General features: G+C 67.1%; 49 protein-coding genes and 1 tRNA gene (1 of these 50 cut by a window edge). 31 read left to right on the forward strand and 19 right to left on the reverse strand.

Annotated elements, in window-relative coordinates; all coding sequences use genetic code 11:
- The 8 genes from VHO04_RS00640 to VHO04_RS00675 all read left to right on the forward strand — a co-directional run.
- Positions 1–1,694: hydantoinase B/oxoprolinase family protein (locus VHO04_RS00640; protein ID WP_414713065.1), on the forward strand; the 1,694-nt coding region annotated here is incomplete at its 5' end.
- Positions 1,695–1,829: 135 nt separating this feature from the next.
- Positions 1,830–2,501 carry a DUF969 domain-containing protein gene (locus tag VHO04_RS00645; protein WP_329626552.1) on the forward strand — a complete coding sequence of 224 codons (672 nt, stop codon included), beginning with the start codon at positions 1,830–1,832 and terminating at the stop codon, positions 2,499–2,501.
- A complete protein-coding gene (locus VHO04_RS00650) occupies positions 2,498–3,436 on the forward strand; it encodes a DUF979 domain-containing protein (RefSeq protein ID WP_329626553.1) in 939 nt (312 codons plus the stop codon). Before VHO04_RS00645 ends, VHO04_RS00650 begins: the two co-directional genes overlap by 4 nt.
- Before the next feature lie 96 nt (positions 3,437–3,532).
- Positions 3,533–4,537, forward strand: coding sequence for a DUF2891 domain-containing protein (locus VHO04_RS00655; protein WP_329626554.1), 1,005 nt, complete (start codon positions 3,533–3,535; stop codon positions 4,535–4,537).
- A 49-nt stretch (positions 4,538–4,586) separates the two neighbouring features.
- Positions 4,587–5,597 carry a LacI family DNA-binding transcriptional regulator gene (locus VHO04_RS00660; RefSeq protein WP_329626555.1) on the forward strand — a complete coding sequence of 337 codons (1,011 nt, stop codon included), beginning with the start codon at positions 4,587–4,589 and terminating at the stop codon, positions 5,595–5,597.
- A 109-nt stretch (positions 5,598–5,706) separates the two neighbouring features.
- Entirely contained in the window at positions 5,707–6,888 is a 1,182-nt protein-coding gene (locus VHO04_RS00665) for a GGDEF domain-containing protein (RefSeq protein ID WP_329626556.1), read from the forward strand.
- Positions 6,889–7,046: 158 nt separating this feature from the next.
- Positions 7,047–9,719, forward strand: coding sequence for an aconitate hydratase AcnA (gene acnA / locus VHO04_RS00670; RefSeq protein WP_329626557.1), 2,673 nt, complete (start codon positions 7,047–7,049; stop codon positions 9,717–9,719).
- A gap of 229 nt (positions 9,720–9,948) precedes the next feature.
- A complete protein-coding gene (locus VHO04_RS00675) occupies positions 9,949–10,218 on the forward strand; it encodes a CBU_0592 family membrane protein (protein WP_257544989.1) in 270 nt (89 codons plus the stop codon).
- Between the two features lie 2 nt (positions 10,219–10,220).
- Here VHO04_RS00675 and VHO04_RS00680 read toward each other — a convergent pair.
- Both VHO04_RS00680 and VHO04_RS00685 read right to left on the reverse strand, forming a co-directional pair.
- Positions 10,221–10,296: transfer RNA gene (locus tag VHO04_RS00680), tRNA-Val, on the reverse strand.
- A gap of 51 nt (positions 10,297–10,347) precedes the next feature.
- Positions 10,348–11,370, reverse strand: coding sequence for a MarR family winged helix-turn-helix transcriptional regulator (locus tag VHO04_RS00685; RefSeq protein WP_329626558.1), 1,023 nt, complete (start codon positions 11,368–11,370; stop codon positions 10,348–10,350).
- 233 nt (positions 11,371–11,603) lie between these two features.
- Here VHO04_RS00685 and VHO04_RS00690 point away from each other — a divergent pair, with 233 nt between their 5' ends.
- The 6 genes from VHO04_RS00690 to VHO04_RS00715 are packed head-to-tail and all read left to right on the forward strand — an operon-like array spanning position 11,604 to position 15,345.
- Positions 11,604–12,179: a thermonuclease family protein gene (locus VHO04_RS00690; protein ID WP_329626559.1), complete on the forward strand. Its 576-nt coding sequence runs from the start codon at positions 11,604–11,606 to the stop codon at positions 12,177–12,179.
- A gap of 47 nt (positions 12,180–12,226) precedes the next feature.
- Positions 12,227–12,604, forward strand: a complete 378-nt coding sequence (crcB, locus tag VHO04_RS00695) for a fluoride efflux transporter CrcB (RefSeq protein WP_329626560.1) — start codon at positions 12,227–12,229, stop codon at positions 12,602–12,604.
- On the forward strand, positions 12,601–13,800 hold the full coding sequence (locus tag VHO04_RS00700; protein WP_329626561.1) for an RluA family pseudouridine synthase: 1,200 nt from the start codon (positions 12,601–12,603) through the stop codon (positions 13,798–13,800). Before crcB ends, VHO04_RS00700 begins: the two co-directional genes overlap by 4 nt.
- Entirely contained in the window at positions 13,800–14,420 is a 621-nt protein-coding gene (locus VHO04_RS00705; protein ID WP_329626562.1) for an FMN-binding negative transcriptional regulator, read from the forward strand. Before VHO04_RS00700 ends, VHO04_RS00705 begins: the two co-directional genes overlap by 1 nt.
- The gene (locus VHO04_RS00710) at positions 14,417–14,653 is read left to right on the forward strand and encodes a hypothetical protein (RefSeq protein WP_297665626.1); all 237 of its coding nucleotides are present in this window, start codon (positions 14,417–14,419) and stop codon (positions 14,651–14,653) included. Before VHO04_RS00705 ends, VHO04_RS00710 begins: the two co-directional genes overlap by 4 nt.
- The gene (locus VHO04_RS00715) at positions 14,650–15,345 is read left to right on the forward strand and encodes an ATP12 family chaperone protein (protein WP_329626563.1); all 696 of its coding nucleotides are present in this window, start codon (positions 14,650–14,652) and stop codon (positions 15,343–15,345) included. The genes VHO04_RS00710 and VHO04_RS00715 overlap by 4 nt, the downstream gene beginning before the upstream one ends.
- On the opposite strand, the gene VHO04_RS00720 is transcribed toward VHO04_RS00715, so the two are convergent.
- From VHO04_RS00720 to VHO04_RS00730, 3 genes are read right to left on the reverse strand one after another with little or no spacing between them, the layout of a single operon-like run.
- Entirely contained in the window at positions 15,342–16,145 is an 804-nt protein-coding gene (locus VHO04_RS00720; protein WP_329626564.1) for a crotonase/enoyl-CoA hydratase family protein, read from the reverse strand. The genes VHO04_RS00715 and VHO04_RS00720 overlap by 4 nt on opposite strands.
- A complete protein-coding gene (locus VHO04_RS00725; RefSeq protein WP_329626565.1) occupies positions 16,142–16,759 on the reverse strand; it encodes a 2-hydroxychromene-2-carboxylate isomerase in 618 nt (205 codons plus the stop codon). Before VHO04_RS00725 ends, VHO04_RS00720 begins: the two co-directional genes overlap by 4 nt.
- Positions 16,756–18,288 (reverse strand): acyl-CoA synthetase, encoded by a 1,533-nt coding sequence (locus VHO04_RS00730; protein ID WP_329626566.1) that lies wholly within the window; start codon positions 18,286–18,288, stop codon positions 16,756–16,758. Before VHO04_RS00730 ends, VHO04_RS00725 begins: the two co-directional genes overlap by 4 nt.
- Positions 18,289–18,913: 625 nt before the next feature.
- On the opposite strand from VHO04_RS00730, the gene clpA reads away from it, so the two are divergent.
- The 3 genes from clpA (at position 18,914) to VHO04_RS00745 (ending at position 24,531) form a co-directional block, all read left to right on the forward strand.
- Complete coding sequence (gene clpA, locus VHO04_RS00735; RefSeq protein ID WP_329626567.1) at positions 18,914–21,250, forward strand: ATP-dependent Clp protease ATP-binding subunit ClpA; 2,337 nt, start codon at positions 18,914–18,916, stop codon at positions 21,248–21,250.
- Positions 21,251–21,418: 168 nt separating this feature from the next.
- A complete protein-coding gene (map, locus tag VHO04_RS00740) occupies positions 21,419–22,258 on the forward strand; it encodes a type I methionyl aminopeptidase (RefSeq protein WP_329626568.1) in 840 nt (279 codons plus the stop codon).
- Between the two features lie 86 nt (positions 22,259–22,344).
- The gene (locus VHO04_RS00745) at positions 22,345–24,531 is read left to right on the forward strand and encodes a PQQ-dependent dehydrogenase, methanol/ethanol family (protein ID WP_329626569.1); all 2,187 of its coding nucleotides are present in this window, start codon (positions 22,345–22,347) and stop codon (positions 24,529–24,531) included.
- 61 nt (positions 24,532–24,592) lie between these two features.
- On the opposite strand, the gene VHO04_RS00750 is transcribed toward VHO04_RS00745, so the two are convergent.
- Positions 24,593–24,841 (reverse strand): hypothetical protein, encoded by a 249-nt coding sequence (locus VHO04_RS00750; RefSeq protein WP_329626570.1) that lies wholly within the window; start codon positions 24,839–24,841, stop codon positions 24,593–24,595.
- A 156-nt stretch (positions 24,842–24,997) separates the two neighbouring features.
- Between VHO04_RS00750 and VHO04_RS00755 the strand changes: the two genes are divergently transcribed.
- The 5 genes from VHO04_RS00755 (at position 24,998) to argJ (ending at position 31,301) form a co-directional block, all read left to right on the forward strand.
- Positions 24,998–25,336 (forward strand): P-II family nitrogen regulator, encoded by a 339-nt coding sequence (locus VHO04_RS00755; RefSeq protein WP_237836378.1) that lies wholly within the window; start codon positions 24,998–25,000, stop codon positions 25,334–25,336.
- 73 nt (positions 25,337–25,409) lie between these two features.
- On the forward strand, positions 25,410–26,822 hold the full coding sequence (gene glnA / locus VHO04_RS00760; protein WP_329626571.1) for a type I glutamate--ammonia ligase: 1,413 nt from the start codon (positions 25,410–25,412) through the stop codon (positions 26,820–26,822).
- A 180-nt stretch (positions 26,823–27,002) separates the two neighbouring features.
- The gene (locus tag VHO04_RS00765) at positions 27,003–28,313 is read left to right on the forward strand and encodes a M20/M25/M40 family metallo-hydrolase (protein WP_329626572.1); all 1,311 of its coding nucleotides are present in this window, start codon (positions 27,003–27,005) and stop codon (positions 28,311–28,313) included.
- 161 nt (positions 28,314–28,474) lie between these two features.
- Positions 28,475–29,914 carry an aldehyde dehydrogenase family protein gene (locus VHO04_RS00770; protein ID WP_329626573.1) on the forward strand — a complete coding sequence of 480 codons (1,440 nt, stop codon included), beginning with the start codon at positions 28,475–28,477 and terminating at the stop codon, positions 29,912–29,914.
- Between the two features lie 160 nt (positions 29,915–30,074).
- The gene (gene argJ, locus VHO04_RS00775; protein ID WP_329626574.1) at positions 30,075–31,301 is read left to right on the forward strand and encodes a bifunctional glutamate N-acetyltransferase/amino-acid acetyltransferase ArgJ; all 1,227 of its coding nucleotides are present in this window, start codon (positions 30,075–30,077) and stop codon (positions 31,299–31,301) included.
- Between the two features lie 102 nt (positions 31,302–31,403).
- Here argJ and trxA read toward each other — a convergent pair whose 3' ends face one another.
- The 8 genes from trxA to ahcY all read right to left on the reverse strand — a co-directional run bounded on the left by trxA (position 31,404) and on the right by ahcY (position 44,556).
- The gene (gene trxA, locus VHO04_RS00780) at positions 31,404–31,724 is read right to left on the reverse strand and encodes a thioredoxin TrxA (RefSeq protein ID WP_297664020.1); all 321 of its coding nucleotides are present in this window, start codon (positions 31,722–31,724) and stop codon (positions 31,404–31,406) included.
- Positions 31,725–31,757: 33 nt separating this feature from the next.
- Positions 31,758–35,228, reverse strand: a complete 3,471-nt coding sequence (gene addA / locus VHO04_RS00785; RefSeq protein WP_329626575.1) for a double-strand break repair helicase AddA — start codon at positions 35,226–35,228, stop codon at positions 31,758–31,760.
- Positions 35,225–38,188 (reverse strand): double-strand break repair protein AddB, encoded by a 2,964-nt coding sequence (gene addB / locus VHO04_RS00790; RefSeq protein ID WP_329626576.1) that lies wholly within the window; start codon positions 38,186–38,188, stop codon positions 35,225–35,227. Before addB ends, addA begins: the two co-directional genes overlap by 4 nt.
- A gap of 100 nt (positions 38,189–38,288) precedes the next feature.
- Positions 38,289–39,014: a nucleotidyltransferase family protein gene (locus tag VHO04_RS00795; RefSeq protein ID WP_414713066.1), complete on the reverse strand. Its 726-nt coding sequence runs from the start codon at positions 39,012–39,014 to the stop codon at positions 38,289–38,291.
- Positions 39,005–39,982 carry an aminoglycoside phosphotransferase family protein gene (locus tag VHO04_RS00800; RefSeq protein ID WP_329626620.1) on the reverse strand — a complete coding sequence of 326 codons (978 nt, stop codon included), beginning with the start codon at positions 39,980–39,982 and terminating at the stop codon, positions 39,005–39,007. The genes VHO04_RS00795 and VHO04_RS00800 overlap by 10 nt, the downstream gene beginning before the upstream one ends.
- Positions 39,979–40,428, reverse strand: a complete 450-nt coding sequence (tsaE, locus tag VHO04_RS00805; RefSeq protein WP_329626578.1) for a tRNA (adenosine(37)-N6)-threonylcarbamoyltransferase complex ATPase subunit type 1 TsaE — start codon at positions 40,426–40,428, stop codon at positions 39,979–39,981. Before tsaE ends, VHO04_RS00800 begins: the two co-directional genes overlap by 4 nt.
- A gap of 70 nt (positions 40,429–40,498) precedes the next feature.
- Positions 40,499–42,862, reverse strand: a complete 2,364-nt coding sequence (locus tag VHO04_RS00810; RefSeq protein WP_329626579.1) for a PAS-domain containing protein — start codon at positions 42,860–42,862, stop codon at positions 40,499–40,501.
- 287 nt (positions 42,863–43,149) lie between these two features.
- The gene (gene ahcY / locus VHO04_RS00815; protein ID WP_329626580.1) at positions 43,150–44,556 is read right to left on the reverse strand and encodes an adenosylhomocysteinase; all 1,407 of its coding nucleotides are present in this window, start codon (positions 44,554–44,556) and stop codon (positions 43,150–43,152) included.
- Between the two features lie 383 nt (positions 44,557–44,939).
- On the opposite strand from ahcY, the gene VHO04_RS00820 reads away from it, so the two are divergent.
- Positions 44,940–45,335: a hypothetical protein gene (locus VHO04_RS00820; protein ID WP_329626581.1), complete on the forward strand. Its 396-nt coding sequence runs from the start codon at positions 44,940–44,942 to the stop codon at positions 45,333–45,335.
- Between the two features lie 308 nt (positions 45,336–45,643).
- Here the strand turns inward: VHO04_RS00820 and VHO04_RS00825 are convergent, their stop codons facing one another.
- A complete protein-coding gene (locus VHO04_RS00825) occupies positions 45,644–46,207 on the reverse strand; it encodes a YqgE/AlgH family protein (protein ID WP_329626582.1) in 564 nt (187 codons plus the stop codon).
- A gap of 389 nt (positions 46,208–46,596) precedes the next feature.
- On the opposite strand from VHO04_RS00825, the gene VHO04_RS00830 reads away from it, so the two are divergent.
- From VHO04_RS00830 to VHO04_RS00845, 4 genes are all read left to right on the forward strand, one after another.
- On the forward strand, positions 46,597–47,079 hold the full coding sequence (locus tag VHO04_RS00830; protein ID WP_329626583.1) for a peroxiredoxin: 483 nt from the start codon (positions 46,597–46,599) through the stop codon (positions 47,077–47,079).
- A gap of 169 nt (positions 47,080–47,248) precedes the next feature.
- On the forward strand, positions 47,249–48,736 hold the full coding sequence (locus tag VHO04_RS00835; RefSeq protein ID WP_329626584.1) for an AMP nucleosidase: 1,488 nt from the start codon (positions 47,249–47,251) through the stop codon (positions 48,734–48,736).
- A 98-nt stretch (positions 48,737–48,834) separates the two neighbouring features.
- A complete protein-coding gene (locus tag VHO04_RS00840; RefSeq protein ID WP_329626585.1) occupies positions 48,835–49,611 on the forward strand; it encodes an SDR family NAD(P)-dependent oxidoreductase in 777 nt (258 codons plus the stop codon).
- 185 nt (positions 49,612–49,796) lie between these two features.
- On the forward strand, positions 49,797–50,672 hold the full coding sequence (locus tag VHO04_RS00845; RefSeq protein WP_329626586.1) for an OmpA family protein: 876 nt from the start codon (positions 49,797–49,799) through the stop codon (positions 50,670–50,672).
- 184 nt (positions 50,673–50,856) lie between these two features.
- Here VHO04_RS00845 and VHO04_RS00850 read toward each other — a convergent pair whose 3' ends face one another.
- The gene (locus VHO04_RS00850) at positions 50,857–51,339 is read right to left on the reverse strand and encodes an SRPBCC family protein (RefSeq protein ID WP_329626587.1); all 483 of its coding nucleotides are present in this window, start codon (positions 51,337–51,339) and stop codon (positions 50,857–50,859) included.
- Between the two features lie 47 nt (positions 51,340–51,386).
- On the opposite strand from VHO04_RS00850, the gene VHO04_RS00855 reads away from it, so the two are divergent.
- Positions 51,387–51,713 carry an ArsR/SmtB family transcription factor gene (locus tag VHO04_RS00855; RefSeq protein WP_329626588.1) on the forward strand — a complete coding sequence of 109 codons (327 nt, stop codon included), beginning with the start codon at positions 51,387–51,389 and terminating at the stop codon, positions 51,711–51,713.
- Between the two features lie 243 nt (positions 51,714–51,956).
- Here VHO04_RS00855 and VHO04_RS00860 read toward each other — a convergent pair whose 3' ends face one another.
- The 3 genes from VHO04_RS00860 to VHO04_RS00870 all read right to left on the reverse strand — a co-directional run bounded on the left by VHO04_RS00860 (position 51,957) and on the right by VHO04_RS00870 (position 55,462).
- The gene (locus VHO04_RS00860; protein WP_329626589.1) at positions 51,957–53,795 is read right to left on the reverse strand and encodes a M2 family metallopeptidase; all 1,839 of its coding nucleotides are present in this window, start codon (positions 53,793–53,795) and stop codon (positions 51,957–51,959) included.
- 73 nt (positions 53,796–53,868) lie between these two features.
- Positions 53,869–54,621, reverse strand: a complete 753-nt coding sequence (locus tag VHO04_RS00865; RefSeq protein WP_329626590.1) for an alpha/beta fold hydrolase — start codon at positions 54,619–54,621, stop codon at positions 53,869–53,871.
- 193 nt (positions 54,622–54,814) lie between these two features.
- Positions 54,815–55,462 (reverse strand): 2-hydroxychromene-2-carboxylate isomerase, encoded by a 648-nt coding sequence (locus VHO04_RS00870; RefSeq protein WP_329626591.1) that lies wholly within the window; start codon positions 55,460–55,462, stop codon positions 54,815–54,817.
- Between the two features lie 132 nt (positions 55,463–55,594).
- On the opposite strand from VHO04_RS00870, the gene VHO04_RS00875 reads away from it, so the two are divergent.
- The 3 genes in view from VHO04_RS00875 to VHO04_RS00885 are tightly spaced (at most 9 nt apart) and all read left to right on the forward strand, a layout consistent with a single transcriptional unit that may run on beyond the window.
- Positions 55,595–56,035, forward strand: a complete 441-nt coding sequence (locus VHO04_RS00875; protein ID WP_329626592.1) for a MarR family transcriptional regulator — start codon at positions 55,595–55,597, stop codon at positions 56,033–56,035.
- Entirely contained in the window at positions 56,035–57,150 is a 1,116-nt protein-coding gene (locus VHO04_RS00880) for an HlyD family secretion protein (protein ID WP_329626593.1), read from the forward strand. Before VHO04_RS00875 ends, VHO04_RS00880 begins: the two co-directional genes overlap by 1 nt.
- A gap of 9 nt (positions 57,151–57,159) precedes the next feature.
- A protein-coding gene (locus VHO04_RS00885; RefSeq protein WP_329626594.1) for a DHA2 family efflux MFS transporter permease subunit crosses the window boundary here: on the forward strand, positions 57,160–57,340 show its 5' portion. 1,412 nt of this gene lie beyond the right edge of the window; the window shows 181 of its 1,593 coding nt (coding positions 1–181); it begins with the start codon at positions 57,160–57,162; the stop codon falls past the right edge of the window.

Genomic DNA, 57,340 nt, shown 5'->3' on the forward strand with positions numbered 1-57,340 from the left:
CCGGGCCTGGTCGCAGCGGGTGGGGTCCATCGGCCTTGCGCAAGGCCGATGGACCCCACCCGCTGCGACCAGGCCCGGCTTCGCCGAACCAGGTCTCGCTGCCCTCACCTGAAGGGGAGGGCTTGACTCAGCCCCCCGACCCCATCCGCCTCGAAATCTTCAACAGCCTGTTCATGGCGATCGCCGAGGAAATGGGCGGCGCGCTTCAGCACAGCGCTTCGTCGATCAACATCCGCGAGCGGCTCGATTTCTCCTGCGCAATCTTCGACGGCGAAGGCCGCCTCGTCGCCAACGCCCCGCACATGCCCGTCCACCTCGGCTCGATGGGCGAAAGCGTCCGCACCATCCTCCGCCAAAGAACCAAAGATGGCCGCGGCATCCGGCGCGGCGACGCCTATGCCCTCAACGCGCCCTATGACGGCGGCACCCACCTCCCCGACATTACCGTCATCATGCCGGTGTTCGTGGCCAAAGAAGATGAGGGGGGCGAAGAACCGAACTTCTTCGTCGCCGCGCGCGGCCACCACGCCGACCTTGGCGGCATCGCGCCCGGCTCGATGCCGCCGGGCAGCAGCAGCATCGATCAGGAAGGCATTCTCTTCGACAACCGCCTGATCGTCGATGACGGAAATTTCCTCGATGCCGAGGTCCACGCGCACCTGACCACCGGTCCCTTCCCGGCCCGCAACCCCGCGCTCAACATCGCCGACCTCAAGGCGCAGGTCGCCGCCTGCCAGCGCGGCGCCAGCGCGCTCGCCGACCTCAGCACCGCGCACGGCGCCGGCGCCGTCGCCGCCTATATGGCGCACGGCCAGAAGCAGGCCGAGACCGCGGTCCGCCAACTCATCGCCCGTTTGAGCGACGGCCAATTCCGCTACGCGATGGACAATGGCGCCGAGGTCGCGGTGGCCGTCCGGGTCGACCGCGAGGCGCGCCACGTCACCATCGACTTCACCGGCTCGTCGCCGACCCTCCCCGACAATTTCAACGCGCCGATGCCCGTCGTCCGCGCCGCCGTCCTCTATGTGCTGAGGACCATGCTCGACGACCCGATCCCGATGAACGAGGGCTGCCTCGCCCCCGTCACGCTGATCGTGCCGCAGGATTCGATGCTGTCCCCCAGCTATCCCGCCGCCGTCGTCGCGGGCAATGTCGAGACGAGCCAGGTCATCACCGACGCGCTGTTCGCGGCGTTCGGCGCGATGGCGCCGGCGCAGGGGACGATGAACAATTTCACCTTCGGCGACGAAACGCGCCAATATTATGAGACGATCGCGGGCGGTTCGGGCGCCGGGCCGGGCTTCGACGGCACCGCGGTGATCCAGACCCACATGACCAACAGCCGCATGACCGACCCCGAAATAATGGAGACGCGCTTCCCGGTGATCGTCGAGGAATTTTCGATCCGCAAGGATTCGGGCGGCCGCGGCCGCTGGCCCGGCGGCGACGGCGCAAGGCGCCGCATCCGCTTCCGCGAACCAATGGCGGCGAACATCCTCGCGAACCGCCGCAAGATACCCCCCGCCGGCCTCGCGGGCGGCGAGGACGCCGCGCCCGGCCGCAACTGGGTCGAACGCGCCGACGGCCGCACCGAAACACTCGCCGCAACGGGCAGCGCCAACCTCGAAGCCGGCGACGCCTTCGTGATCGAAACGCCGGGCGGCGGAGGCTATGGGGAAGCCGAGGGGGAATAGTTTGACCCAGCCGTCGTTCCACTTTTCGTCATCCCCGCAAAGGCGGGGATCCCGCTTGGCAACCGCCGAGCTATCAACCCGTATTGGAAAGCTGGATTCCCGCCTTCGCGGGAATGACGCGCTTGGGAACACCCCGTGCTCGTCCTGATCGGCATCGCCATCATTATCGCGGGCTTCCTGCTCCGCTTCAATCCGCTGCTCGTGATCATGGCCTCGGCGCTCGCGACGGGGCTCGCCGCGGGGCTCGACATCAGCGCGATCATCGCCGCCTTCGGCAAGGCGTTCAACGACACGCGCTACGTCTCGATCGTCTGGATCGTCCTCCCCGTCATCGGCCTGCTCGAAGCCTATGGGCTTCAGCAGCACGCGCGTAGCCTGATCGATCGCATGAAGGGCGCGACGCTCGGCCGCCTGCTCACCTCCTACCTCCTGCTGCGCCAACTGATGGCGGCGGTCGGCCTGACCTCGGTCGCCGGGCATCCGCAGACCGTGCGCCCGCTCGTCGCGCCGATGGCCGAAGCGGCAGCGGAAGCAAGGAACGACGCCCTCACCGACGACCAGCGCGAAGAGGTCAAGGCCTTCGCCGCCGCCACCGACAATGTCGGCCTCTTCTTCGGCGAGGACATCTTCCTCGCGATCGGTTCGATCCTGCTGATGAAGGGCCTGCTCGAAACCTATGGCTACAGCATCGAGCCGCTGCATCTCTCGCTCTGGGCGATCCCCACCGCGATCACGGCTTTCCTGATCCACGGTTTCCGCCTCCGCCGCCTCGAAAAGCGGATGCGGAAGCGGGAGGCGGGCGCATGATCACGCTCGACTTCGTCTATATTCTCGCGGGCTGGACCTTCGCGCTCTTCGCGCTGCTCGGCCTGTATGACCGCACCAACCCGAAACGCTTCGGCAACGCCGCCTTCTGGGGCCTGCTCGCGTTGTCGATGCTCGGCGGCGACTATCTGACCGATTTCCAGAACGGCCTGCTCGTCCTCGCGCTCGTCGCGATCGCGGGCACCGGCCAGATCGGCCGCGCCCCCGGCGGCGAGGTATCCGCCGAGGTACAGGCCGAACGCGCCGCGCGCCATGGCAATTTCCTGCTTCTGGTCGCGCTGATCATCCCCGCGGTCGCGCTCGCGGGCACCTTTCTTTTCAAATATGTGCCCGGCCTCGCCGACCCCAAACAGGCGACGCTGATCTCGCTTGCGATCGGCGTGCTGATCGCGCTTACGGTCGGCATGGCGCGCTTCAAGCCCCTGCTCCTGCTTCCCGCGCAGCAGGGCCGCCGCCTGCTCGACGCGGTCGGCTGGGCGGCGATCCTGCCGCAGATGCTCGCCAGCCTCGGCGCGGTCTTCGCGCTCGCCGGGGTCGGCGAGGTCGTCGGCGGATTGATCGGCGGCGCGATCCCGCAGGGCAGCCTGTTCGGCGCGGTGCTCGCCTTCGGGCTCGGCATGGCCTTCTTCACGATGGTGATGGGCAATGCCTTCGCCGCTTTCCCGGTGATGATGGCGGCGGTCGGCCTGCCCTTGCTGATCAAGCAGTATCACGGCGATCCCGCGGTCGTCGCGGCGATCGGGATGCTCGCGGGCTTTTGCGGCACGCTGATGACCCCGATGGCGGCGAACTTCAACCTCGTCCCCGCCGCGCTGCTCGAACTCAAAAGCCCCTATGGCGTGATCAAGGCGCAGATCGGCACCGCGGTGCCGCTGCTCGCCGCGAACATCGTGTTTATCTGGCTGCTCGCCTTCTGATCGTCATTGCGAGCGAAGCGAAGCAATCTCCAGCTATCAGCCTTGCACAAGATCGATAGCTGGAGATTGCTTCGCTTCGCTCGCAATGACGCGCTAATGGAACATATGCACCTCACCTCCGACCACGCCACCCGCTTCGCCACCGCGACCCTGTCTCACCTCGGCCGCGAATATCCCTACAAGATGGATCTCGTCCTGACCGGCCCCGAGGATGCGAAACCCCCGCGCGCACATCACCCGATCTTCCACGGCAGCTTCGACTGGCACAGCTGCGTTCACGGCTGGTGGCAGATCCTCCGCCTCGCGCGGCGTTTCCCCGACCTGCCCGTCGCCGCCGAGATCCGCGCCCGCGCCGACGCAATGCTCGTCCCCGAAAAGGTCGCGGGCGAACTCGCCTTCCTCTCGCGTCCCATGTCCGCCGGCTTCGAGCGCCCTTACGGCTGGGCTTGGCTGCTCGCGCTCCATGCCGAGGCCGAGCGCCACGACGCTCCATGGGGCGCCGCGCTCGAACCGCTGGCACTGGCCTTCGCGGCGCGTTTCCACGCCTTCCTGCCCAAACTCACCTACCCCTTGCGCGTCGGCACCCATTTCAACATCGCCTTCGCCCTCCTGCTCGCGCGCCATTGGGCCGGGAGCCGCGACCCCGATCTCGTCCGCCTGATCGACGCCCGCGCCCGCGACTGGTTCGCCAGCGACCGCGACTGTCCGGCGTGGGAGCCCGGCGGCGACGAATTCCTCTCCTCCGCGCTCACCGAAGCGCATCTGATGGCCTCCGTTCTCGGCGAGGATTTCCCGCGCTGGTTCGACACCTTCCTCCCTCATGCCGCGGAGGAGCAGCCCGGCACCCTCTTCACGCCCGCCACCGTTTCCGACCGCAGCGACGGCAAGATCGCGCATCTCGACGGCCTGAATCTCAGCCGCGCCTGGTGCTGGCGGCGGATCGCCACCGCGCTCGGCCCCGTGCACCCCGTCAGCGCCGTCGCCGAAGCTGCAGCGGAGCGCCACCTCGCCGCTGCACTCCCGCACGTCACTGGCGACTATATGGGCGAACATTGGCTCGCGAGCTTCGCGCTGCTGGCACTCGACGGCCTCGCCGATTGACAAGCCTTCCCCTCACGGCGAGAGACGGCGGAAAGGGGAGACGACTGCCATGAAGACGCTGCGCCCGACATCGTTCGACGTCGCCGAGCGCGCCGGCGTGTCGCAATCGACCGTGTCGCGCGCGCTCCGGAACAGCCCCGGCGTCAATGCCGAGACCCGCGCCCGCGTCGCCGCTGCGGCGCGCGAACTCGGCTATGTCGTCGACCGCCACGCCTCGTCGCTGCGCCTGAAAAGCAGCGAGACGCTCGCGCTCGTCACCGTCTGCCGACCCGGCGAGGATCGCAGCGCGATCAACCCCTTCTATTTCGCGCTGCTCGGCAGCATCGCCGCCGCGACCTCGGCGCGCGGGTTCAACCTCCTCGTCTCCTTTCAGGAGAGCGAAGCCAATTTCCGCGCCGACTTCGTGGCGTCGGGGCTCGCCGACGCGATGATCGTCATCGGCACGACCAGCAACCGCGCCGCATGGGATTATTTCGCCGAGGCTCAGGCCACCGGCCTCGACTTCGTCTGCTGGGGCAGTCCCGGCGATCCGTTCCACTGGATGCGCAGCGACAACGGCACCGGCGGCCGCCTCGCCGCCGAGCATCTCGTTGCGAGCGGGCGCAGACATGTTGCCTTCGTCGGCCCGCAACGCTCGCCGCAGCGTCAGTTCGACGAGCGCCGCGACGGTTTCGTCGAAGCGCTTGGCCGCCACGGCATCACGCCGATCCTCACCGAGCCGCCCACCGCCGCCGACCGCCACGCGCAGGGCGTCGCCGCCGCGCACACTCTGCTTGCCCAGCATCCGCAAGTCGATGCCATTTTTGCGGCGAGCGACATGCTCGCGCTCGGCGTGCTTCAGGGCCTCAAGGAAGCCGGCCGCCGCGTGCCACAGGATATCGCGCTTATCGGCTTCGACGGCATCCGCGCCGGCAACATGGCGGACCCCGCGCTCACCACGATCGAGCCCGATCTCGATGCCGCGGGCGAAGCGCTCGTCGCGATGGCGCTCGAGGACGAGGATTTCGCGCACAGCGGCACCCGCATCCCCGTCCGTCTCGCGGTTCGCGGCACCGCCTGACCGCGCCGCCTCACCGTTACACACTGTCGGCGGGCCATGACCCGCCGTAACCACTTGTTATCTATACCCTGCCTAGGATTGTTGGGGGGGCCCGAGGCAGGATACCGCTTTGACGGGACAGCTTTTCATTTCGCTTCTCAATCCGGGCATCGGCCTGGCGTTTGCGGCTGCCTTTTTCCTGATGTGGCTTCAGCGGCGCGAGCGCTACATCGCCTATGCCGCGGGCGCCTATCTCGCCACCGCCATCGCCTTCCTGTTCCAGGATGTCGTCCCGGCGATGCCGATGGAATTGCAGCGGCTTCCCGCCAATATCGGCTTTCTCGCCACCGGCGCGCTGTTCGCCGCCGCGATCATCGGGCGGTACGGCCTGCCCATACCGTGGCGCGCGATGGCGATCGTCGCGGCGCTGTCGACCGCGGTCTTCACCTGGTTCCTGCTCGCCCAGCCGAGCATTCCGGCGCGCATCTATGCGATCAGCGTCGGCGCGGGCGCGATCGCGCTAATGGTGGTGCGCGCCCTATGGCCCATCGAGCGGCCGCACCTGATCGACCGCGTCCTGTTCTGGATCGCGGCGCTCTCGGCGGCGAATCTGCTCATTCGCCCCGTCGTCATCCTGACCTTCAGCGGCGGCTTCGACGATTATGTCGGCTTTCAGCAGTCGCTTTACTGGACGACGGTGCAGTTCAGCCAGGCGATGGTATCGATCCTCGCGGCGATCAGCCTGATGGTCGCGGTTGCAATCGACATGCTCGCCGAACTTCGCGCGGAAGCCGATGGCGATCCGCTCTCAGGCCTGTTCAACCGTCGCGGGTTCGAAGCGAAAGCCGCGGCGATGCTACGCCGCTGCGCCGACGAGGCACGCCCCGTCAGCCTGCTGATCGCCGACCTCGACCGTTTCAAGAGCATCAACGACACCCACGGCCACGCGGTCGGCGACGCGATCATCGCGGCCTTCGGCGCGCTTGCCCGGACTGCCAGCCCGGCGGAAACGATCGCGGGCCGCATCGGCGGCGAGGAATTCGCTCTTCTTCTTCCCGGCTCGGGTGTCGAGAGCGCGCGGCAACTTGCCGAGGCGATCCGCACGGGGCTTCAAGCCGCCTGCGCCGACCGCATTCCCGCAACCCTCTGCCCGACCGCCAGCATCGGCCTCGTCGCCGGCGCCCCGGGTGACGGCCTGTCGCGCCTGCTGCGCGATGCCGACCAGGCGCTCTACGAAGCGAAGCGCGCGGGCCGCAATCGCGTCCGCGCCTTCGCCCCCGCACCGGTGCTCCCCGTCGCGACCAGCGCCTAGCGGGATCGACCGTCTCTCCCCACCCCCTTGCATTTCCATGGTCTGGGCGTAAGGCGGCGCCAACATAAACCCGCGCGTGCGACTCCCGTTGGCCCCGCTCTCCCGCTTCGCCATCGGACAGTCATTCCCCGCCGCGCCAACATGGGGACTGCAATCCTATGACGACCACGGGCCACGACACGCTGGGAACCCGTTCGACGCTGAGCGTCGGCGGCAAGACTTACGCTTATTATTCGCTCGACAAGGCCGCGGCGAAGCTCGGCGACGTGTCGCGCCTGCCCTTCTCGATGAAGGTACTGCTCGAAAACCTCCTCCGCTTCGAGGACGGTGGCTTCACCGTGTCGAAGGATGACGCGCAGGCGCTGGTCGACTGGCAGAAGGATCCGCATTCGAACCGCGAGATTCAGTATCGCCCGGCGCGCGTGCTGCTGCAGGATTTCACCGGCGTGCCGTGCGTCGTCGATCTGGCCGCGATGCGCGATGCGATCGCCACCCTCGGCGGCGACACCACCCGGATCAACCCGCTCGTCCCCGTCCACCTCGTCATCGACCACTCGGTGATGGTCGACGAATTCGGCACGCCGAAAGCGTTCGAACAGAATGTCGAGATCGAATATTATCGCAACGGCGAGCGCTACGACTTCCTGAAATGGGGATCGAAGAGCCTGTCGAACTTCAAGGCGGTGCCCCCGGGCACCGGCATCTGCCACCAGGTCAACCTCGAACATATCGCGCAGGCGGTGTGGTCGAGCGAGGATGCCGACGGCAACACCGTTGCTTATCCCGACACCTGCGTCGGCACCGACAGCCACACGACGATGATCAACGGCCTCGGCGTGCTCGGCTGGGGCGTCGGCGGGATCGAGGCCGAGGCCGCGATGCTCGGCCAGCCCGTGTCGATGCTGATCCCCGAAGTCGTCGGCTTCAAATTCACCGGCCGCCTCAAGGAAGGCGTCACCGCAACCGACCTTGTCCTCACCGCGACCGAGATGCTGCGCGCCAAGGGCGTCGTCGGCCGCTTCGTCGAATATTTCGGCCCCGGCCTCGCTTCGCTGAGCCTCGCCGACCGCGCGACGCTCGCCAATATGGCGCCCGAATATGGCGCGACCTGCGGCTTCTTCGGCATCGACGACAAGACGATCGATTATATGCGGCTGACCGGCCGCAGCGAGGAAAATATCGCGCTGGTCGAAGCTTATGCCAAGGCGCAGGGCCTGTGGATCCAGGAAGGCGCCGCCGACCCCGTGTTCACCGACACGCTCGAACTCGACCTCGGCACCGTCGTCCCCAGCCTCGCCGGGCCGAAGCGGCCGCAGGACCGCGTCTCGCTCCCCGATGTCGATGATGTGTTCAACGCCGACATGGCGAACACCTATAAGCGGGCGGGGACGCGCGTTCCGGTCGAGGGCAAGGATTTCGACATCGGCGACGGCGACGTCACCATCGCTGCGATCACGAGCTGCACCAACACCTCGAACCCCGGCGTCCTCGTCGCCGCGGGGCTCGTCGCGAAGAAAGCCGACGCCTATGGCCTCAAACCCAAGCCGTGGGTCAAGACCTCGCTCGCCCCGGGGTCGCAGGTCGTCACCGACTATCTGGAAAAGGCCGGGCTGCAGTCGCATCTCGACAATATCGGCTTCAACCTCGTCGGCTATGGCTGCACGACCTGCATCGGCAACTCGGGCCCGCTCGCCGAGCCGATTTCGAAGGCGATCAACGAGAATGGCCTCGTCGCCGCCGCCGTCATTTCGGGCAACCGCAATTTCGAGGGCCGCGTGTCGCCCGACGTGCGCGCCAACTTCCTCGCCTCGCCGCCGCTCGTCGTCGCCTATGCGCTGAAGGGCACGGTGATCGAGGATTTCACCACCACCCCGATCGGCCAGGCCGAGGATGGCACCGACGTATTCCTCAAGGACATCTGGCCCACGAATGAAGAGGTCGCGACCGTCGTCGCGGGCGCGGTGAGCCGCGACATGTTCGAGGCGCGCTACGCCCATGTCTACACCGGCGACCAACATTGGCAGAAGATCGAGGTCGAGGGCAGCGACACCTATCAGTGGCGCGCGGGCTCGACCTATGTCGCCAACCCGCCCTATTTCGAGGGGATGACGATGACCCCGGCGCCGGTCAGCGACATCGTCGGCGCCAAGCCGCTCGCGATCCTCGGCGACAGCATCACCACCGACCACATCAGCCCCGCCGGCAGCATCAAGGCCGACAGCCCGGCCGGCCAGTGGCTGATGGAGCATCAGGTCGCGAAGGCCGACTTCAACAGCTACGGCTCGCGCCGCGGCCACCACGAAGTGATGATGCGCGGCACCTTCGCCAATATCCGCATCAAGAACGAAATGGTCCCCGGCATCGAGGGCGGCATGTCGCGCTACGGGCAGGAGGTCATGCCGATCTACGACGCCGCGATGCGCCACAAGGCCGACGGCACGCCGCTGGTGGTCGTCGCGGGCAAGGAATATGGCACCGGCTCGTCGCGCGACTGGGCGGCGAAGGGCACCAACCTGCTCGGCGTCCGCGCGGTGATCGTCGAAAGCTTCGAACGCATCCACCGCTCGAACCTCGTCGGTATGGGCGTTCTGCCGTTGCAGTTCCTCGAAGGCCAGACTCGCGAGACGCTGGGCCTGACCGGCGACGACAGCTTCACGATCAAGGGGGTGGCCGACATCAAGCCCCGCCAGACCGTGACGGTCGAGGTCACGCGCGCCGACGGTTCGACCTTCAGCTTCGACACGCTCTGCCGCATCGATACGGCGAACGAGGTCGAATATTATATGAACGGCGGCATCCTGCACTACGTGCTGCGCAAGCTCGCCGCCTGACGCCGAAACGCAATCGATTGAAAGAGTCGTGTGTCCCCGCAAAGGCGGGGACCCATCTCCGGCCGGTTCGATATGGCACCGGCCGGAGATAGGCTCCCGCCTTCGCGGGAGCACGCGGCTTTGTTTCGCAAGCGAGGAGTGGACCTCCTCCTTATCTTGCCAAGGCCGGGACCCTGATCGATATTCCGGGCGCTCGATACGTTGAGCGCCGGGAGGGAAAGGGGCAGGCATGGATGCGCTGGAGATCGCGATCGAGGTCATCGGCTGGGCGGCTGCCGTGCTGATCCTCGCCGCCTATGCCCTGCTGTCGTTCGGCAAGCTCGAAGCGCGCGGCCGCGTCTATCAGGGGATGAACGTCCTCGGCGCCGCCGGCTTCATCGTCAATTCGGGCTATCACGGCGCGCTGCCCAACGCCGCGCTCAATGTCGTCTGGGTCGCCGTCGGCCTCGTCACCCTGTGGAACGTCCGGCGTGGGCGGGAGGCGAATATCGCCGGGTAAGATGGTGGGCGCTGACGGGCTCGAACCGCCGACCCTCTCGGTGTAAACGAGATGCTCTACCAACTGAGCTAAGCGCCCCAAAAGGGAAGCGCGCCCCTGCCATAAGCCGCTCGCGCTGGCAAGCGCCGCCTATTCCTCCAGCGCCTCGCAATAGCGCGCCATCGCATCGGCGGCGCCTTCCGACAGCGCGATGAAGATGCGGCGCCCGTCGAGCGGATCGGCCTCGCGCAGGAACAGCCCGGCGTCGGTCATCGTCTTGATCCAGCGAAGCGCGGTCGTCGCGGGAACCGCGGCGGCGATGCACAGGCTCGACACCGATACCGGCTGCCGCTCCAGCCGCGCCGCATAGAGGTCGAGCAGCATGTCCCACGCCGGATCGGCGAAGAGGTCGGCGGGAAAATATTGCTCGCGCATCCGCCGCTGACGCAGCATCCGCCGCACCGCTTTCGCGCGCTGGCGGTCGATCGTGCGCTCCTCGGGGACGAAGCTGCGCGGCATCGCGGCGAAATCGCGCGCCGGCGCGCGAACCTGTCCGGTATAGTCGCCGAACCCCTCGTTCGCGGGCGCATAGGATGCCGGCGTGCCGGGAAGGCCGACGCGCGGCTGCCCCGCAAGCTCGCCGAGCAGGCGCGAGATGCGCGCCACCTCCTCCTGCAACTGGTCGATACGTTCCATCGCCGGATCGCGCGTTACTTCGTGCATCGCCCGATACCATTCGCGCCGCGCGGCGGCCAACGCGACGAAGCGATCGGTCGCGTCCGCATCGACGAGCCATTCGACGCGAAGCGCGCCAGGCGCCACCGCCATCAGCCGGTCGAGTGCACCAAAAGGAGCCTCGCATACCAGACGACAGGATTTCGCGACAGCGACGCCGCAAAGGGCGGCGAAGGTTTCGGGCTCGATGGCTTCCTTCGATGCGAGCCAGAGAATGTCGGTGATCGGCCTCGCGCGCAGATGATCGGCCGCCTCGGCGGCCTCGACGCACGAGACGCGCACGCGGTCCATCGCCGCAAGTTCATCGGCGCGCATCCGCGATCCCACCAGCAGCAGCGACGAGACCGCGCCCGGTGTCGATTCCGTATCGGCCCCGGCGCCGAATGCCGATGGCGGAAAATCCCCCGATCCGGGTCGAATCTGAATCGCCTGTTCCATGCCACATCCCCCCATTTCCTCGCTCCGCCCCGGTGTCCTTATGTCGTCATTCCGGCCATATTCACCTTTTGTTCGTTCCCATTTGCCGCCAATTCGGACCTAGCGGAGTCCTGTCCATAGGTCGGCACGGAAGCAGCCGGTCGGGATTAGTCCAATTTGGACCCTGTTTGTTCTTTTCGTCAATCCCTTATTTACGCTTGCCAAGCGCGCCGCCACGGATCAGGCGCCGGCCCATGCCGCTGTCGATCGTCACCCGCATGCGCTGGCGCCGTCGCTTGCGTTCGCTCGCCGCACTACTTTTGCTCGCCGGTCTCGCGGTCGCCGTCTGGACCAGCCAGCCCCCCGCCGCTGTCGCGCCGCTGGTGCGCGTCATCGACGGCGACAGCCTGACCGTGCGGCAGGAGGATGACGGCACACTGACGATCCGCCTGACCGGGATCGACGCGGTCGAATATCGGCAGGATTGCGCGCGCGCCGACGGCAGCCGCTGGCCGTGCGGCCATAACGCGCGCAGCGCGCTCGAACGGCTCGCCGGGCGTGGCCCGCTCCATTGCGACTATGCGGCAAAGGACCGCTATGGCCGCACCCTGGCATCATGCCGGACGCAGCCGGGCCCCGACGGGATCGATCTTGGCGCCGAAATGGTGCGGCAGGGTTGGGCCGTCGCGACCGGCGACGCCTATGCATTCGAGGCCGCCGAGGCGGAGGCGAAGCGGCGCGGCATCTGGCAAGGCCGCTTCGACCTGCCCGCCGACTGGCGCGCGGCGCACGCGCGGTCCGCGAGTGCGATCACCCTGCCTGACGCCTAGATATGCATCCGCTTTTCGGCGGACGTTTTTGCGGCTAGGGCGAGCGCATGAACGGACTTTTCCCAGTCATGGTCGGCGGCGCGATCGGCGCCGGGGCGCGGCATCTGGTCGGCCAGGTCATGCTCGCGCGGCTCGGCCCCGGCTTTCCCTGGTGGACGCTGTCGATCAACATCGCCGGCAGCCTGCTGATGGGCCTGCTTATCGGCTGGCTCGCGCGCAGCGGCGGCAGCGACACGACGCGGCTATTCCTCGGCGTCGGCATCCTCGGCGGTTTCACGACCTTTTCGTCGTTCAGCCTCGAATTCTGGGTCCTGTTCGAGCGCGGGCAAACGATGCAGGCTCTGGCCTATGTCCTCGCCTCGGTGCTAATCGGCATCGCGGCGTGCGGCGCCGGGATTCTGACGATGCGGCAATTGTCCGCATGAGTATCGACAGCGCCATCATCGCCGAGGAAGACGACGGCATCCGCCTCGACCGCTGGTTCAAGCGCCACCGGCCGGGAACGCCGCACGCGCTGCTCGCGCGCTGGGCGCGGTCGGGCCAGTTGACGCTGGACGGCCGGAAGGCCGACGTGTCGGACCGCATCGAAACGGGGCAAAAGCTCGTCATGCCGACGCCGCCGGTCGAGACCGCCGCGCGTCCCGCGCGCAAGGGCCGACCATTGACCGACGCCGATGTCGAACTCGCCGAATCAATGGTGATCCACCGCGATACGAGCGCGCTGGTGCTGAACAAGCTGCCCGGCCTCGCCACGCAGGGCGGCACCAAGACCGAACAACATGTCGACGGTCTGCTCGACGCGCTGAAATATGACGGGCCGGTCCGGCCGAAACTGGTTCACCGGCTCGACAAGGATACGTCGGGCGCGCTGCTGATCGCGCGCACGCCGCGCGCCGCCGCCTGGTTCGCCAAGAGCTTTTCGAATCGCAGCGCGCGCAAGACCTATTGGGCGATCGTCGTCGGTGTCCCCGACATCGCGCAGGGCGAGATCGACCTGCCGCTCGCCAAGCAGCCGGGTTCGGGCGGCGAGAAGATGCACGTCGACGACAAGGGCCTGCCGTCGAAGACGCGCTACCGGATCGTCGAGCGCGCCGGGAACAGCGCCGCCTGGGTCGAGTTGCAGCCGCTGACCGGCCGCACCCATCAGCTTCGCGTCCATATGGCGGCGATCGGCCATCCGATCGTCGGCGACGGCAAATATGGCGGCAAGGGCGCCTTCCTGACCGGGGCGATCAGCCGCAAGCTGCACCTGCACAGCCGCCGCCTGCGCATCGACCATCCCGACGGCGGCGCGATCGATATCACGGCCCCGGTTCCCGAGCATTTCGCCGCGAGCCTCGACGCGCTGGGCTTCGACCCGCTGCTCGGCGAGGTCGGACTCGACGATGCCCCCAAGGGACCGCCGCCGAAAGCCGCGGCGAAGGCCGCCGCCAAGGCGCACAGCAAGCAAATCCGCAAGGCACGGCGCGGCGAACGGCGCGGTCGCACCGCCGCGAGCAAGCCGACCGATCATGTCGGCAAGCCCAAGCCAAAAGCGAAGACCGGAACCGGCAAGCCCGCCGCCAAGCGTCCGGCGAAGCGCCCACCCCCCAAGGGGCTGCGCCCGCCTAAGGCGCGTTGATGCATCCCAATCCCCAATATCGTCCGCGACAGGAAGACCTGCCCGCACTGTTCGTGCGCGAGATCGCCTTCGCCGGGATTTTCGCGGGCACGCCCGACGGCCCGCGCGTCGCGCACGCGCCGGTGGTGCTGAGCGAGGATGCGGCGACGCTGCAATTCCATCTGTCGCGCGGCAACGGGCTGACGAAGCATCTGGACGGGATGACCGCGCTGGCGGTGGTGCAGGGGCCCGACGCCTATGTCAGCGCGGGCTGGTATGCCGCCGCCGATCAGGTTCCGACGTGGAATTATATCGCGATCGAGATGGAAGGTCCGGTTCGCAAGCTCGACGATGCCGAACTGATCGCGCAGCTCGACACGCTTTCGGCTGAGCACGAGGCGCGGATCGGCATCGATCCGCCGTGGACGCGGGCCAAGATGAACCCCGCGCGCTTCAGCCAGATGACGGGCGCGATCACCGGCTTCGAGCTGCGGATCACCGCGTGGCGCTCGACGCTCAAGCTGTCGCAGGACAAGGCGCCGGGCGAACGCGAAAGCGTCGCCGCGGGGATCGAGGCGAGCGGGCACGGCGCGCTCGCGCATCTGATGCGCCAGCTTGGCGAGGAAGGGAAAAGCGCATGAACCAGCCGGGCGACGCCCTTGCCAGAAAGCGCTTCTTCGCGCTGTCCGCGATGCGCCTGATGGGGGCGCTCTTCATCATCGCCGGCTTCCTGCTGATCCGCGGCGTCTGGGCGGTCGCGGGGCAGCCCGCCGACCGCTGGATCGGGGTCGCGGTCGTGCTGGCGGGCGTGTTCGACTTCGCGGTGATGCCGCGCATCCTCGCGCGCCGCTGGCGGTCGCCGAAAGAATTATGAAACGCTTCTGGAAACAGGCCGAAGTCATCGCCGAAGCGGGCAGCTGGGGCATTGCACTCGACGGGCGTCCGGTGCGTACGCCCGAGCGGGCACCGCTGGCGGTTCCGACCAGGGCGCTGGCCGAAGCGATCGCCGCCGAATGGGACGCGCAGGGCGAGGATATCGACCCCGCGTCGATGCCGCTGACCGGCCTCGCCAACGCCGCGATCGACCTCGCCAGCCCCGATCCCGCCGCCTTCGCCGAGCCGATCGCCGCCTATGCGGAAAGCGACCTCTTCTGCTACCGCGACGACCGCGACGCGGCGTTGCAGGCCGAGCAAGCGGCGGCGTGGAACCCGCTGCTCGCCTGGGCCGAAGCGCGTCACGGCGTCGAGTTCGCGCTCGCGCAGGGCGTACTGCCGGTCGACCAGCCGCCCGCGACCATCGCGGCGCTCCGCGCGGCGCTCCTGGCGCACGATCCCTTTCGCCTTACGGCGCTGACGCCGCTGGTGACGATCGGCGGATCGCTCGTCGCCGGACTCGCGCTCGCCGAGGATGCCTTCACCGCCGAGGCGCTATGGGACGCCGTCAGCCTCGACGAACTCTATCAGGAACGCCGCTGGGGCGCCGACAGCGAAGCGCAGAAAGCGCGCGCGCGGCGCGAGGCCGACTGGCACCATGCGGCGCGGTTTCTGAGCCTGCTGGGCGATTAGTCCGCGAAGTTCGGCTTTCTTTTCTCCATATGCGCCATCACCGCCTCCATCTGGTTGGGGGTGCGGATGACCTTGACCTGTTCGTCGCTTTCGGCCTGCAGGATTTCGGCGTCGTTCGCGTCGGCGAGCATGTTGCACAGCCGTTTCGCGCCACGGATCGCGTGCGGATTCTTGTTCGCGATCACCCGCGCAAGCTCCAGCGCCTTCGCGAGCGGATCGTCGGAGACGTGCGTCGCGAAGCCGAGCAGTTTCGCTTCCGAACCCGAAAATTCGCGGTTGGTATAGATCATCTCGCGCAGCACATCGTCGGCGACCTGCGTCCGCCACAGCGCCATGCCCGCGACGTCGGGGACGAGGCCCCAGCGCATCTCCATGATCGCGAGGCGCGTGTCGGGGTGGACGAAGCGGATGTCGGCGGCGGCCATGATCTGGCTTCCCGCGCCGAAGGCGACGCCGTGCACCGCCGCGATCACCGGCACCGGCAATTCGCGCCAGCCCCAGGCGGCATATTGGGCATTGTTCGACAGGCCCCTCGTGCGGTCGGCGAGCGTTCCGCCCGCGCTGCTCGCGCCCGGATCGCGCTCGGCGCTGAGGCTGGAGAGGTCGAGCCCCGCGCAAAAGGCACGGCCTTCGCCCGACAGGACGACGACGCGCAGGCCCGGTTTGACCTTGAGTTCGTCGATCGCCTCCGCAAGCGCAGACCACATTGCGGTGTCGAGCGCATTCATCTTGTCGGCGCGGATCAGCCGGACGTCGGCGATGCCGTCCTCCAGCATGGTGATCGAAATGCGGTCCTTCATTCTGCTGTCCTTTTGAGCGCGGCCTCGACGAGCGGGAACTGGTCGTTGCCGAAATACATGTCGGTGTCCTCGACGAAGATCGTCGGCGAGCCATAGCCGCCGCGCGCGATCACCTCTTCGGTATTGGCGCGCAGCCGCGCCTTCACCGCGTCGCTGGTCGATGCGGCGCGGATCGCGGCGCCGTCGAGCCCCACGCCCTTCGCGACCGCTTCGAGCACGTCCGGATCGTCGAGATTTTCCTGCCGGTCGAAATAGCTGGCGAACGCCGCCCCGGCAAAGCGGACGAGCGCGTCCTGATCCTCCTCGAGCGCGCAGCAGAAGCGCATCGCGTGGATGCTCTTCGCCGGGTGCCACCTCGACGGAAAGTTCATCGGCACCCCGGCAAGCCGCGCCCAGTCCTTGAGCACCTTCCAGCTATGCTCCATCCGGCGGTTGTCGGCCTGCTCGCGCGCGGCATAGACGGCGGGATTGACCGCGTTGAACACCCCGCCGACGAGGATCGGGCGCCAGGTCGCGGCCGCCCCGGTGCGTTCGAGCACGCCGGGCAGATTGTGGAAGGCCAGACAAGTCCACGGACTCGACAGATCGAAGAAGAATTCGACGCGCGCGGTCATGCCCCCGCCTTCGTCTTCTCCCAATATTGGTCGCGCAGCAGCCTTTTGTAGAGCTTGCCGGTGTCGTGGCGCGGCAGCGCCTCCATGAAATCGATCCGCCGCGGGATCTTCACCCCCGACAATTTCTCGCGTGCATAGGCCATGAGTTCGTCGCGGAAGGCGTCGGTCGCATCGGCCATGTCGGCGGGCTGGACGACCGCGATCACCTCTTCGCCCATCTCCTCGTGCGGGCCGCCGACGATCGCGACGTCGGCCACCTTGGGGTGGGTGACGAGATGATTCTCGATCTCCTGCGGATAGATATTCACCCCGCCCGAGATGATCATGAAGCTCTTGCGGTCGGTGAGATAGAGGAAGCCGTCCGCGTCGAGCTTGCCGACGTCGCCGAGCGTCGACCAGCCCTTCGCATTGCGGCTGGAAGCCGTTTTCTCCGGGTCGTCGTGATATTCGAAGACGCTGTCGCTTTCAAAGAAGACCGCGCCTTCCTCGCCCACGGGCACTTCGGTTTCATTATCCTCGCCGACGATATGGACGACGCCGTTGATCGCGCGACCGACGGTGCCCTTGTGCGCGAGCCAGTCCTGACTGCTCGCGAAGGTCATCCCATTGCCTTCGGATCCCGCATAATATTCGAGCAGCACCGGGCCCCACCAGTCGATCATCGCCTGTTTGACCGGCACCGGGCACGGCGCTGCGGCGTGGATCGCGCTTTTCATCGAGGTCACGTCATATTGGGCGCGAATCGCGTCGGGCAATTTCAGCATCCGCACGAAATGCGTCGGCACGAACTGCGCCGAATTGCAGCGATAATGCTGGATCGCCGCAAGCGCGCCCTCGGGATCGAATTTCTTCATCAGGACGACGGTGCCGCCGAGCCGCTGGATCGTCATCGACCAGCGCAGCGGCGCGGCGTGATAGAGCGGCGCGGGCGACAGATAGACGCTGTCGGCATTGATCCCGAACGCCGCCGAGGCGAGCATGACGAGGCTGTTCGCCGCGTCGATCGCCTGTTCCTCAGGCAACGGAACCTTGACGCCCTTCGGCCGGCCCGTCGTCCCCGACGAATAGAGCATGTCGACCCCGGCGCGCTCGTCGGCGATGCGCTCCGCGGGCATCCTCGCCAGCTCGTCCTCGATCTTCGGCCAGCCCGCTATGTCGCCGCCCATCGCATAGCGCTCGATCTTCGTCGTGAGCTGCTGCGCCGCGGCCGCGAGACTCGCTGAGACGACGAGCATCTTCGCGCCCGAATTGTCGAGAATATAGTCGGTCTCGTCCTGCGTCAGCCGCGACGAGATGCAGACATAGCGCAACCCCGCACGCTGCGCGCCCCACGTCAGCCCGTAATAATGCGGCGTATTGTCGAGCATGAAGGCGACGACATCCTCATGCCCGAGCCCATGCGCACGAAACATCTGCGCGGCGCGATTCGAGGCGGCATCGAGTTCGGCATAGCTGATCGCCTCGCCGGTTTCGGCGACGATGACCGCGGGCTTGTCGGGATGGGTGGCGGCGTGAACTGAGGGGTGCATCGGGCGATCTCTCCAAGGGCTCGTTGGTATGTTATGTCCAAGACCCGTAGCAAACTGAAACTTTCGGTCAAGCGAGCGGGACCGGCGTCGGCATGTGCGGTCAAGAAGCGTCAAATCACACCGCAAGATCGGGGGAGTTACCGCTCCCCTATTTCGACCGGTTGCGGCCGATTGCGGGCGCCCGGCCTCTCCTAACTTTGTCATCCCCGCGAAAGCGGGGACCCAGAGCGTGCGTCGGCTAACCCCACACTGGGTTCCCGCTTTCGCGGGAATGACGAAAATGGGGAATGTCTGCTCCCCACCCCAAAGCCGACATCGGCTTCAAATAGGCCTTTCCTACATTATCCGGCTGTGTCAGCCTTCACCCGGCTCCTTCATTTGACTGAACGCGCCCAGCGCGCCGCGACGTCGACACCAGGGATGCAATAGGCTGAACTTTCCTGAACTTTGGAACAAAATGGCGCGGCCGAAGCCGAAAATCCAAACGCCCCGTTAACCATAGCGCAATCCTGTCATCGTAATTTCACATCCGCCTCCGCTTTTCCCTTGCGGCGGGGCGGCGGCATCGCCACTTTGTGTGTAGCGGGCGGGCCTCTCCCCGGCTTGTCCCCAAGGAGATAAGCCCATGCCGTCCTTTTCGGAGAGCCTCGAAAAGACCCTGCACAATGCGCTGAAGGCCGCGTCAGAGCGGCATCACGAATATGCGACGCTCGAGCATCTGCTCTATGCGCTGATCGACGACGAGCACGCCGCCGAAGTGATGCGCGCGTGCGGCGTCGCGCTGAGCGACCTGCAATCGGCGGTCGTTCACTATCTCGACACCGAACTCGACAGTTTGAAGGTCGAGGGGCACAGCGACCCCTCCCCCACCAGCGGCTTCCAGCGCGTCGTCCAGCGCGCGATCCTGCATGTCCAGTCGTCGGGCAAGGACGAGGTGACAGGCGCCAACGTCCTCGTCGCGCTGTTTTCGGAGCGCGAGAGCTACGCCGTCTATTTCCTCCAGCAGCAGGATCTGACGCGGCTCGACGCGGTCTCCTACCTCAGCCACGGCGTCGGCAAGGGCGGCAAGCCCTCGCCGCAGGCCGAGCCCGAGGAAAAGGAAGAGGCGAAGGAGAAGGAGAGCGGCAAGTCCAAGAAGGAAACCGCGCTCGACCAGTTCACCGTCAACCTCAACGAAAAGGCGAAGGGTGGCAAGGTCGACCCGCTGATCGGCCGCAGCGCCGAGGTCGACCGGACGATCCAGATCCTCTGCCGCCGCAGCAAGAACAACCCGCTCTATGTCGGCGATCCCGGCGTCGGCAAGACCGCGATCGCCGAGGGCCTCGCGCGCAAGATCGTCGAGGGCGACGTTCCCGAGGTGCTGCTGCCCGCGGTCATCTATTCGCTCGACATGGGCGCGCTGCTCGCGGGCACCCGCTATCGCGGCGATTTCGAGGAGCGGCTGAAACAGGTCGTGACCGAGCTCGAAGGGCTGCCGCACGCGATCCTGTTCATCGACGAGATCCACACGGTGATCGGCGCCGGCGCCACCAGCGGCGGCGCGATGGACGCATCGAACCTGCTCAAGCCCGCGCTGTCGGGCGGCGTCATCCGTTGCATCGGCTCAACGACCTACAAGGAGTTCCGCAATCATTTCGAGAAGGACCGCGCGCTGCTTCGCCGGTTCCAGAAGATCGACGTGATCGAGCCGAGCATCGAGGATACGAAAAAGATCCTCGCGGGCCTGCGCGAAGCCTTCGAGAGCCACCACAATGTCAAATATACCGCCGACGCGATCAACGCGGCGGTCGAGCTGTCGTCGCGCTACATCAACGACCGCAAGCTGCCCGACAAGGCGATCGACGTGATCGACGAGGTCGGCGCGATGCAGATGCTGGTGCCGCCGTCGAAGCGCCGCAAGACGATCACCGCCAAGGAGATCGAGGCGGTGATCGCGACGATGGCGCGCATCCCGCCCAAATCGGTGTCGAGCGACGACAAGAAGGTGCTCGAAACGCTCGAAACCGACCTGAAGCGCGTCGTCTTCGGGCAGAACACCGCGATCGAGGTGTTGTCGTCGGCAATCAAGCTCAGCCGCGCGGGCCTGCGCGATCCCGAGAAGCCGATCGGCAACTATCTGTTCAGCGGTCCGACCGGCGTCGGCAAGACCGAGGTCGCCAAGCAGCTCGCGTCGATCATGGGCATTCCGCTCCAGCGCTTCGACATGAGCGAATATATGGAGCGTCATTCGGTGAGCCGCCTGATCGGCGCGCCGCCGGGCTATGTCGGATACGATCAGGGCGGGCTGCTGACCGATGCGATCGATCAGAATCCGCATTGCGTGCTGCTGCTCGACGAGATCGAAAAGGCGCATCCCGACCTGTTCAACATCCTGCTGCAGGTGATGGACAACGGCCGGCTGACCGACCACCACGGCAAGACGGTCGATTTCCGCAACGTCATTTTGATCATGACGACCAACGCGGGCGCGAGCGACATGACGCGCGAGTCGATCGGCTTCGGCACCGTGACCCGCGAGGATGTGCAGGAAGAGGCGGTGAAGCGCATGTTCACCCCCGAATTCCGCAACCGCCTCGATGCGATCGTCCCCTTCGGCTATCTGCCGCCCGAAGTCGTGGCGCGCGTCGTCGACAAGTTCATCCTGCAGCTCGAACTGCAGCTTGCCGACCGCAACGTCCACATCCAGCTCGACGACGCGGCGCGCGAATGGCTGACCGGCAAGGGCTATGACAAGCTCTATGGCGCGCGTCCGATGGGCCGCCTGATCCAGGAGAAGATCAAGCAGCCGCTCGCCGAGGAACTCCTCTTCGGCAAGCTCGTCCACGGCGGCGAGGTCAAGGTGAAGATGAAGACCGGCGAGGACGCCCATGTCGGCAACCCGCTGACCTTCGAGATCGTCCCCGCACCGCCCAAGGCAGGCAAGAGCAAGGCGAAGGGCAAGGCCGAGAAGGCGGCGGAGTGAGGAATCCACCCCTCCCGTTAACGGGAGGGGTAGCGAGATTTGGGAGCTTGCTCCCTAGTCGCAGCGGGGAGGGTTTGGCGACGCTACAGCCCCTCCCCAAACCCCTCCCGCAAGCGGGAGGGACTTACTCCCCTCGCTTTTTCGTCTCTCCGCGCCTATATGCAACCCATGTACAACTACATCTCCGTAACCGCCGACGAAGCGGCCACTCCTGCCCGCGTCCGCGACGGCACGATCAAGCTGCACGATGCGGCCGGCTTTGCCGGAATGCGGCGGGCTGGACAGCTTGCGGCCGAAATTCTCGACGCACTCGTCCCCTTCGTCCAGCCCGGCGTGACCACGGCACAGATCGACGATCTCGTCCGCGAAATGACGCTCAAGGGCGGCGGCATTCCCGCGACGCTCGGCTATCGCGGCTATACGCATAGCTGCTGCACCAGCATCAACCATGTCGTGTGCCATGGCATCCCCGACGACAAGCCGCTGCGCGAAGGCGACATTATCAACGTCGATGTCACCCCGATGGTCGACGGCTGGCACGGCGATTCGAGCCGCATGTATCTGCTCGGCGACGTCGGCGTGAAGGCGCGGCGGCTGGTCGACGTGACCTATGAATGCCTGATGCTCGGCATCGAGCAGGCGAAGCCCGGCAACACGATGGGCGACGTCGCGCACGCGATCCAGAGCCATGCCGAACGCCACCGCTATTCGGTCGTCCGCGATTTCTGCGGCCACGGCGTCGGGCAAATGTTCCACGACGCGCCCGAGGTCGTCCACGCCGGGCGCCCCGGCACCGGCCCGGAACTTCGCCCCGGCATGTTCTTCACCATCGAGCCGATGATCAACACCGGCAAATATGCGGTCAAGATGCTCGCCGACGGCTGGACCGCGGTAACCCGCGACCGTTCGCTTTCGGCGCAGTTCGAGCATAGCATCGGGATCACCGAGGACGGCTGCGAAATCTTCACCGCGAGTCCGAAGGGTCTGAACGCGCCGCCCTGGCAGTAACACCAGCCTCCATTTTCCTGCTTGCACCCGCGCCCCTTCGGGCGCAGACTTGACGTTAACGTCAAGCATAGGCGTGGGAGAGGGATATGGCGAAGACGGTCTTTTCGGCGGCGCTTCTGGGTTGCGCGGCTTTGGCACTGGCGGCGTGCAACGCATCGAAGAACGACAGCATTTCGGGCGGAGGCACGCTCGACGATGCCGAGAAGGCGAGCGAGGCGCTGCTCAAGACCGGCGACAACGGCGATAATTGGGCCGGCATCGGCTACAGCTACGACGAACAGCGCTTCAGCCCGCTGACCGACATCAACGACAAAAATGTGGGCGAGCTCGGCATCGCCTGGTTCGCCGACCTCGACGACGCGCGCGGGCAGGAAGCGACCCCCGTGGTCGTCGACGGCACCCTTTACGTCAGCCACGCCTGGTCAAAGGTCGACGCCTGGGATGCCGCGACCGGCAAGAAGCTCTGGAGCTTCGACCCCAAGGTTCCCGGCGACCGCGCGGTTTCGGCCTGCTGCGACGTCGTCAATCGCGGCGTTGCGGTGTGGGGCGACAAATTGTTCGTCGGCACGCTCGACGGCCGCCTGATCGCGCTCGACCGCAAGACCGGCAAGGAATTGTGGTCGACGCAGACGTTCGACACCTCGAAGCCTTACACGATCACCGGCGCGCCGCGCGTCGTGAAGGACATGGTGCTGATCGGCAACGGCGGCGCCGAGTTCGGAGTGCGCGGATACGTCACCGCTTACGACGCCGACACCGGCAAGGAGCGCTGGCGCTTCTACACCGCACCCAACCCGACCAAGGCAAAGGATGGCGCCGCCTCGGACGACATCTTCGCGAGCAAAGGCAACGCCACCTGGTCCGACAAGGGCGAATGGAAGGTGTCGGGCGGCGGCGGCACCGTGTGGGACGCGATCGTCTATGACAAGGATCTCGACCAGATCTACCTCGGCGTCGGCAACGGCAACCCGTGGAACCATGGCGAGCGCTCGAACGGCGAAGGCGACAACTGGTTCCTCTCGTCGGTCGTCGCGCTCGACGCGAACACCGGCAAGTATAAGTGGCATTACCAGGAGACGCCCGGCGAGAGCTGGGATTATACCGCGACCCAGCCGATCATCCTTGCCGAGCAGCAGGTGGACGGCAAGCCGACCAAAGTGCTCTACCACGCGCCGAAGAACGGCTTCTTCTTCACCATCGACCGCACGAGCGGCAAGCTGATCGACGCCAAGCCCTATGTCGATGGGATCAACTGGGCGACCGGCTACGACATGACGACCGGCCGCCCGATCGAGAACCCCGAGGCGCGCTTCTACAAGACCGGCAAGCCCTTCATCGCCATCCCCGGCGCGCTCGGCGCACACAACTGGCACCCGATGAGCTACAACCCGGCGACCGGGCTCGTCTATATCCCGGCGCAGCAGATTCCGCAGGGCTATCTCCAGGACATGGACGAGCTCGACAAGCGCAAGGTGCTGGGGTTCAACGTCGGCACCTCGCTCAACAAGACGATGCTCCCCGACGACGCCAAGGCGTTTCGCGCCGCGGTTGCCGCGACGACCGGGCGCCTCGTCGCCTTCGACCCGCGCACCGGCAAGGTCGCATGGGGCGTCGACTATCCCGCGGCGTGGAACGGCGGCACGATGACGACGGCCGGCAATCTCGTTTTCCAGGGCACGAGCACGGGGCGCTTCCGCGCCTATGCAGCCGATAGCGGCAAGCAGCTTCTCGACCTCGACATGCAGTCGGGGATCGTCAGCGCGCCCTCGACCTTCCGTGTCGGCGGGGTGCAATATATCGCCTTCCAGACCGGCAAGGGCGGCGCCTTCCCGCTCGTCGCGGGGGTCGCGGGGGGCGCGACGCGCAAGCTGCCCAACCTGCCGCGCCTCGTCGTGCTCAAGCTCGGCGGCACGGTGAAGCTGCCCGCGCCGCCCGCGACGACGACGCTCGCGTGGAACCCGCCGCCGCAGTTCGGCACCCCCGAACAGGTCGCCTCGGGCAAGGCGCACTTCGGGCGCTATTGCCAGGTCTGTCACGGCGACAGCGCGATCGGCAACGGCTTCACCCCCGACCTCCGCGTCTCGGGCACGCTCACCAACGCCGATGCGTGGAAGTCGGTGATCCTCGACGGCGCGCTCAAGGATCGCGGCATGGTGAGCTTCGCCCGCGTCCTCACCCCCGCCGACGCCGAGGCGATCCGCGCCTATGTCATCGACCGTTCGAACTGGACCAAGATCAATCTACCCGACGCATCGGCGCCGGTCGGGCGGTAGGCCGAAATCCCACCTTCTCCGCAAGCGATGCGAACTGCGGAGAGGGTGGGATAGATATTTTTCACGCAAAGGCGCAAAGGCGCGAAGAAGGCTGCGCCTTTGCACCGACCTTGCTTGCCGGTCGCGCGAAGCCTTTCAAGATCGCCTGCGGCGACAAACGAACAGCGAGATTCATGCGCGACCTTCTTCGCGCCTTTGCGCCTTTGCGTGAAACAAAATAAAGCAGCCCCATCATCCTTGCCCAAATTTTAGGCAGAAAAATCCCACTGCTGCCTACCCCTTGGGCAATGCCGCAATCCTCCACCGCCAATCTCCGCGAAAGCCCGCGATTCGGCAATTGGCACGGGTCTTGATTGGTGCAAGATGGCGGGACACCGCACCGACTCGACCGGCCAAACCGGACCAGGCGCGCCTGATCCGGCTTTGACTGCGAGCGGCGGCGGCCAGTCCAAAGGGGATCAGACGCGTGAAGAAGATTGAGGCGATCATCAAACCGTTCAAGCTCGACGAAGTGAAGGAAGCGCTGCACGAGGTCGGCGTCAGCGGGATCACCGTGACCGAGGCGAAGGGCTTCGGCCGCCAGAAGGGCCATACCGAGCTCTATCGCGGCGCCGAATATGTCGTCGACTTCCTGCCCAAGGTGAAGCTGGAGGTGATCGTCGAGGATTCGCTGGCCGAGCGCGTCGTCGAGGCGATCGCCGCCGCCGCGCAGACCGGCCGCATCGGCGACGGCAAGATTTTCGTGATCCCGGTCGAAACCGCCCTCCGCATCCGCACCGGCGAACGCAACGAGGACGCTCTTTAGGGCATCCGCGCTCCACCCGTTCAACCAGACCCCGGCGCGAGCCGGTCATCATCGCAAGAAGGAAGCATAGACGATGGCTACGAAGCCCAAGGATATCATCGCGCGGATCAAGGAAAACGACATCGAGTGGGTCGACCTGCGCTTCACCGACCCCAAGGGCAAGTGGCAGCACCTGACCATGTGCGCCGGCGTGATCGACGAGGATGCGCTCGAGGACGGGCTGATGTTCGACGGCTCGTCGATCGAGGGCTGGAAGGCGATCAACGAGAGCGACATGATCCTGATGCCCGACCTCGACGCCGTTTATGACGATCCCTTTTCGGCGACCCCGATGCTAGTGATCTTCTGCGACATCGTCGAGCCCTCGACCGGCGAAGGCTATGCCCGCGACCCGCGCACGACCGCGAAGCGCGCCGAAGCTTATGTCGCCTCGACCGGCATCGGCGACACCGTCTATGTCGGCCCCGAGGCCGAATTCTTCATGTTCGACGACGTCCGGTTCGAAACCGGCTATAACAAGTCGGGTTTCGAGATCGACGACATCGAACTGCCGACCAACACCGGTCGCAGCTATGAGGGCGGCAACCTCGCTCATCGCCCGCGCGCCAAGGGCGGCTATTTCCCCGTCGCGCCGGTCGACAGCGCGGTCGACATCCGCGCCGAGATGGTCTCGACGATGCTCGAACTCGGCCTGCCGTGCGACAAGCATCACCATGAAGTCGCCGCCGCGCAGCACGAACTCGGCCTGACCTTCGGCACGCTGACCCAGACCGCCGACCGGATGCAGATCTATAAATATGTCGTGCACCAGGTCGCGCATGCTTATGGCAAGACCGCAACCTTCATGCCGAAGCCGATCAAGGACGATAACGGCAGCGGGATGCACACTCACATTTCGATCTGGGAAAAGGGCAAGCCGCTGTTCGCGGGCAACGGCTATGCGGGCCTTTCGGACATGTGCCTCTATTTCATCGGCGGCGTCGTCAAGCACGCCAAGGCGCTCAACGCCTTCACCAACCCGACGACGAACAGCTACAAGCGACTCCTCCCCGGCTTCGAGGCACCGGTGCTGCTCGCTTACTCGTCGCGCAACCGCTCGGCCTCGTGCCGCATCCCTTACGGCGCAGGCGCCAAGGCGAAGCGCGTCGAATTCCGCTTCCCCGACGCGATGGCGAACCCCTATCTCTGCTATTCGGCGCTGCTGATGGCGGGGCTCGACGGCATTCAGAACAAGATTCATCCCGGTGACGCGATGGACAAGAATCTCTACGACCTGCCGCCCGAGGAACTGGCCGAAGTGCCGACCGTCTGTGCGTCCCTGCGCGAAGCGCTCGACAGCCTGCTCGCCGACCATGACTTCCTGCTCAAGGGCGACGTCTTCTCGAAGGACCAGATCGAAGCCTATGTCGAGCTGAAGTGGGACGAGGTCTATCGCTTCGAACAGACGCCGAGCCCGGTCGAGTTCGATATGTATTACAGCGCCTGATCTGCAGCGATCAACGCGCGGGGCGTCCGGTTCGGGGGAACCGGGCGCCCCATTTCTTTTGGGCGGACCGCTTTTTCGCACCGACCGATGCTTGCCCGCGAAGCGCGGACGGGGCACAAAGCGTGCGTCGCTCCCGCAAAGGCGGGGGTGATGATCGGAACCTTTTGCGCCGGAGACCCCATGAAATCGCTGCCCCTTGCCGCCCTGATCGCTCTCCAGCTCGCGCTCGCACCGGCGGCGCAGGCCAAGCTCAGCCCGGCCGAGGCGAAGATGGCGAAGACGGTCGAGGCCGAGCAGGGCCGCAGTCTCGCGCTGCTCGAAAGGCTGGTGAACCAGAACAGCGGATCGCAGAATCTGGAAGGTGTCGAAAAGGTCGGGCAGATGATGCGCGCCGAACTCGAACCGCTGGGATTCCAGGTCGAGTGGAAACCGATGCGCGATACCGGGCGCGCGGGTCATCTGATCGCGACGCACGCCGGCAAGCCGGACGGCAAGCGCCTGCTGCTGATCGGCCATCTCGACACGGTGTTCGAGCCCGACTCGCCTTTCCAGACATTCGTCCGCAAGGGCGATATGGGCGAAGGCCCCGGCGCGGGCGACGACAAGGGCGGAATGGTCGTCGTCGTCGCGGCGCTCCGCGCGATGCAGGCGGCGGGGACGTTGAAGGACGCCAATATCGAATTCCACATGACCGGCGACGAAGAAGATTCGGGCACCCCGATCGAGAAAGCGCGCGCCGACCTGATCGCCGCGGGCAAGCGCAGCGATGTCGCGCTCGATTTCGAGGGGCTGGTGCGCGATGCGGGCGCCGACATGGGATCGGTCGCGCGGCGCTCGTCGGATAGCTGGACGGTGACCGCGACCGGCAAGGCGAGCCACAGCTCGGGCATCTTCAGCGCCGAGGCGGGCGAAGGCGCCATCTATGAACTCACCCGCATCATCCACCGCTTCCGCACCGAGCTGCCCGAACCCAATCTGACCTTCAACGTCGGGCTGATCGCGGGCGGCCAGCAGGCCGAGCTCGACGCGGGCGGCATCCGCGCCACCGCCAACGGCAAGACCAACATCATCCCCGCGATCGCGATCGCGCGCGGCGACCTGCGCGCGCTATCCCCCGAGCAGATCGACCGGGTGAAGGCGAAGATGGCGGCGATCGTCGCCGATCACGCCCCCGGCACCGGCGCGACGATCGGCTTCGACCCCGGCGGCTATCCGCCGATGGCGCCGACCGAGGGCAACAAGGCGCTGCTGGTGAAGCTCAACGGCGTGAACCGCGACCTGGGTCTCGACGAAATGGCGGCGCTCGACCCGCTGAAACGCGGCGCGGGCGACATCAGCTTCGTCGCCGCCGACGTCGACGGGCTCGCGGGCCTCGGCCCCTATTCGACCGGCGATCATGCGCCGGGCGAAGCGGTCGACATCCCCAGCATCGCGCGCCAGGCGACCCGCGCCGCCATATTGATGTCACGGCTGAGTGCTGAAAAGCGCTAAGCCGTCATTCCGGCGGAGGCCGGGATCTTACCCTCGCGTCCCGGTGCACCGGCGAGATCCCGGCCTCCGCCGGGATGACGAAAATGGGGGTGATGCTTGATTCATTCGCTGCCGTCATTAGGTAGCAATGCGAGACGTAATTTCACGCCGATGGGAGACTTATGATGAGCGACACCGAAACCCACCTGAAACAGCATTACATCGGCGGCAAATGGGTCGACAGCCAGGGCGGCAAGCTCCACGACGTCATCAACCCCGCGACCGAGGAAGCGGCTTCGACCGTCGTGCTCGGCAGCGCGGCCGATGTCGATGCCGCGGTCGCGGCGGCGAAGGAAGCCTTCAAGACCTTCTCGCAGACGACGCGCGAGGAACGCCTCGCGCTGCTGAACCGCATCGTCGAGGAATATAAGAAGCGCGGGCCCGATCTCGCCAAATCGATGGCGAGCGAAATGGGCGCGCCGGTGAGCTTTGCGGGCACCGCGCAGGTCGGCGCCGGCATCGGCGGCTTCCTCGGCACGATCGCGGCGCTCAAGGATTTCGAATTCGCCGAAAAGCATGGCGCGAACACGATCGTCTATGAGCCGATCGGCGTCGTCGGCATGATCACGCCGTGGAACTGGCCGCTCAACCAGATCGCGCTGAAGGTCGCCCCCGCGCTCGCCGGGGGCAACACGATGATCCTCAAACCGTCCGAGGAATGCCCCGGCAATGCGGTGATCTTCGCCGAAATCCTCGACGCCGCGGGCGTGCCGCCGGGCGTGTTCAACCTCGTCCAGGGCGATGGCCCCACCGTCGGCAACGCGATCTCGTCGCACCCCGGCATCGAAATGGTGAGCTTCACCGGCTCGACCCGCGCCGGCATCCTGGTCGCCAAGGCGGCCGCCGATACGGTCAAGCGCGTCCATCAGGAGCTGGGCGGCAAGTCGCCGAACATCGTCTTGCCCGACGCCGACCTCGAGACCGTGCTGCCGCCGACGGTGCAGGGCGTGCTCGTCAACACCGGCCAGAGCTGCATCGCGCCGACGCGCATCCTGGTCCACAAGGACCGCAAGGCCGAAGCGGTCGGCGTCATCAAGGCGATGTTCGACGGCACCCAGGTCGGCGACCCGCAGGCCGAGGGCGGCCATATCGGCCCCGTCGTCAACAAGGCGCAGTATGACAAGATCCAGGGCCTGATCCAGTCGGCGATCGACGAAGGCGCGACGCTGGAAACCGGCGGCACCGGCCTGCCCTCGAACGTCAATCGCGGCTATTTCATCAAGCCGACTGTCTTTTCGGGCGTCACCCCCGACATGCGGATCGCCAAGGAAGAAGTGTTCGGCCCCGTCGCGACGATCATGGAATATGCCGACCTCGACGAAGCGGTCGATATCGCCAACGACACCGAATACGGCCTGTCGGCGGTCGTCTCCGGCGACCCCGCCAAGGCGGCCGAAGTCGCGCCGAAGCTGCGCGCGGGCATGGTCGCGGTCAACGCCTGGGGCCCGGCACCGGGCGCGGCGTTCGGCGGCTACAAGGCGTCGGGCAACGGCCGCGAAGGCGGGCTGTTCGGGCTGAAGGATTTCATGGAAGTGAAGTCGATCAGCGGCATTCCGGCGTAAGAAACTCCCCTCCCGCTCGCGGGCGGGGCTGGGGGAGGGCCTGTAGCGTCGCGTCGCTACCCTCCCCGCTGCGACTAGGGCGCAAAGCGCCCAAGTCTCGCTGCCCCTCCCGTAAACGGGAGGGGTTTTGCTATGGGCCGATAGCGATTATGCGCACCCCATGACCACGCGCTCCCCCCTCGCCCCTGCCGCCTTCCCCGCCCTCCCCGATATCGCCGGCGTGACCCGCCGCGTCGCGCGCGCGCGGTACAAGAATTGGGACCGCTGCGACCTCACCTATGTCGAGCTGGCCCCCGGCACGACGGTGGCGGGTGTCTTTACCCGCAACATCTGCTGCTCATCGGAAGTCGAACTCGGCCGCGAGCAGATCAAGAGCGGCGTCGGCCGCGCGCTGATCGTCAATGCGGGCAACAGCAACGCCTTCACCGGCTATCGCGGGCGCGAGGCGGTCGAGCAGATCAGGACGCAGGTCGCGGACCATCTCGGCTGCGACGCGAACGAGGTGTTCGTCAGTTCGACCGGCGTCATCGGCGTGCCCCTGCCCAAGGACAAGGCGCGCGCAGGCGTGGAAGCGGCGCTGACCGCCGCACCCTGCTCATGGGAGATGGCCGCCGAAACCATCTGCACCACCGACACCTTCCCCAAAGGCGCCGCGGCAAGCGCGGTCGTCGGCGACCGCACCGTGCAGGTCGCGGGGATCGTCAAGGGATCGGGGATGATCGCCCCCGACATGGCGACGATGCTCGGCTATATCTTCACCGACGCCGCGGTCGCCCCCGCGCTGCTGCAGGAGATGCTCAGCGAAGCGACCGGCGGCACGTTCAACAGCATCACCGTCGACAGCGACACCTCGACCAGCGACACCGTGCTGCTGTTCGCGACCGGGCAGGCGGGAGGTGCAACGCTCGCCAGCCGCGACGATCCGGGCGCCGACGCGCTCTATGCGGCGATCCACGCGGTCGCGCTCGACCTCGCGCAGCAGGTGGTGCGCGACGGCGAGGGCGCGTCGAAATTCATCGAGGTGCAAGTGACCGGCGCGGTCAGCGACGCCAGCGCGAAGCGCGTCGCGCTGTCGATCGCCAATTCGCCGCTGGTCAAGACCGCGATCGCGGGCGAGGACGCGAACTGGGGTCGCGTCGTGATGGCGGTGGGCAAGGCGGGCGAGCCCGCCGACCGCGACCGTCTCGCGATCCGCTTTGGCGCTCACTGGGTGGCGAAGGACGGGGTGCCGGTCGACGGCTATGACGAGGCGCCGGTCGCGGCGCACCTCAAGGGGCTGGACATCCGCGTCGGCGCCGACCTCGGCCTCGGCGAAGGCCGCGCGACCGTGTGGACGTGCGACCTGACCCACGGTTACATCAGCATCAACGCCGATTACCGGAGCTGATCAACCGCTACCCGTCATCCCGGCGAAGGCCGGGATCTCGCCCGGTGCGTCATCTCGCAATGTCGAGACCCCGGCCTTCGCCGGAGTGACGAGATTGGTGGGTCAAAGAGCCCCTTCGAGCCACCCCTTGAGCGCGCTCTTCGGTGCCGCGCCGACCTTGGTGTCGGCGACCGCGCCGTTCTTGAACAGGATCATCGTCGGGATGCCGCGCACGCCATATTTGCTCGGCGCGTCGGGATGGTCGTCGATGTTGAGCTTGGCGATCACCACCTTGCCCGCGAGTTCGTCCGAGATTTCCTCGAGCGAAGGGCCAATCATCTTGCACGGGCCGCACCATTCGGCCCAGAAATCGACGAGCACCGGCGTGTCGCTGTCGAGCACGTCGGCCTGGAAGCTGGCATCGGTGATGGCTTTGGTGGTCATGGATCAAACTCCTGAAACTGTCTTGCCCCCAAGCTAGGGCGTCGGCGCGTCCGGCTCAAGGGTCGAACCCGGCAAATTCGCCTTGGTTGCCGCCAAGCCGGGCTTGTGCGCATCGAGCAGCGCATCGCCCAGCCGGATCAGCCGCGGCGCGGCGGTATAGAGCAGCGCCGCCTCGACCCGCCGGCCGGGAAAAATGACGGCCAGCGCGTCGCGATAGGCCGCCATCTGGCGCAGATAGGCGGGCTGCACCGCCTCGGCGCTGCCCGGCACCTGCCGCCCGGTCTTATAGTCGATCACCGTCACCGCCGCGCCGGTGACGAGCAGCCGGTCGACGATCCCCGCGACGACCGCGCCGCCATCGACGATCGCCGTCAGCGGCACCTCGGCGAGACTGCCGGGGCCGAAGAGCGCGGCATGCGCGGGATCGCCCAGCACCGCGAGCACTTCATCGGCCATCGCCGCGCGCGCCGCCTCGCCGAGCGTCGGCGCCTGCACGGCGAGCCAGTGCAGCGCTGCCTCGCGCCGCCTTTCCGCCGCGACCGGCGGCAGCCGCTCGAACAAAGCGTGGAGCAGCAGCCCGCGCTCGACCGCCGCGACGCGCGCGGCACCTTGCGGCGGCACCGCGACATCATCCTCGCCGAGCGCCGACGGGGCGAGCGGGCGAGGCGGGCGCGCTTCCTCGGGCGCGGCGCGGTGCGCCCAGCCCGGAAGCACGAGCGCGGGTGCTGCAGCCTTGGCCACTTTCTCCTTCTTCGCCCATTTGCCGCCGCCCACGCGGTGGATGCGGCGCTGCCCCCAGGCCGGCCCCGCCTCCTCCCACTCGCACGGCATGGCCGCGAGCACGCTTTCGGCCGCGGCGTGCCAGCTCGTCTCGGGAATCGTGCGGTCGGCCTTCTTCGTCACCCCCGCGACGACGAGAATCTCCTCGGCGCGCGTCATCGCGACGTAGAAGAGCCGCCAATGCTCCTCCGACGCCGCTTTCGCCGCGGCGGCATAGGCGTCGGCGAGTTTGCCGTGCCGCTCGTCGGCGGGCAGCGCGAAGACCGGCAATTTCTCCCATGCCGCGACATCGACGCTGAACGGCCGGTGCCCGATCGCGGCGTCGTCGGTCGCGTCGGCGAGGATCACGATCGGCGCCTGCAATCCCTTCGAGCCGTGCACGGTCATCACGCGCACGACATCGCTGCGCGCCTCGGTCTGGCGCTTGATGTCGGCGGCGCTCGCCGACACCATGGTCAGGAAGCCGAGCAGCGACACCGTCTCGCGGCTCTCGAAGGCGAGAGCCTGGTTCAGCAGTTCGTCGATCGGGTCGCGCGCCTCGCGCCCCAACCGCGCCGTGAGCCTACGCCGCCCGTCGATCGGCCCCGACAGCACGGTTTCAAGGAAGCGGAAGGGCGTCGTGAAATCGGCCATGCCGAGCAGGTGGCGCAGCGCCGCCATCGCCGCCGCGGGAACCTCGCTCTCGGTCGCCCTCAGATGCTCCCACAGCGCCGCGCGGCCACGCTTGTGGGCGTGCGCATAAAGCTGATCCTGCGTCCAGCCGATCAGCGGCGAGACGAGCAACGCAGCAAGATTGAGGTCGTCGAGCGGCTGCACCGCAAAGCGCATCGCCGCGATCAGATCCTGCGCCGCGAGCGGCTGGGTCAGCGCGAAGCGGTCGACGCCCGCGACCGGCACATGCAGCGCCTGCAGCCGCGCGACGATCCGCGCCGCGAGGTCGCGGCGACGGCGGACGAGGATCATGATGTCGCCCGGCGCGACCGGGCGCCCGTCCTTGCCGTGCGCGATCCAGCCCTGCACCTCGCCCGCAATCGCCTTGGCCAGTCGCATCGAGGCGGGATCGGTGGCGGGCGCATGTCCGTCGCCATCGTCCTCGTCCGCTTCGTCGGCGGCGGCATCGAGCGCCTTGCCGACCGGCAGCGGCTGCCAGAGTTCGACCTGCCCCGCGTAGTTCGAGCGGAAGGGGCGATGCGGCGGCTCGTCGCCGTCGAGGCCCATGTCGGCGGTGCCGCCCGCCGCCAGCCAGCGATCGACAACGTCGAGCACCGCCGGGGTCGAGCGGTAGTTGGACACCAGATCGACGTTCTGAAAGGCCTGCCCCGCGCGCTCGCCCAATAAATGGAACAGTTCGCGCGCTTTGGCGAACGCCTTGGGCTCGGTGCCCTGAAAGCCGAAGATCGCCTGCTTGCGGTCGCCGACGGTGAACAAAGTGCGGACGCGCTCGGCATCGCCCGGCGCCACCGCGAAAAACTCCTCGGCCATCGACAGGACGATGCCCCATTGGCGCATGTTCGTGTCCTGCGCCTCGTCGACGAGGATATGGTCGGTACGCTGGTCGAGCTTGAAGCGCACCCATTCGCCGAAGCTGCTGACGCGCAGCAGCGATCCCGCGAGGGTGATCAGATCGTCGAAATCGGCGAGCCCCTGCTCGCGCTTGGCGAGCGCATAGCTTTCGGCGAAGCGGCTGCCGAGCATCCACGCTGCCGCAAGATCGTCGGCGACGCACATCGCGGTCGCGGTGCCGATGAGCCGCTGCGCCGCCTCAACGATGCGCACCGCGCTATCGACGCAGTCGGTCATCCGCCCCTTGTCGCCCGCGAAATCGGCGCGAAAATCGCCCTTGCCGGTCAGGAAGCAGCCGAGCAGTTCGCCGAGCATCGCGGCGCGCGCGGGGGCGGCGGCGATCAGCCAGCCGACCATGACGTCGTTGCACGCGAGCCCGGTCTTCGTCCCCCAGTTGGCGCCGCTCGTCGCGACCGCGCGGATATCGCCGTCGGGGACCGCGCCGTTCGCGAGTTCGCCCTTGATCCAGGCATCGGGATCGCCGCCCGGCAGGTCGAACGCGGCGCGCAGGTCGTGCGCCGAGGGCGGCAGCGCCGCGCGCGGGCCGCCGAAGGCCGCGGCGCAGCTCGACAGAAAGGACAGCGCGGACTCCGGCCCCAGCCGCCGCGACAGCATCGCCGCGGCATCGCGGAGGGCCGCGCGGTCCTCACCCGCTTCGAGCAGATCGGCCAGCACCTGTCTTTGCAGCGCCGCCGCCTCATCCTCCTCGATCGCGCGAAACCCCGGCAGCAGCTTCGCTTCGAGCGGAAAGCTCGCAATTAGGGTCTGGCAAAAGCTGTGGATCGTCTGGACGCGGATCGCGCCGCCCGGACTGTCGATCACCGTCGCGAACAGCGAGCGCGCGCGCGTCATCAGCCCCGGCCGGTCCCAGTCGAGCCCCAGCGCGCGCAGGTCGAGCCGCAGATCGCCGTCGTCCATCCGCACCCACGCCGCGAGCCGTTCGTGGATGCGATGCGCCATTTCGGCCGCGCCCGCCTTGGTGAAGGTGATGCAGAGGATCGCCTCGGGCGACACGCCATCGAGCATCAGCCGCAGCACGCGCGCCGACAGCACCTGCGTCTTGCCCGTCCCCGCCGACGCGCCGAGCCAGACATGGCTTTCGGGATCGGCGGCGGCGGCCTGCCGCGGGTCGAGGGTGGCGAGGCTGGAGGGCTTGCTCATTCGCCGTCCTCCCCGCGCCCGAACCATTCGTCGCGGCGCATGAGCTGGTCGTAATCGCCATAGCCCGCCGCCTCGCCCGGCACGAAGGGCGCGTCGCCGAACAGGTAGCGCGCCGCAAGATCGGACAGCGCATCGGCGGCGTGGTCGATCGCCTGTTCGGCGCTCTTCAAATCGCTGCGCGGGCCATAGGTGGCCGAAATCTTCCCCGCCCCGCCCGCGCGGCGGTCGGGACGCAGGCTCCAATATTCGAGAGCCATCACCGGCGCGGCGGCGATGTCCTTCATCCCGCCGCGCTGCGCGATCAGCCCGAGCAGGCCGAGCTGGTTGTCGAGCTTGTCATAAGCCGCCTTCGCGCTCGGCGCGCCGCCCGACTTGTAGTCGATGATCGCGAGCTGGCCCTCGCCGTCGCGGTCGATCCGGTCGGCCTTGCCGTGCAGCACGATGCCGTCGACGGTGATTTCGCCCTGCGCCTCGACCGCCAGCGGCTGGCGTTCCCCGGCATTCCAGACCTGCTCCGCCGCCCAGCGCAGCGCAGGCTCGATCCGCGGCAGCCAGAAGGCGCGCGCGATGGCGTCGAGCGCCGGATCGGCGCCGAGCACCGCGAGTTCCGCCTCGAACCCCTCGCGCGTCGCGCCGCCGCGCACCCAATCCTCGAACAATCGGTGGACGCGCGTCCCGCGCCAGCGCGGATCGGGCGCGGCGCTCAGCGGATCGAGCGCCGACAGGCCGAGCATCCGGTCGGCATAATAAGCAAAAGGATCGCGCGCGAGCTTGTCGACCCCGGTGACGCTGATCCGGCGCGGGCGATCTTCGGCGAGTGGGCGCGGCGCAGGCCGACCGGCCGGTTGCGCCCCGCCCACCGGAACGTCGATCTCGGCCGCGAGCCGCGTCAGCGGTACGCCGCCCGGCGCGGGCTCGGGAAGGTCGCCCGCGAGCGCTGCGAGCCGCAGCCAGAAGCGCGAGGCGACCGCCGGATCGCCGCCGCTCCGTTCGGCGCGGGTGACGACGATCTCGCTGCCGCCAAGCGCGCTCGCGAAATCATGCGCCGCCATCCCCTGCTGCCGCTCGGGCGCGGGCAGGCCGAGCAGGCGGCGGATGCCCGGTGCGAGCCACGGGTCGGGCTGGGTCGTTGCAGGCCAGCGTCCTTCGTCTAGCCCGCCGAGGATCATCAGGTCGGCGCGCTGGAGCCGCGCCTCGAGCAGGCCCCAGATGAAGAGGCGCGGATGGCCGCCATAAGGCGGGCGCACGCTCGCTGCCCCGAGCAACTGCCCGAGCATTGCGGGGAAATCGGCGGGATCGACGAGCGCCGGCCCGTCGCCGCGCGCAAGCGCCCACTGGTCGAACAATTCGGCGAGCATCCGTCCCGCTGGCCCCGCCCAGACGGCATCGCCGGTGAGTCCTTCGAGACCTTGCTGCAACGCCGCGAGCAGCGTCGCGGGCGGGGTGGATGCGGCAAAGGGCGCGAGCGCCGTTTCCAGCACCTCCGACACCGCGTCCCACCACGGTTGCAACTGGGCCGCGAGGCCGTGCCCGCGCGCCTTGGGATCGGCCGCGCGCGCGGCGATCCGTGCACCCACTCCCTGCCATCCCGGCGCAAGCCCCGGCTCGCGCAGAAGGAGGTCGAGCCGCCGCACCTGGTCGAGCCATGCCATCCGCCCCTCGCCCTTGCGCACCAGCGGATGCCCGAGCAGCGACACCAGGGCGACGGGATCGAAATCCGCCGCCAGTTCGGCGAGCAGCAGCAGCAACGCCCCCGGCGGCGTCCGCGACAGAGGTTGACCTGCACTATCGTCGACCGAAATCCCCCAGCGCGCGAGCGCCGCCGCGACACGCTCGGCCAGCCCGCGATCGGGGGTGACGAGCGCCGCGGTGCGCCCCGGCGTCTCGACCGCCTCGCGCATCAGCAGCGCGATCCCCTGCGCCTCCTGTCCGTCGTCGGCGAACACCGCGCCCTCTATTCCGGCGGTCGCCGCCGACAGATCGCCCGCCGCCTGCCACTGCGCGGTATAATCGGCGGGTGCGAAGAGCAGCGAAACGAAGGGCGTGCGCGTCGCGGGACCGTCGAAGTCCGACGCCGCCTCCCATTCGAGCACTTCGTCGCGGCTCGCGTCCATGCAATCCAGCAGCAGCTTCAGATGATATTGCGGGTGCGTTTCCAGCGGCCGCGCCGGATGGTCGGGGTCGGGCCGCGTCGGGCCGAGCGCGTCCCATTCCTCGGCCGCCATGACGCCGTCGAGCCCCGGCAGCACGACCATGCCGCGGTCGAGGTCGGCGACGGTGCGCAGCAGCCGCGCGATCGCGGGCGCCGCGGTGGTGATGCCCGCCGCGACGGTGAAGCGCGCGGGCGGAGCGGCGCGCCATCCCTTCGTCACGCGGTCGAGCAGCCGATTGCGCCGCGCGGCGCGGTCGATGTGACCCGTCTTCGCGAGTACGGCCGGCCAATGATCGACAAGCAACCGCAGCCGCCCGAGCGAGGCCTGCCAATGTTCGGCGAAAGCGCCGAGGTCGAGATCGACGAGCGCGCTCGCGCGGATTTCCTCATAGTGAAGCTGGTCGATCACCCGCGCGAGCCCATCGGCAAGCTGGAACGCCGCCGCGCCCATGATCGGCGGCTCGTCGGGCGGCGTGTTTCGCTCGATCAGTTCGGCGAGCAGCAGGCGGCGGCGCAGCGGGTCGATCGCGGCTGGAATCGGATCGTCGTCGATGGCGTCGAGCGCCAGTGCCACGCTCTCGTCGAGGTCGGCGTCGCCGATCACCGCGAGCCGCGGCATCAGCAGGCCCTGCCCGCCTGCGCGCACGAACGCCGCCTGCACCGCGCTGCGCGCGCGGTTGCTCGGCAGCAGGATCAGCCCTTCGGCCAGCCCGAGCGCCCCGTCGCCGTAGCGCGCGATGATCCCGGCGGCGAGCGCATCGGCGAACGCCCGGTGGACGGGGATTGAATAGATGGTGGGCTTTGCCATAAGCTCCGTCATTGCGAGCGCAGCGAAGCAATCCAGAGCGGTTTACGCAAGCTCTGGATTGCCGCGCGGCTTCGCCGCTCGCAATGACGATGGAGAAAGGTCAAACCTCGCTCAGTGCCGCTTCGGTCGGGGCGATACTCGCGGGGGTGCCGACATCGAACCATTGCCCCATGTGCGACAGGCCATAGAGCCGCCCCGCCGCGATCGCCCGTTCCCATAGCAGCATGGTCGAGAAGGGGCCTTCGGGCGCGCCGTCCAGAAAGCGGCGCGAGACGAGCTGGATACCCGTATAGACGAAGGGTGCGACGCGCCCCGGCTTGCGGCGGCTGAGCCTGCCGTCGCCGTCCATATGAAAATCGCCGCGCCCGCCATGTCCCGTCGCGCTCGCCTGCCGGATGACGAGCAGCAGCGCATCCATCCTGTCCCCGTCCCAATGGCGCGCGAGGTTCCGGATGCTGTCCTGCGGTCCGTCGGTCCAGATATTGTCGCTGTTGACGATCAGAATCGGGTCGCCGGTGAGCAAAGGCAGCGCCTTGACCATCCCGCCGCCGGTTTCGAGAAGCTGGCCGCGCTCGTCGGACACCGCGATGGTGAACTTCCGCTTCTGCGCCGCGAGATGCGCTTCAAGCGCGTCGGCGAGATAATGGACGTTGACGACGACATGGCCGATCCCCGCCGCCTCGATCCGGTCGAGACTGTGATCGATCAGCGCCTTGCCCGCGACGCGCACCAGCGGTTTCGGCCGCGTCGCGGTGAGCGGGCGCATCCGCTTGCCGATGCCCGCGCCCATCACCATCGCGCTTTCGATTGTTGCACTCACGCCCATGCCTCCGCCCGCTTCGACGCGGGGACATTCTCATCGAACCATGTCCGCACCGCCGCAAGCACCGGATGCGCCAGATCGCGTTCGAGCAGCCCCCACATGCGCGGCTGGAAGCGGCGATAGCCTTCCTTGCCGTCGCGCTTCCACAGCCGCACGAAGACGCCGAGGATGCGTGTGTTACGCTGCGCCGCGAGCGCCCAATAGGCGGCGCGGAAGGCCTCGCCCTGTCCAGTCGCCGCGACATAGCGATCAAGCATCGCCGCCTCGACCGCCGGCGTCACGTCGCGCCGCGCATCCTCGAGCACCGAGGCAAGGTCGTAGGCGGGATGGCCGACGAGCGCGTCCTGGAAATCGAGCAGGCCATAATGCGCGATGCCGCCCCGCCCCGGCACCAGCATGATATTCTCGGCATGATAGTCGCGCAGCACGGTGACGCGCGGCAGGCCGTCGGCCTCGACCGGCGCCAGCACCTTTTCCCACGCGGCGCGGAACGCATCGCGGTCGACCTCAAGATCGAGCGCGGAGCAATACCAGTCGGTGAACAGCGTCACCTCGTCCAGCCATTGCGCCAGCCCATGCACCGGCAGCCCCGCCATCGGCGGCCGCGCGTGGAGGTGGACGAGCAGGTCGGTCACTCCCGCATAATGGCCGGCCTCGGCATCCGGCGCTGCGTCGAGCGTCTCGCGCAGGCGCACATCGCCGAAATCCTCGATCAGCAGCAGCCCTTGGTCGAGGTCGCGCGCGAGGATCGCTGGCGCGGTCAGCCCCTGTCCGGAGAGAAATTCGGCGACCGCGATGAACGGCCGCGGGTCCTCGTGCGGCGGCGGCGCGTCCATCAGCACCGCCTGTCGCCCCGCGCCAACGACGCGGAAATAGCGGCGGAACGAAGCATCCCCCGCCAGCGGCAAAATCTGGGCGTCGCCCCAGCCATGCGCGGCCAGGAAAGCCGGGGCGTGGGCGGGCGGAATCATCGGAGCGGCCATCGCGCCTCCCAAGCCGCAGGCACTTCGGCTGTCAAGACGCGGGCGTCGCCGCTGCCCGAAATCGTCAGCATCAGCGCCTCCGGCCAGCCCTGCGCGCCGAGCCGTTCGGGCCATTCGATCAGCAGCGCACCGTCGTAGAGATAATCGTCGAGCCCGAGCTCGATCAGCTCGTCCTCGCTCTCGATGCGATAGAGATCGACATGCGCGATGGGCAGATCGACCTCGGGCGGCGCATAGGGCTGAACGATCGCGAAGGTCGGGCTCGGCGCCTCGCCCGCCAGCCCCCGCGTCTTCAGCATCGCGCGCGCCAGCGTCGTCTTCCCCGCGCCGAGATCGCCCGACAGCAGCACGACATCGCCGGGCACCAACGCGGCGCCGATGGCAGCGCCGATGCGGTCGGCTTCGTCAAGGGTGTAGGGATGGCTGAAAGTCATCGGCTCAAAACAAGCGCCGTTCCCCCCGCGAAGGCGAGAACGCACGGACAAGACGCATGGGCGCGGACCATCATCCCCCCCGCGGCAGGCTCACACGCACCAGCGTCCCCTGCCCCTTTTCGCTCATCACCTCCATCGTCCCGCCATGCGCGGCGACGAGCTGGCGGGCGAGGGCGAGGCCGATGCCACCGCTTTGCGTCCCCGCCTGCGTGCCCTTGGTGACCGCGGCGACGGTGTCGGGCATTCCCGGCCCATTGTCGGATACGACGATCTGCACCCGCTCGCCATCGCCCTCGGCGTGGAGCAGGACGCGGCCGCCGCTGCGCTTCGCGGGCGCGGTGAAGCGGATCGCATTGTCGAGCAATCCGGCGACGAGCCGCGACAGGCGCGGCGCATCACCCTCGATCGTCCCGAGACCTTCGGCAAGCTGGCCCGCAAGCTCGATCTTCTCGGTCTTTGCAAAGTCCTTTGCGTCGGCAAGCGCGCTTTCGAGCAGCGCGCGGACGTCGACCGGCGCGCGCTCGACCGCCAGCGTCCCCGCCTCGCCCTGCGCAAGGTCGAGCACATTGTCGATCTGCCGCCCGAGCACGCCGACCGAATCCATGATCGCATCGACATAGGCCTTGGCGGGCACGGGCAGCTCGCCGGCATAGCCCGCCTGCAGCATCTCGCCGAAGCCGCCGATCGAGGTCAGCGGCGTGCGCAGCTCATAGCTCATCCGCGACAGGAAGGCGGTCTTGACCTTGTCGGCGGCTTCGAGCGCCTCGTTGCGCTCGCGCAGCGCGCCTTCCATCTTCCGGCTCGCGGTGATGTCGAGCATGATCAGCAGCGCGTTGCCGTCGGGGAGCGGGATCGAGGCGAAATCGAAATGGCGCCCGTCGGCGAAGCGGATCTCGCCCGCGCGCTGGGTGCGCTCCAGCGTCGCGGCGCGGATCACTTCCTGGACGATGCTGATCTGGTTCGGCTTGGCGAGCCGGTCGGCCAGCCCGCCCATCAGCGCATCGACGCGCGGATGCGCCGCGAGCTTGTGCTCCTCGATATTCCACAGCCGGCGGAAGCGCTGGTTCCACAGGTGAAGCCGGCCGTCGGGCGCGAACACCGCGACCGCCTCGAACAGATTGTCGAAGGTCGCGGTGCGCACACGCAGCAGCGTGTCGCGCGCGCCCGCGAGCTGCACCTGCTCGGTCCTGTCCTCGGCGATCAGCAGCAGGCCGCCGTCGGGGGTCGGCTGGGCGACGACGTGAAGGTGGGTGCCGTCGCGAAGCAGCCAGTCCTCCTCGCTCGCCTCGGCGCGCGCGAACCAGTCGACATGCGCCTGCCGCCATTCGGGATAATCGCGCACCTCGGGCGTCCGTCCGCCCTCGCGCCAGGCATCGAGCAGCCGCGCGAAGGGCGGCGTTTCCGCCACCTGCTCCGCGTCGAGCGCGAAAAAACGCCGGAACGGCAGGTTGGCGAAGGCGAGGCTCTGGTCGGGGCCGAATTGCGCGACCGCGGCCGACAAGCGGTCGAGCAGTTCGCGCTGGGTATCGACGAAGCGGCGGTGCGCGCCGCGCTCGCTTTCGAGTTCCTGGATATCGATGGCATAGCCCGCGATGCCGATCGTCCGCCCGCCCTCGGGCGCCAGCGGCACATCGACGACGCGCATGATCCGCCGCTCGCCCTCGATCGTGACGGGCACGGTGCGCTGCTGCGCCGATCCGGCGTCGCGCGCCGCCTCGGCGGCGTCGGTCGCGCTCACCCCCGCAATCGGCTCGCAAAGCTCGACGCCGGCGTCGATCACCGCCGCCGCGCTCTTCGCCTCGACCGCGCGGACATAGGCACCGTTGACGAGCGCGAGGCGCATGTCGGGCTCGCGGAACCACATCGGGAAGGGCGCGGCCTCGATCAGCCCCGACAGCGCCGCGAAGGCGGCCATCGCCTCGTCGCGCTCGCGCCGCGCCTCGGCCAGCGCCTGCTGCCCGTCGGTCGCATCGCTGATCCACAGCAGGACGCTGCCCGGCCCGCCGACGGCCTGCGGCGCCGCGGCGCCGTGGAACACGATCGTCCGGTTGCCGCCGACCGGCCTCAGGCTGAGCGTAAAGGGCTTGGCGCCGCGCTGCGCGCCGAGGATCGCCTGGCGAAGCTGCTCGTGCTCGGGCTGGCCGAGCCCCGCATCGAGCCCGCGCAGCTCGTCGAAATTGCGCGGCCCGCGATCGAGCCCGAGCCACAGGCCGAGCCGCTCGCTCGCCTCGATCCGCCAGTCGGCGCGGACGACGACGGGAAGCTGCGGCGACGCCTCGATCAGGCTGGCGAGCCGGTCGGTCTGCCCCGCGACGAACGCCGACCGCCGCTGCATCGCAATCCCGCGCCCGACCGCCCACAGCCCGGCGAGCAGCCAGAGCGCGGCAAACAGGCCGAGCGCGAAGAGCAGCCCCGGGGAAAGCGTGTCGCTCATCCCGCTTCAAATCCTCGCGTGTCCGGCTCCTGCGCGTGCATGGTGCCAAGCCCTAGAGGCGATGGCGGGAGGTTTCAATCGCATGTCGGCGCCGATCGCCGCGCGCGGGCTTCCGATGGGCGCGCGGCTGTGGAAAACATGGCTTCGCGCAGAGATCGCAGAGAGAGTTTCCGAACCCATTTCTGGAAAACAAACGAAAAAGGGGACCGCAACGCAGCCCCCTTTCCTTTTCTCTACGCTCTCTGCGACCTCCGCGCGAAACCTTCCCGCGCCGAGGCCGAAAAGCCTCAATAGCGATAATGGTCGGGCTTGAACGGCCCCTCGACCGGCACGCCGATATAATCGGCCTGCTTCTGGGTCAGCTTGCTAAGCTTCACCCCCAATTTCTCGAGGTGCAGCGCCGCGACCTTTTCGTCGAGGTGCTTGGGCAGGACATAGACGTCGTTGCCGTACTGCTCGCCCTTGGTGAACAGTTCGATCTGCGCCAGCACCTGGTTGGTAAAGCTCGACGACATCACGAACGACGGGTGGCCGGTGGCGCAGCCGAGGTTCACGAGGCGGCCCTTCGCCAGCACGATGATCTGCTTGCCGTCGGGGAACTCAACCAGGTCCGTGCCGGGCTTGACCTCGGTCCATTTATAGTTGGCGAGCGCCGCGATCTGTATCTCGCTGTCGAAGTGGCCGATGTTGCAGACGATGCTCATCGGCTTCATCGCCGCCATATGCTCGGCGGTGATGACGTCGGCGTTGCCGGTCGCGGTGACGAAGATGTCGGCGCGCTGGACGGCCTCGTCCATCGTCACGACCTCATAGCCCTCCATCGCCGCCTGCAGCGCGCAGATCGGGTCGATCTCGGTGACAAGCACGCGCGCCCCGCCGTTGCGCAGGCTCGCCGCCGAGCCCTTGCCGACGTCGCCGAAGCCCGCGACCGCGGCGACCTTGCCCGCCAGCATCACGTCGGTGGCGCGGCGGATCGCGTCGACCAGGCTTTCCTTGCAGCCATAGAGATTGTCGAACTTCGACTTGGTGACGCTGTCGTTGACGTTGATCGCCGGGAAGGGCAGTTCGCCCTTCTTCGCGATGTCGTAGAGGCGGTGGACGCCGGTCGTCGTTTCCTCCGACACGCCCTTCAGCGCCTTGACGGTCTTGGTGAGGTAGCCGGGGTTCGCGGCGACGAACGCCTTCAGCGCGCGCTGGAACTCGACTTCCTCCTCATTCTCGGGCGGCGGCAGGGTCGCGCCGGCCTCCAGCTTCGCACCCCACAGCGCGAACATGGTGGCGTCGCCGCCGTCGTCGAGGATGATGTTCGAAACCTCGTCGCCCCAGTCGAAGATGCGTCCGACATAGTCCCAGTAATCGGCGAGGCTTTCGCCCTTCACCGCGAAGACCGGCGTCCCGCCCGCGGCGATCGCGGCGGCGGCATGGTCCTGGGTCGAGAAGATGTTGCACGTCGCCCAGCGGACGTCGGCGCCGAGCGCCTTCAGCGTCTCGATCAGCACCGCGGTCTGGATCGTCATGTGCAGCGAGCCGGTGATGCGCGCGCCCTTCAGCGGCTGCGCCGCGCCATATTCGGCGCGCAGCGCCATCAGGCCGGGCATTTCGGTTTCGGCGATCGCGATTTCCTTGCGGCCGAAGTCGGCCAGGCCGATGTCGGCGATCACATAGTCACGGGTGTCGGCGGCGAGAGTAGCCACGAATCATTCTCCAGATCAGGCGAGGTCGACCGCAGGCGAGCGGCCACGAAATTTGCCCGGCGCCCTATCCGAAAGCGCCGCTCCGATCAAATATAAACTTTTCTTTATATCATCAAGAGCCGGGCCGTCCGCGGTCGCGCTTTCGGCACGACTCGGCGGCAGCGCGAAAATAAATTTTTCGCGGGCGCAATTGTGACAGCCGCCCGCGCGCCTTTGTGACACGGGTTCGCCGCGCCCAAGATTCTGATAATCGAGCCTTATAACGCGGCTTGGCGATAAGCTTAATTCCGCTTTGTGACACCCTTGTTACAACGCCCCGGAAATATTGACTTTTCATCCCGCCAGATGGAAAATCATCCAAAGTTTTCGGGGAGATAGAGACAATGAAAAAATTTCTGCCGCTGTTCGTCGCGCTTGCTTTCGCAGGCCCCGCCGCGGCCCAGTCGATCGTCGTGAGCGGCGGCGACGCCGGGGATATGTCGCCGCTGTCGGTCGCCTATGAGGAATTGCAGGCCGGCCGGAACGCGGCGGCGGTCGACAAGCTGACGCACAGCTCGATCGACGCGCGCGATCCCTCGCGGCTGATCAACCTCGGCACTGCCTATGCGCGGCTGGGACAAGCGGCCGATGCCGCCACCGCCTATGAAGCCGCGATCGCCAGTCCGATCCGCTACGATGTCGAACTGGCGAGCGGAACCTATATGGATTCGCGCTGGGCCGCGCGCACCGCGCTCGCCAACCTCAACGAAGGCAAGCCGCTGCTCGCGCTGGCGCGGTAGCAACCTTTAGGGTCAGGACCCATTAATTCCACGATCGAGGCGTCGAAATGGCGAAGATATCGGGCCTGGGCGGGTGCAGCGGGTAGCATCGCTACCCGCAAGGCCGTGCAGGCCCGAGATCGAAGCCATTTCGACGTCGCTTCGCGATTTGACCGATTTTGCCCATGGCTTCGTCGAAAAGTCTCGAAATATATTCATATTCCCACGCCTTTCCTCCTCGCCCTGAGCAAAATCGCTTCAAACCTCGAGCGCGGAATTAATGGGTCCTGACCCTAAGCCTCTCCTCTTCGCAAGGAGGGGGGAGGATTTCAGGCCTCGCCGCCTTCGGTCGTCAGCAAGCGGGCGTCCACTCCCGCTTCGGCGAACGCCGCCTGCCAGCGACTGGTGGGCGGCGTTTCGAACAGCAGCGCGTCGCTGCCGGGGGTGACGTGCCAGCCGTGGCGGACCATTTCCTCCTCGAGCTGCCCCGGCGACCAGCCGGCATAGCCGAGCGCAACCAGCCAGCGCGCGGGCCCGCGCCCCTCGCCGATCGCGCGCAAGATGTCGTGCGAACTCGACACCATCCAGCGATCGGCGACCTGCACCGCGCCCTCGCCGCCCCAGTCGCGGCTGTGCAGCACGAAGCCGCGCGACGGCTCGACCGGCCCGCCGAGGAAAACCGGCTGGTCGAGCGGCCCGTCGTGCCCGATGTCGAGCTGGTCGAGCACCGCGCCGACGGTCATGCCGTCGATCGGGTCGGCGACCCCGATCCCCATCGCGCCCTCCTCGTCATGGCTGATCATCGCGATCACGGCATGGGCGAAGCGGGGGTCGCCGATGCCCGGCAGCGCGAGCAGCAACTGGCCGGTGAAGAAAGGCGGCGCGGTTTCCATGGGCCTACAATGCCGCGTGCGGCAAAAAGGGTCCAGCATCTTTGGCCAGCAAAGGCGGTTTTGGGGTGGGGAGGAGTCGTCGCCTCCTCTCCCCTTGAGGGAGAGGATAGCGCAGCTTGCTCCCCTGGGAGCTAGCGAAGCTTGGAGAGGGGTGCGACGCCGGCGGACGCAAAACCCCCTCTCAACTTCGGCTAGGCAGCAAGCTGCCAAGCCTCCGTATCTCTCCCTCAAGGGGAGAGAGTATGATCCTTACCTATGCCCGCTCCCGCTCGCTAGCTGCCTCCCGCTCCCGTGAAATCATTCCTCCCTTTTCCCACTTCGCCTTGACTCCGGCCCACCGCGCCCCAATGTCGCGCCAACCGAGATCCCCTCAACGAAAGGATGCCAAGATGACGATCCAGACCGGCGACAAGCTGCCCGAAGCGACCTTCGTGAAGGTCACCGACAACGGTCCCGAACAGGTGAGCGCCGCCGACTATTTCAAGGGCCGCAAGGTCGCGCTCTTCTCGGTCCCCGGCGCCTTCACCCCGACCTGCTCGGCCAAGCATCTGCCGGGCTTCGTCGACAAGGCCGGCGAGCTCAAGGCCAAGGGCGTCGACGAAATCGTCTGCACCGCGGTCAACGACGCCTTCGTGATGGGCGCCTGGGCGAAGAGCGCGAACGCGAACGACAGCGTCACCATGCTCGCCGACGGCAACGGCGCCTTCGCCGACGCGGTCGGGCTGACGATGGACGGCACCGCCTTCGGCATGGGCAAGCGCGGCCAGCGTTTCTCGATGATCGTCAACGACGGCGTCGTCGAACAGCTCAACGTCGAAGCTCCCGGCGAATTCCGCGTGTCGAGCGCGGACCATATGCTGGAGCAGCTGTAAGGGTAGATTCCCCTCCCTGCAAGGGAGGGGCTAGGGGTGGGTGCGAGCGAAGCGAGCGAAGGAAGAGCGCCGCCTTCGGCGGCCACCCACCCCCGCCCCCTCCCTTCCAGGGAGGGGAGAATTGCGCCGCCCCTTCCCTTTTGTCACAATTTCGTGCAACAGCGTCGCGATGACATCCAGATCATCGAACGACGAAAACACCACCGACCCCACCGCCCTTGTCGAGGGCATCATCGCCGAACTTCAGGACAAGTTCCGCGCGTCGGTTTCCAATCTCAAATCCGCCATTGCCGCCTATGTCCGCGACGGTACGCTACCCCCGGCCGATGCCGCGGCGACCGGCCTCTTCGACTATCCGGCGATCCGCCTCACCACCACCGGCGAGCAGCGCGAGGGGCAGAAGGGGCATAATCTCTCCTTCGGCCGCTTCGAACATGCCGGCGTGTTCGTCACCACCGTCACCCGCCCCGACCTGTTCGCCGATTATCTGCGCGATCAGCTCCTGCTGCTCGCGCGCCATTACGACATCACGCTCGAAGTGACGCGCACCGGGCAGCAGATCCCCTTCCCTTATGTGCTCGACGCAAGCGACGGATCCGACATGGGCGGAGTCACGCCGCTCGAACTCGCGCGCCATTTCCCGACCACCGAACTCGCCGACATCGGCGACGAACTGGCAGACGGACTGTTCGGCGCCGATCCCGCCAAGCCGCAGGCGCTCGCGCTGTTCGACGCGCTGCGCACCGATTTCAGCCTCGCGCGGCTGCGCCATTACACCGGCACCGCGCCCGAGCATTTCCAGCGCTACATATTGTTCACCAACTATCACCGCTATGTCGACGAATTCGTCGCCTGGGCGGCCTCGCAGGTCGGGCAGGGCCGCTATACCGCGCTCGCCGGCGCCGCGGGCCTCTATGTCGACCGGCCGGGCGTCAACGCCAGCGCGCTCGTCGCCGACAGCGCATGGCGGCGGCACCAGATGCCCGCCTATCACCTGATCGCCCCCGACGGCGCGGGCATCACACTCGTCAACATCGGCGTCGGCCCCGCCAACGCCAAGACGATCTGCGACCATCTCGCGGTCTTGCGGCCCGAGGCGTGGCTGATGATCGGCCATTGCGGCGGCCTCCGACCCAGCCAGCGGATCGGCGACTATGTCCTCGCCCACGCTTACCTGCGCGACGATCATATCCTCGACGCGGTGCTGCCCCCCGAAATTCCGATTCCCGCGATCGCCGAGGTCCAGCTCGCGCTCGCCAGCGCCGCCGAAGCGGTGTCGGGCGCCAGCGGCGCCGACCTCAAGAAACGGATGCGCACCGGCACCGTCGTCACCACCGACGACCGCAATTGGGAGTTGCGCTATACCGACAGCGCGCTGCGCTTCTCGCAATCGCGCGCGATCGGCATCGACATGGAGTCGGCGACGATCGCCGCGCAGGGCTATCGCTTCCGCGTCCCCTACGGCACCCTGCTCTGCGTGAGCGACAAGCCGCTTCACGGCGAACTCAAGCTGCCGGGACAGGCCAACCGCTTCTACGAGGAAGCGATCGCGGCGCACCTCCAGATCGGCATCCGCGCCTGCGAGACGATGCGCGACGAGGGCGCCAAGCTCCACAGCCGCAAGCTGCGCGCGTTCAACGAGCCGCCGTTCCGCTAAGCGTCGCACCAGTGAAGGGGCCCGGTAGGACTAGATTCGTTTAGTCCGTTCGTGTCAGTGACAGATCATCATATTCCGCCAATGGGAGAGGAACCCCGATGACGAACGCACCCCCTACCCTCTCACGCTCCATCGCCGGCCGCGTCGCGATCGTCACCGGCGCGGCGAGCGGCATGGGCCGTGCGACCGCGCTGCTCCTCGCCAGCGAAGGCGCGAAGGTCGCGGTCACCGATCTCGACCTCGCCGCCTCAGAAGCCGTCGCGGCCGAAGCGGGCGCGAGTGCCAAAGCCTTCGCGCTCGACGTCGCCGACGGCGAGGCGATCAAGCACACCGTCGCCGCCATCGCCGATCATTTCGGCGGCATCGACATCCTCATCAACAACGCCGGCGTATCGAGCTTCTGCCCACTCGACGCCGACGACGACTATGAGGCGATCTGGCACCGCGCGATCGCGGTGATGCTGACCGCGCACCAGCGCATGGTGCGCGCCGCGCTGCCGTGGCTCCGCCGCAGCGACGCCGCGCGCATCGTCAACATCGCCTCGACCGAAGGGCTCGGCGCAACGCCGGGCGACACCCCTTATGTGGCGGCCAAGACCGGCGTCACCGGACTGACACGCGGTCTTGCGGTCGACCTTGGCAAGGAGGGGATCACCGTCAACTGCATCTGCCCCGGCCCGATCCGCACCGGCATGACCGACAAGGTGCCCGAGGAGGACAAGGCCGTCTTCGCGAAACGCCGCACCGCGCTCCGCCGCTATGGCGAGCCCGAGGAGGTTGCGCATGTGACGCTCGGCCTCGTGCTTCCCGCCGCCAGCTATATCACCGGCGCGGTGATTCCCGTCGATGGCGGGCTAACCGCCCGTAATGCCTGAATTTACCGGATTGAGTCGCTGGTAAACCACGAACAGGGGCGCTTTTCCGCGCCCCCGCCCGATCCGACGAGTCGTGCAAGGCGCTCGACGATCCGCGCAACTCTGGGCCGTGCCGCGAGTATTCCTGTGCCAGAAGGGACCATGTCACACCGGTCCCGCTGATCCAACAGGAAGAGGAGTAGCATATGGGTGCGGTTTCCAGGGGTCCGAAAATCATCTTGCTGACCATGCTTGCGGGCGCCGCGACGGTCGGCTTCGCCGCGCAGGCGCAGGATGCGCCCGAGCGCGACGCCGTGATCGTCAACGGCGAGCCGATCCCCGACCCCACCACGATGGCCAAGGGACCCGAGATCGAAGGTATCATCTCGGCGCGTAGCGACGGCATGATGCAGGTCACGACCGCCGACGGCACCGACACCGCGATCGCCATCGGCGACAACACCAAGATCAAGGGCAGCGGCGGCTTTCTGGGCCTCAGCCGCAGCAAGCTCGCCGCGGACTCGCTGCTCAACGGCCTGCCCGTCTCGGTCGAGACCCTGCAGTGGAGCGGCGGCCTGCTCGCGAGCCAGGTCGAGCTCAAGAGCAAGGATCTGCGCACCGCGTCGATGATCCGCACCGGCACCAACCAGCGCTTTGCCGAACAGACGGCGGCGACCGAGGCGCTGCGCGGCCGCGTCGGCGATATCGACCAATATAATATCAAGGGCACGACCAACGTGAACTTCGACACCGGCAAGGCGGTGCTGTCGTCGCAGGCGAAGGCCGATCTCTGCGCCGCGGCGACGCAGGCCGAAGGGATGGACAACGCCCTGCTGCTCGTCATCGGCTACACCGATTCGCGGGGCAGCCAGGAACTGAACCAGGCGCTCAGCGAAAAGCGCGCCGCCGGCGTCGTCAATTATCTTCAGCAGGCGTGCGGCTGGAAACCCTATCGCATGTTGACCCCGACCGGGATGGCCGAAGCCGATCCGGCGGCGGACAACAGCACCCCCGAGGGCATGGCCCAGAACCGCCGCGTTGCGGTGAACATCATGGTCAGCAAGGCCGTCGACGGGATTTGAGATGACGCGGGGTGGGCTTTCGCTCACCCCGATATGCGGGCGCGCAACTTCAACCCGCCCCGCTCATCCTTTCGTCATCCCGGACTTGATCCGGGATCCACTCTCTCAGCGCTGCGGGAATGGATTCCGGATCAAGTCCGGGATGACGGATGGAAAACCTCCTCCGGCTCACGCGGGACCACGGTCAGACGTACATGCCCTCGCGCAGATTGATGCCGTGCTCGATCCAGACCTTGAGCGCGCAAAGCATCTGCGACCAGCCCTGGCAATTGCCATAGGAGGCGCCGAGCGCCCCCTGATTCTCGCGCCAACCCTCCTCGGCGATCTCGACGAGGGTGCGCCCGTCATCCAATCCCTTGAAGCTCATTGTCACGCGGGTGCGATAATCGGCGCCTTTCATCTCGCCGCCCTCGACATTCGGCGCCTCGCCTTCGTTCGCCTGCCATTCCAGCACGATCTTTTCGTCGGGCACGACCTCGATCACGTAGACCGGAAAGGCGCCGGGGAAGTCGTGGAAATCCCATTCCACCGTCGCGCCGGTTTCAAGCCGCCCTTTCGCGCCGCCGGTGGTGAAATAGTGCGACAGCTTCGCGGGGTCGGCGACCGCCTCGAACACCTCGTGCACGGGCTTCGCGATCCGCGCCGCGACTCGGAATTTCAGTTCCATGGGCAATCTCCGCTTGCTTTCCCTCCATTATGTTATAAATTCATAACATGTCAATTCACGAAGAATATGACCGCGTTTTCAAGGCCCTGTCGTCGCATATCCGCCGCCAGATCCTCGACGACCTCAAGGATCAGCCGCGGACCACGGGCACGCTGTGCGGCAACTTCGCGCATCTCGACCGCTGCACGGTGATGCAGCATCTGAAAGTGCTGGAGGATGCGGGGCTGGTGATCGCCGAACGCCGCGGCCGCGAGCGCTGGAACCACCTCAACGCCATGCCGATCCAGGACATCCACGACCGCTGGATCGGCCCCCACGCCGCGGCGGCCACCGCACGGCTGGCGCGGTTCAAGCAGGCGGTTGAGGCACGGTGAAGCTGGAGGTTACGGCGGGTTTCGACCGATTGCGGACGCCCGGCCTCTCCTAACTTTGTCATCCCCGCGAAAGCGGGGACCCAGAGCGTGCGTCGGCTAACCCCACACTGGGTTCCCGCTTTCGCGGGAATGACGAAGGTGGGGAATGTCTGCTCCCCACCCCAAAAGCGGACATTCGCGCTTACGCATGAAAAAGACCGGGAAGTCGCCTCCCCGGTCCTTGTTTCTTCGCCTCAACCGCACTCACCAGCCCGACGGATGCCCCTTGTTCTGCTCGTCGAGCCACTTCTTCAGCGGCGCGAAATAGTCGGCCATCGCGCGGCCCGACATCTCGCGGCTGCCGGTGAAGGCTTCGAGCGCGTCGGGCCACGGCTTCGACGCGCCCATTTCGAGCATCGCGTTGAGTTTCGCGCCGACCGCCTTGTTGCCATAGAAAGAGCAGCGATGGAGCGGACCCTTCCATCCCGCCTGCTTGCATGCCGCCTGATAGAATTGGAACTGCAGCACGCGTGCGAGGAAATAGCGCGTGTAGGGGGTGTTGCCCGGAATATGATATTTGGCGCCGGCGTCGAAGGCATTCGCCGGCCGCGCGGCCGGGGGCGTGATGCCCTGATATTGCAGGCGAAGGTCGGTCCACGCCTTGTTATAGTCGGCGGGCTTGATCGACCCGTCGAACACGCCCCAGCGCCAGCGGTCGACGAGCAGCCCGAACGGCAGGAAGGCGACCTTGTCCATCGCCTGCCGCAAGAGGAGGCCGATATCCTTGTCGGCGCTCGGCACCTTCGATTTGTCGAGCAGGCCGATATCGACCAGATATTGCGGGGTGATCGACAGCGCAACGAAATCGCCGATCGCCTCGTGGAAGCCGTCGTTCGCGCCGTTCAGATAGAGGAACGGCTGCTTGTTGTAGGCGCGCTGGTAATAATTATGGCCAAGCTCGTGGTGGATGGTGACGAAATCGTCGGCATTCACCTTGATGCACATCTTGATGCGGACGTCGTCCTTGTTGTCGACGTCCCACGCCGAGGCATGGCACACGACTTCGCGGTCGGCAGGCTTGAGGAACTGGCTGCGCTTCCAGAACGTCTCCGGCAGCGGTGCGAAGCCGAGCGAGGAATAGAAATTCTCGCCCGCCTTGACCATGTCGAGCGGCTTCTTGCCCTTTTCCTGGAGCAGGTCGCCGATGTCGTAGCCGAGGTCGCCGGTGCCGGCAGGCGCGACGAGCGGGTAGATATTGCCCCATTCCTGCGCCCACATATTGCCGAGCAGGTCGGCGCGGATCGGGCCGGTCTTGGGCTGCACCGCGTCGCCATATTTTTCGTTCAGTTTCCAGCGGACATAGGTGTGGAGCGCAACATAAAGCGGCTTCATGTCCTGCCAGATCTTCTCGGTGAGCTTCGCGAATTCCTCGGGTGGCATGTCGTAGCCCGAGCGCCACATCGCGCCGGTGTCGGCGAAGCCCAGCTCCTTCGCGCCTTCGTTCGCGATGCCGACCATCTTGGCATAATCGTCCTTCATCGGCGCGCCGACATTGTCGTGCCAGCTCGTCCACATTTCGGCATATTCGGCGGGCGTATGCTTCAGATTGCCCATTTCGGCCTCGATGTCGGAGCCCGAGATTTCCTTGCCGTCGAGCGTGCCGCGACCCTTGCCATATTGCGATTGCAGGTCGGTCGCGATCGTGTTGAGCTCGGCCGCGGCGCCCGGCGTCGTCGGCGCGGGCAGCACGATGCCGGTGCGCAGGATGTCGAGCTTGCGCTTCGTGTCGGCGCTGAGCCCCGCGACGTTCATGAACTTGGCGGCCTCAAGCGCATATTTGACCGACTTTTCGGTGCCGATTGCGTTGATCCGCGCCGCCATCGCGTCGGTATCGTCGGTGATATAGGTCGCGTTGACCCAGTTCACCTGGCTGCCCTCGACCGTATAGTCGAACAGATCCTTCTCGACCGCGGCGATGAAGGCGTCGGCGTCGGCTGCGGTCGGAGCCGCGGTGGACGCCGCGGCGGGGGCCGTCTGGGCAAGGGCGGGGGCCGCCACCGCGAGCGACAGGGCCAGCGACAGCGTGGAAATCATGGCTTTCATGGGGTGCGTCCTCTGATGTTTCATGCGCTCTCTGGCGCGATGGCGCGCAATCTGGACCGCGCGGCGGGCGGGGTCAAGCCGCGAGGAACGCCGCGATCGCCTCGCCCAGCTCGGGCCGGGTAACGCTCGACATATGGGTGCCGGGGATCGTGCTGAGCCGTGCATCGGGCAGCACCGCGACCAGCTCGTCGGCCGAACCATTGTCCTGATCCTGATCACCGCACACGACCAGAGTCGGCATCGTCAGCGCCGCCAGCATGTCGGGTGTCGTGTCGGTGAAGCTGTCCAGCAGCAGGCGCGCCGCGACGCGGTCGATCTTCATCGTCTTCATGAACTGGATCGACATCCATGTGTCGTCGCCGCGCTTCGCACTCTCATAGTCGGCGATGACGCGCTGGAAGAATTGTCCGCGCTTCGCCCAGCCCGCGAGTCCCGCGAGCCCCATGCCGCCGAGGATCAGCCGCCGCGGCCGCATCCCCGCGACCACCGCACGCACGCTGGTCCGCGCGCCGAGCGAAAAACCACCGAGGTCGAAATCGGCGAGACCCAAATGCGCGACCAGATCCTCAAGATCCCGCACCAGCACATCGGGCGGATAATATTCGGGCTCGTGCGGTGCGTCGCTCGATCCATGGATGCGCAGATCGGGCATGATGACGCGGTAGCCCGCCTCGGCGACGCGCGCGGCGGTGCCGAACTTGATCCAGTTAACCTCGGCGTTCGAGAACAGGCCGTGAAGAAGCAGGATCGGCGCCCCTTCGCCCATTTCGCGCCACGCCAGCCGCACCCCGTCGCGCGCGTCGAAAAATTGCGGTTCGATGGTCATGGGCAGCCTTTATCCGCGGAGGCGGGGCAAGGGCAAGATGGGGGGATTTCGCGCAGAAGGCGCAGAGATTTCAAAACCGGTTGTGTCCCCGCGAAGGCGGGGACCCATCTCCGGTCGGTTCAAAATGGCACCGGCCGGAGATGGACCCCCGCCTTCGCGGGGGAACAGGGTAGTTTATTTTCCCCTGCGCACCCTATCGCGCCCGCAGCCCCTTCTGCTCCATCCGCCATTTTGCCATCTCGATGCGATCCTGCCCGAAGAAGGGTTCGCCGTCGAAGACCAGGGTCGGCACGCCCCAATGCCCAGCGATCTCGAGCGCGAGCTGGTTCGCGGCGATTTCGGTGTCGAGCGACTCGGCATCCTGAACCGCCTCGGCGTCGAGCTCGGCAAGGTCGAGCCCCGCGCGCTTGGCGGCGCCGGCCAGATGATCGCCGAGATGCCAGTCCTGCGCGCCGCCCCAGATGAGCTGCGCCACCTCGTGGCAGAAGGCGAGGCTCTTGCCGCGCCGCGATGCCGCCTGGCCGAGGCGGGTCAGGCGATAGATATAGGGCTGTTCCGTCGCGATCGCGCGCGTCGTCACATTCTGGACGATCGGGTCCGGGCGCGGCGGGCCGAAGGGAATGCCGTGGAACTGCGCGACGCGGATCATGTCGCGCATCGTATAGCTCAGCCAGTTCGGGTGATTGCGCTCGAAGAAATCGGGCTGGCGGATCGCGAGCGGATAGACCGGGCGCAGATCGATCGTCAGATCGTGGCTCGCCGCGAGCGCGCGGTAGCGGCCGATCGCCAGATAGGAATAGGGCGAGCGAAAGGACCAGAAAAGGTCGGCGGTCAGGGTCATGGCACGCATAGTGCCGAAAATAACGGGCGACGCAAGCACCCCTGTCGGGAGATTTTACACCATATCAGATGTTTCGCAGATGCAGCAAAGTTGCGATTGAATATAATAGCATCTGCTACTATATCCGCCGCCATGAACGAGACAATCGGCTTTCTGCTGAACGACAGCGCGCGGCTGTATCGCCGCGCCTTCAACGCGCGCACGAAAGCCAGCGGGATCACCGCGCTGCAATGGCGGCTGATCACCTATCTCAAGCGGCATGAGGGAATCCGGCAGGGACCGCTCGCCGAACTGATCGAGGTCGAGCCGATCACCCTGTCGCGGATGCTCGACCGGCTTGCCGAGGCCGGGCTGGTCGAGCGTCGCGCCGATCCGACCGACCGCCGCGCCTGGCGGCTTCACCTGACCGCGCGCGCCGCCGACCTGCTCCACTCGGTCCGCCGCACCGCCGAAATACTGAACGACGAAGCCACCGAAGGCCTGACTCCTGCCGAACGCGAACAGCTCGCCGCGCTCGTCGAGCGGGTGCGCGCCAATCTCTCCCGCCGCGAATGCCTGAAAGAAGCCCTGTAATGGACCAGCTCTCCCCTTCCCGCACCAAGGCCGAGGACGCGCGGCCGAAGACGCTGCCCAAGGCTGACCCGGTGCCGGCGGCGGCAGCTCCCGCGGCCGAAGCCGAGACGGAGGAGAAGGCGTCGTGGCGCACCCGCGCGCTGATGTTCGGCGTGCCGCTGCTGCTCGCGGTCGCGGGCGGGGCCTGGTGGCTGACCAGCGGCGGGTCGGTGTCGACCGACAATGCCTATGTCCAGATGGACAAGGTGTCGGTCGCGGCCGAGGTCGGCGGGCTGATCACCGAGGTCGCGGTGCGCGAGGGGCAGGAGGTCGAGAAGGGCCAGCTCCTCTTCCGCATCGACGGCCATCCCTATGCGCTGACCGTCGCGCAGGCGAGCGCCGCGATCGACGCGGCCAAGGTCGACGTCGGCAATCTCTCGGCGAGCCTCGCCTCGACCAGCGTCGACATCAAGGCGGCGCAGGAAGCGGTCGGCTTCGCCGAATCGAATTTCGCGCGGCAGGCGGCGCTGATGGAAAAGGGCTTCACCACCAAGGCCGCCTATGACGCGTCGAAGCACGCGGTCGAACAGGCGCGCGCCAGCCTCGGCCAGGCACGCGCCGACGCGGCCGAAGCGCGCGCCAAGCTCGCGACCGGCGCCGGCGGCGTCAATCCGCAGGTCGAGGCGGCGAAGGTCCAGCGCGCGCAGGCCGAGGTCAATCTGGGGCGCACCGAAGTGCGCGCGCCGAGCGCCGGCCGCGTCGCCGAATCGGACCGCCTCCAGCTCGGCCAGATGATGGTCGCGGGGCTGCCCGCGGTGACGCTGGTCGACACCGCGCATCCGTGGGTCGACGCCAATTTCAAGGAAACCGACCTCGCCCATATGTGCGCGGGGCAGCGCGCCGAAATGCGCTTCGACGCCTATCCGGGGCTGGTCGTGCGCGGCCATGTCCAGACGATCGGCGCGGGCACGGGCAGCGAATTTTCGGTGCTGCCGGCGCAGAATGCGACCGGCAACTGGGTCAAGGTGACGCAGCGCGTTCCCGTCCGCATCGCCTTCGACGAGGTCGCTAAGCGCCCGATGATCGCGGGCCTGTCGACCGAGGTGAAGGTGATCACGTCGGACGGCTGCAAATAGGCCCAGCCGATGGCCAGCCGCGCCCTTCCCCGCCGCCGCGCCGCGCCCGCGGCGACGGTCGTCCATGCCGACCGCCCGCTCTATGAGCAGGTGCGCTATCGCGGCCTGCTGACGATCGCGGTGATGGGCGCGTCGGTGATGCAGATCCTCGACACGACGATCGCCAACGTCGCCATCCCGCACATGCAGT

Source organism: Sphingopyxis sp., from assembly GCF_036261875.1.
In the GTDB taxonomy this organism is placed as follows: Bacteria; Pseudomonadota; Alphaproteobacteria; order Sphingomonadales; family Sphingomonadaceae; genus Sphingopyxis.

Excerpts from the sequence above, each read along its gene's own strand:
- VHO04_RS00650 (WP_329626553.1), top strand. The coding sequence starts at position 2,498 with ATGATCACGCTCGACTTCGTCTATATTCTCGCGGGCTGGACCTTCGCG.
- VHO04_RS00655 (WP_329626554.1), top strand. The coding sequence starts at position 3,533 with ATGGAACATATGCACCTCACCTCCGACCACGCCACCCGCTTCGCCACC.
- VHO04_RS00660 (WP_329626555.1), top strand. The coding sequence starts at position 4,587 with ATGAAGACGCTGCGCCCGACATCGTTCGACGTCGCCGAGCGCGCCGGC.
- acnA (WP_329626557.1), top strand. The coding sequence starts at position 7,047 with ATGACGACCACGGGCCACGACACGCTGGGAACCCGTTCGACGCTGAGC.
- VHO04_RS00675 (WP_257544989.1), top strand. The coding sequence starts at position 9,949 with ATGGATGCGCTGGAGATCGCGATCGAGGTCATCGGCTGGGCGGCTGCC.
- VHO04_RS00685 (WP_329626558.1), bottom strand. The coding sequence starts at position 11,370 with ATGGAACAGGCGATTCAGATTCGACCCGGATCGGGGGATTTTCCGCCA.
- VHO04_RS00690 (WP_329626559.1), top strand. The coding sequence starts at position 11,604 with ATGCCGCTGTCGATCGTCACCCGCATGCGCTGGCGCCGTCGCTTGCGT.
- crcB (WP_329626560.1), top strand. The coding sequence starts at position 12,227 with ATGAACGGACTTTTCCCAGTCATGGTCGGCGGCGCGATCGGCGCCGGG.
- VHO04_RS00700 (WP_329626561.1), top strand. The coding sequence starts at position 12,601 with ATGAGTATCGACAGCGCCATCATCGCCGAGGAAGACGACGGCATCCGC.
- VHO04_RS00705 (WP_329626562.1), top strand. The coding sequence starts at position 13,800 with ATGCATCCCAATCCCCAATATCGTCCGCGACAGGAAGACCTGCCCGCA.
- VHO04_RS00710 (WP_297665626.1), top strand. The coding sequence starts at position 14,417 with ATGAACCAGCCGGGCGACGCCCTTGCCAGAAAGCGCTTCTTCGCGCTG.
- VHO04_RS00715 (WP_329626563.1), top strand. The coding sequence starts at position 14,650 with ATGAAACGCTTCTGGAAACAGGCCGAAGTCATCGCCGAAGCGGGCAGC.
- VHO04_RS00720 (WP_329626564.1), bottom strand. The coding sequence starts at position 16,145 with ATGAAGGACCGCATTTCGATCACCATGCTGGAGGACGGCATCGCCGAC.
- VHO04_RS00725 (WP_329626565.1), bottom strand. The coding sequence starts at position 16,759 with ATGACCGCGCGCGTCGAATTCTTCTTCGATCTGTCGAGTCCGTGGACT.
- VHO04_RS00730 (WP_329626566.1), bottom strand. The coding sequence starts at position 18,288 with ATGCACCCCTCAGTTCACGCCGCCACCCATCCCGACAAGCCCGCGGTC.
- clpA (WP_329626567.1), top strand. The coding sequence starts at position 18,914 with ATGCCGTCCTTTTCGGAGAGCCTCGAAAAGACCCTGCACAATGCGCTG.
- map (WP_329626568.1), top strand. The coding sequence starts at position 21,419 with ATGTACAACTACATCTCCGTAACCGCCGACGAAGCGGCCACTCCTGCC.
- VHO04_RS00745 (WP_329626569.1), top strand. The coding sequence starts at position 22,345 with ATGGCGAAGACGGTCTTTTCGGCGGCGCTTCTGGGTTGCGCGGCTTTG.
- glnA (WP_329626571.1), top strand. The coding sequence starts at position 25,410 with ATGGCTACGAAGCCCAAGGATATCATCGCGCGGATCAAGGAAAACGAC.
- VHO04_RS00765 (WP_329626572.1), top strand. The coding sequence starts at position 27,003 with ATGAAATCGCTGCCCCTTGCCGCCCTGATCGCTCTCCAGCTCGCGCTC.
- VHO04_RS00770 (WP_329626573.1), top strand. The coding sequence starts at position 28,475 with ATGATGAGCGACACCGAAACCCACCTGAAACAGCATTACATCGGCGGC.
- argJ (WP_329626574.1), top strand. The coding sequence starts at position 30,075 with ATGACCACGCGCTCCCCCCTCGCCCCTGCCGCCTTCCCCGCCCTCCCC.
- trxA (WP_297664020.1), bottom strand. The coding sequence starts at position 31,724 with ATGACCACCAAAGCCATCACCGATGCCAGCTTCCAGGCCGACGTGCTC.
- addA (WP_329626575.1), bottom strand. The coding sequence starts at position 35,228 with ATGAGCAAGCCCTCCAGCCTCGCCACCCTCGACCCGCGGCAGGCCGCC.
- addB (WP_329626576.1), bottom strand. The coding sequence starts at position 38,188 with ATGGCAAAGCCCACCATCTATTCAATCCCCGTCCACCGGGCGTTCGCC.
- VHO04_RS00795 (WP_414713066.1), bottom strand. The coding sequence starts at position 39,014 with ATGGGCGTGAGTGCAACAATCGAAAGCGCGATGGTGATGGGCGCGGGC.
- VHO04_RS00800 (WP_329626620.1), bottom strand. The coding sequence starts at position 39,982 with ATGATTCCGCCCGCCCACGCCCCGGCTTTCCTGGCCGCGCATGGCTGG.
- tsaE (WP_329626578.1), bottom strand. The coding sequence starts at position 40,428 with ATGACTTTCAGCCATCCCTACACCCTTGACGAAGCCGACCGCATCGGC.
- VHO04_RS00810 (WP_329626579.1), bottom strand. The coding sequence starts at position 42,862 with ATGAGCGACACGCTTTCCCCGGGGCTGCTCTTCGCGCTCGGCCTGTTT.
- VHO04_RS00820 (WP_329626581.1), top strand. The coding sequence starts at position 44,940 with ATGAAAAAATTTCTGCCGCTGTTCGTCGCGCTTGCTTTCGCAGGCCCC.
- VHO04_RS00825 (WP_329626582.1), bottom strand. The coding sequence starts at position 46,207 with ATGGAAACCGCGCCGCCTTTCTTCACCGGCCAGTTGCTGCTCGCGCTG.
- VHO04_RS00830 (WP_329626583.1), top strand. The coding sequence starts at position 46,597 with ATGACGATCCAGACCGGCGACAAGCTGCCCGAAGCGACCTTCGTGAAG.
- VHO04_RS00835 (WP_329626584.1), top strand. The coding sequence starts at position 47,249 with ATGACATCCAGATCATCGAACGACGAAAACACCACCGACCCCACCGCC.
- VHO04_RS00840 (WP_329626585.1), top strand. The coding sequence starts at position 48,835 with ATGACGAACGCACCCCCTACCCTCTCACGCTCCATCGCCGGCCGCGTC.
- VHO04_RS00845 (WP_329626586.1), top strand. The coding sequence starts at position 49,797 with ATGGGTGCGGTTTCCAGGGGTCCGAAAATCATCTTGCTGACCATGCTT.
- VHO04_RS00850 (WP_329626587.1), bottom strand. The coding sequence starts at position 51,339 with ATGGAACTGAAATTCCGAGTCGCGGCGCGGATCGCGAAGCCCGTGCAC.
- VHO04_RS00855 (WP_329626588.1), top strand. The coding sequence starts at position 51,387 with ATGTCAATTCACGAAGAATATGACCGCGTTTTCAAGGCCCTGTCGTCG.
- VHO04_RS00860 (WP_329626589.1), bottom strand. The coding sequence starts at position 53,795 with ATGAAAGCCATGATTTCCACGCTGTCGCTGGCCCTGTCGCTCGCGGTG.
- VHO04_RS00865 (WP_329626590.1), bottom strand. The coding sequence starts at position 54,621 with ATGACCATCGAACCGCAATTTTTCGACGCGCGCGACGGGGTGCGGCTG.
- VHO04_RS00870 (WP_329626591.1), bottom strand. The coding sequence starts at position 55,462 with ATGACCCTGACCGCCGACCTTTTCTGGTCCTTTCGCTCGCCCTATTCC.
- VHO04_RS00875 (WP_329626592.1), top strand. The coding sequence starts at position 55,595 with ATGAACGAGACAATCGGCTTTCTGCTGAACGACAGCGCGCGGCTGTAT.
- VHO04_RS00880 (WP_329626593.1), top strand. The coding sequence starts at position 56,035 with ATGGACCAGCTCTCCCCTTCCCGCACCAAGGCCGAGGACGCGCGGCCG.